We start from the raw sequence: 57,671 nt of genomic DNA, 5'->3' as shown, positions 1-57,671 counted from the left end.
AGCCACAGCCCGAGTCCGCCGAGTCCTTCGAGGCCTCGGAGCCAGCCGTCGAGCTCCCGTCCCGCGACCATCAGCGCGATACCGAACGCCAATACCGCAACACTCCAGCCGCTGACGACCTGTCGTACGCCAGCGAGGACGCTCAACGCCAGCAGGCCGACAAACAGCAGCACCGGACCGGCGATGAAGAAGATCAGCTCCACCCCGGGTACATCGAAGACGCGGGCGTAGTTCTCGCGCATCGCCGTCCGGTTTCCACTCTGGAGGCCCACACCGAGGTCGATCAGCATCTGGCCGATGAGCGCGACCGCTCCCACCAGCGCGGCACCGAGAGCCGCGCGGGCGACGACCTCGCGGGTCCCGAGCATTCGGTACAGCGCCACACTGGCGAAGGCGAATAGGACGAACGCGACGGTCCACAGCAGGTGTGCGAGTGTCCAGCCGAGCCCGGGCTGAGGCTGCCCCTCGACCCGCATGACCGCCCAGCCAGCCAACCAGACGCCGGGCGACGCGGCGAGCGCGATCGCATCGAGCCGTACGGACGACGCAGCTATCGCATTCATTTTCATGATCGCAAACTAGCGGCGACCCACACCATTTCGCTTCCGGGAAATCCCGGCGGGTTCCCCTAAGGGCCCGGTCGCGGTGTGCGCTATTCGTCGGTGCCGAAGGTCCCGCGACCTTTCACAGTGAACACGAGCCCTTGCTCGACAAGGAGACTGATCGCCTTCCGTACAGTCATGCGGGCCAAACCAAACTCGCCCATTAGCTGCGACTCGGAGGGGATCGGATGGCGCGGCAGCCAGTCACCACGCGATCCGTGCCGCGATGCTCTCCGCCAGCCGCCGGTACGGCGGTTCGGGCGCATTGTGACGGATCATGTCGTCCGGTCCAAGCGTCATGGCTGTCACCTAAGCGCACCCACCACCGACCTTAGTTCTCTACGACTATCTACAGGTATGGGTAAGGCCTAGTTGAGACGGCTGTAGTACTAGGTCTAGGCATGGTGGTGCGTGTCGAGTGGGGACTCCGCAAAGGCCGGGAAATTGTGGAGTGGATACCTGGCCATCAACCCAGCGGTGACCTATCACGCACTGAGCTTCTACCACGCACATCCGAAGCTAAGGGCCGAGCTCGCCACCGAGGCCGGCATCGACCGAATTTGCCGGCGAGAACTCGCCTGACCTCAATCCGACTGCGCAGGCCCGGCGACGTCCTCGACCGGAAGCGCTGACAGCGTTTCCAACGCACGAAGAAAGCCTCTCCGATCAGCCGGCGTCAGCATGGCGAGTATCCGATCCTCCTTTGCCTGGATCTCCTTCATCGCCGCCCTGCGAACCCGGCGTCCCTGGTCGGTGATCGACAACAACCGGACCCGACGGTCGTCCGGGTCCGGCGTACGCGAGATCAACCCGGCTTCCTGGAGTTCGTCGAGCGTAGCGATGATCCGCGTCTTGTCCGCCCCAATCGCCTCCGCAAGCGCTGTCTGCGTACGCACCGGGCCTTCATCCAGCGTACTGAGCACGGCGTATCCCCACATCGAGACTCCGTGCGCGGCAAGCACCGGTAGCTCGGCAGCGACGAGCGACCGCATCAGCGGACCCATCATCGCGGCGAGATCGCGGCGTCCAACCTCCCGATCCGTCACGCGCCGAAGATAACAGTGGCAGAGCGATAAGTAACTGCGTATGATCTGCATATGCCTACTAATTCGAAGAGCGTGCCACCGGGCACGGCAGACGCACCCACCGCCGCCGATCTCGTCGTACTCGACGCCAAAGCGGTCCAGGCCAGCATCGACCTGGTGGCGCAAGCAACCGCTGCGGATATGACCAAACCGACTCCGTGCATCGGCTGGACGTTGTACGGATTGTTGGCTCACATGGCCACCGAGCACTACGGCTTCGCCGCGGCATCACGAGGCGACGCGGACCCGGCAGCGTGGAAGCCGCGCTCGCTCGGTGACGATCCGGTCAGGGCATATCGGGCCTCCGCCGAACATCTGCTGGAAGCATTCGCCGCCGACGGCGTACCCGAGCGGAAGTTCCTGCTACCGGAGTTCAGCGCGGACCAGCCATTCCCCGCACGGCAGGCGATCAGCTTCCACCTGGTCGACTACGTGGTGCATTCCTGGGATGTCGCGAAGGCGCTGGGGACCACCGTGGAACTTGACGACGACGTCGTGGAAGCCGCCTTCGACATCGCCATGATCGTGCCCACCGGTGCCGCTCGGCTAGCGCCCGGCGCGGTGTTCGGGCCCGAGATGCCCTGAACCGGCGGCTCGCGCCTGGACCAGCTCGTCGCCTGGCTCGGGCGCTCACCGGAATGGCCGCAGTGAGTTCAGGTTCCCTGAGGGGCGGGTGCGGCGCCAGGCAAGGTGCCGCACCCGGATGTCACGTCTCCTTCAGCGCGCGCTCTCGGGCCGCGTCGGGACCTTCGTCAAGCAGGACCTGGAAGCCCGCCTCATCGAGGATGGGTACGCCGAGGTCGCGGGCCTTGTCGTACTTCGATCCGGGGTTGTCGCCGACGACGACGAAGCCGGTCTTCTTGGACACCGAACTTGACGCCTTGCCGCCCCGCGACTGGATGGCCTCGCTGGCCTCGTCACGCGAGAAGCTTTCGAGGCTGCCGGTCACCACCACGGTGACGCCTTCGAGCGGCCGCGGGCCTTCGTCATGAATCTCCTCGCGGAGCCGCACCCCGGCCGCGCGCCACTTCTCGACGATCTCGCGGTGCCAGTCGACGCCGAACCACTCGATCACTGACGCGGCGATGGTCGGGCCGACCCCGTCGACGGCGGCCAACTCCTCCTCGCTCGCGCTCGCGATCCGATCGAGGTCACCGAAGGTCCGGGCGAGCGCCTGCGCCGCCGTCGGCCCGACGTGCCGGATCGACAACCCGACGAGTATCCGCCACAGCGGCCGCGACTTCGCCGCGTCGAGGTTGTCGAGCAGCCGCTTGGCGTTGGCTGACAGGGCGCCGCTCTTGGTGGTGAAGAACGACGAGCCCTCCAGCTGAGCGACGGTCAGGCCGAAGAGATCGCCCTCGTCATGGATCAGCCTCTCGTCGAGGAGGGCGGTGCCGGCCTGGTAGCCGAGCACCTCGATGTCGAACGCACCACGGCCAGCCAGGTGGAACAAGCGTTCGCGCAACTGCGCCGGACACGAGCGGGTGTTGGGGCAGCGCAGGTCGACGTCGCTTTCCTTTTCAGGGCGCAGCTCGCTCCCGCACTCCGGGCACCTGCTCGGCATCACGAACTCGCGCTCGGTGCCGTCGCGAAGGTCGACCACTGGTCCGACGATCTCCGGAATCACGTCGCCCGCCTTGCGCAGCACGATCGTGTCGCCGATCAGGACGCCCTTGCGCTTGACCTCCTGCGCGTTGTGCAGCGTCGCGAACTCCACCGTCGACCCGGCGACCTTGGTGGGCTCCATGACGCCGTACGGCGTGACCCGGCCGGTGCGGCCGACGTTGACGCGGACGTCGAGGAGCTTGGTGTTGACCTCCTCCGGCGGGAACTTGAACGCGATCGCCCAGCGCGGCGCCCGCGAGGTCGAACCAAGCTGGCGCTGCAACGAGATCTGGTCGACCTTGATGACAACTCCGTCGATCTCGTGGTCGAGGTCGTGGCGGCGGTCGCCGAACTCGCGGGCGTAAGCGTCGACTTCTTCGAGGGTGCGGAGGACCCGGACGTGTTCGCTCACGGGGATGCCCCAGCTCGCGAGCGCGGCGTACGCGTCCGACAGGCGGGTGGGCTGCCAGCCCTGACTCCGCCCGATGCCGTGCGCCACGAACTGCAGCGGGCGGCGAGCCGTCATGCGGGGGTCCTTCTGGCGCAGGGAGCCGGCGGCGGAGTTACGCGGGTTGGCGAACGGCGCCTTGCCGGCCTCGACCAGCCCGGCATTGAGCTCCTCGAAGTCGCGGACCCGGAAGAAGACCTCGCCGCGGACCTCCAGCACCTCCGGGACCGCCGGAGCGTCCGGATCACCCGGGCCACCGCGCCGGCCGCCGGATCGCCCGGACTTGTGCGATCCGCCCAGCTTGTCTGGGATCGTCGCGATGGTACGGACGTTGAGGGTGACGTCCTCACCGGTGCGCCCGTCGCCTCGGGTGGCGGCCCGGACGAGTCGGCCCTCCTCATAGACGAGGTCGACCGCCAAGCCGTCGATCTTGAGCTCGCAGAGGTATTCGGCCTCCGTGCCCACCTCCCGCTCGACCCGAGCGGCCCAGGCCCGCAACTCCTCCAACGCGAAGGCGTTGTCGAGCGACATCATCCGCTCGAGGTGCTCCACGGGGGCGAACTCGGTCGACCAGCTGCCCGAGACCTTCTGGGTCGGCGAGTCGGGCGTACGTAGCTCAGGGTGCGCCTCCTCGAGGTCGCGAAGCTCCCGCATGAGTGCGTCGTACTCGGCGTCAGAGACGCTCGGGCGGTCGAGCACGTAGTAGCGGTAGTTGTGCTCCTCGATCTCCTGGGCCAGCATGGCGTGGCGTTCCAGGGGCTTCGTCGACGGGCTCGACCCCGAGGTGCTGGTATCCCTGCTCATGTAACCGAACGCTACCGCCGGCCGCCGACAACCTCACCGCCAACCAGGCCGATCCGTAGGCCCGGCCGATCCGCCGAAACCAGCCCCGATCAGAGATCAGCGGCCGTCGTTATCCACAGTCCGCGGCCCTGTGGATGAGTCCGCTGCCCCGGGCGGCGTTCGACGCCATCCTTGGACACCATCCGAACCAAGGAGGCATGAGCGCCCGTCAGCGACCGCCGACTCCGGTACGAATGACCCGACCGGCCGGCGCCCCGGTGGGCGCGCCCGACTCCCACCCGAACTCCCCGCCGATCAGGGTGTGCTGCACGCCCCGGGCCAGCTGCCAGGGTTCGTCGTACGTCGACAGGTCAGCCACCGTGTCCGGGTCGAACACCGCCAGGTCGGCAACCGTGCCTTGACGAATGACGCCGCGGTCGCTCCACCCGAGCCGCGCCGCCGGCAGCGACGTCATCTTCGCGACCGCGGTCGGCAGGTCGAGGACGCCAACATCACGTACGTAGTGGCCAAGCACACGGACGAAGGTCCCGAAGCTGCGCGGATGCGGCGTGCCGGCACCCGGGCAGCGCAGGATCCACCCGTCGCTCGCGACCGCGACGGTCGGGTCGGCCAGGACCGCGCGTACATCGTCTTCGGCCATCCCGTGGCTGATGATGGACGCGAGCCCGCCCTGGCGGCGCAGGATGTCGACGGTCACCTCCGACGGCGCGAGCCCGACCGCCTGGGCGATCGCCGCCACGTCCTCCCCCACGAACCCGTGGTAGGGCCCGGCCGGTGTCCCGGACAGCACGATCCGTTCGGGCAGGAAGGTCCGGCCCAGCCTGGCGTCGAGGTCGGCGACGATGCGGCCCCGGTCGCCGGCGTCCTCGAGCCGCCGGAGCAGCGCACCCACACCGCCGTCCATCGCCCAGTCGGGCAACCTGGACGTGAGAGTGGTGCTCGACGCGGTGTAGGGGTACTGGTCGGCATGCGCGTCCACCCCGGCGTCCCGTGCCTGTGCGATCGTGTCCATCGCCTGGCGTACGCGTCCCCAGTTCGGTGGCGCGACCGCCTTCAGGTGCGAGATCTGGACGCGTACGCCGGTCCGCCGGCCCACTTCCAGAGCTTCCTCGATCGCCTCGTCCAGCCGGGCGCCCTCGTCGCGGATGTGGGTGGAGTAGACCCGGCCAGCACCGGCGACGAGCGCGGCCAGGGCAGTGAGCTCCGCCGGCCGGGCGTACGACGCGGGCGCGTAGATCAGTCCGCTGGACAGGCCCGTCACGCCGTCGGCGAGCGCGCCCGCCACGAGGGCCCGCATCCGGTCGAGCTCCGCGGGGGTGGGTGCCCGGTCGTCGACTCCCATCGCCGCGATCCGCACCGCCCCATGGCCCACCTGCGGCGCGAGGTTGACCCCGAGCGGCAGCCGCTCGACCGCGGCGGCGTACTCCCCCGCCGTCGACCAGTCCCACGGCAGGTCCTCATCGAGGAAACCCGCGTGGGCCCGCAGCTCGGCCGCGTGCTCCGGCACGACCGGGAACGGCGAGAACCCGCAGTTGCCCGTCACCAAGGTCGTCACGCCCTGAGCCACCTGGGTCACGGCCTCGGGCGCGCCAAACACCGTGTAGTCCGCATGGGAGTGCAGGTCGATGAACCCCGGGCTGACGACGGCCCCGCTCACGTCGACGTACCTGCGCGCCGCCTGCCGCCCGAATCGCCCGAGGGCGGCGATCCGGCCACTGTCGATCGCGACATCGGCAACGACGCCGGGCGCGCCGGTGCCGTCGAGCACCGTCCCGCCGGCGAGAACCAACCCGTACATCGCGGTGACCTCCTGAGCCTGACGGATCGCCGAACCACGGTCGGACCTTCGATGGACCCCGCGGGAGCGTCAACTCATCCAGCGGAGCGTTGGAGCGCGCGCAGCGAGATCTCACGAACGAAGGCTTCGTCCACGCGATGGCCGTCCCCGACGGCCTGCCACGGAACGTCGACCAGACCGCGATCCGCGCTGATCGGTGGGATTACGACGTCACGGGAGTAGTACTTGTCAGACGCCGAGACGTCAGACGGCAGCGTGAAGCCAGGCAGGCTGGACAGCGCGACGTTGGCCGCTCGTCCCACGCCGAACTCATGCATGCCTCCGCACCAGACCGGAACGTCATGGGCGCGCGCAAGGTCGTGTGCCGCGACCGCCGCGGTGAGGCCACCCATCCGCGACACCTTGATGTTGAGGATCGCGATCGCCTCGAGCGCGAGCGCCGTCCGCAGGTCGTCGAGGTCGACGATCGACTCGTCGAGACAGATCGGGGTGGTGAGGGTACGCCGGAACCGGGCGTGGGCGAGGAGGTTCCGCGGCGCGAACGGCTGCTCGATCATCGACAGCCCCGCGTCGTCGAGCCCGCGCAGGGCGGCCAGGTGGTCGGGGTGCTCGGTGTACGCGCCGTTGGCGTCGACGTGCAGGTCGAGCTCAGGAAACCGCGCCCGGACCGCGCGGACTGGTTCGACGTCCCAACCGGGGGCGATCTTCAGCTTGACCCGCGGATAGCCGGCGTCCACCTGGCGGGCCACCTGGGCGACCAGGTCCGCCGGCGTCGCCTCGATGCCGAGACTCACGCCGGCGACAACCCGCTGGCGAGTGCCTCCGAGCGCCTCCGCCAACGAGATCCCCGACTCGATCGCCCACAGAGTCCAGCCGGCCATGTCGATTCCGGCCTTGGCGAACTCGTTGCCGCGTACCTTCGACCACAAGGCCGGCAGCTCCCGCGGATGCGACCACTCCGCTCCCAGAACGGCCGGCAGGAGGTACTCGCTCGCGACGTGCCAACAGCTGTCCACCGTCTCCCCGCAGTAGTAGGGATCCGACGGCGACGCGATCTCGCCCCAGCCGACCGCACCGCTGGCGCTGGTCAGGCGGACGAGGATGTGGTCGAGGTGGGCCTTGCGATGTGAGCTGGTCTCGAACTCGTGCACCAGCGGCAACCTCGCGTGGAACAACTCGGCGGCGACGATCCGCATGCGGGCCTCAGGCTCCTTCGTAGATCTCGAGCTCGCGCGTGACGGCCTCCCGGCGGGTCAGCCGCCGGCGCGCACCCTTGGCGCTCGCCGCGGTCAACGTGGCGAGGATGTGGGTGACCGCGGCGACTGCCGTGGGCGAGTCGACGTACGACGCACTCCTCGTGCCCACGACGATGGCGACATCGGCGAACTGGGCCAGCGAACTGCCCTCGTCGTCGGTGATCCCGACGACGGTGCCGCCAGCCGCCGCGAACTCCCGAGCGACCGCGATGGTGTGGCGGGTGTAGCGGCGCAGGGAGAACGCCACCAGCACGTCGTCAGTGCGGACGTCGCAGAGGATGTCGACCGGCCGGGCGGCGAGCCCGTCGATCAGCGTCACATTGGCCAGGCTGGCGGAAAGGTCGATGGCGAGCAGTGCGGCGTACGCCGCGGACTTGGCTCCCCCGATGACGAAGCGGCGCCGGGCGGCGACGATCGTGGCCGCGGCCCGCTCGAGGGTGCCGTCCTCGCGGATCCGCTGGGCGGTGTCGGCGAGGTTGGCCGTCTCGTGCTCGAGCAGCCGGTCGAGGAGGAGCGTGGAGGACGACCGGCGGCGCAGCCGAGCGCCGTACCGCTCGTCAGGACTGCTCGGCCCGCGTCCCTCGCCGGTCATAGTGCTGTCTCCTCTGCCGCCTCCGCGTTGTCGCGATCACCGTCGTCCCCACCGCTCCAGCGTTGGGTGGGCCTACCGACAGGGCTCCTCGATGAGGAAGATACGGAACGTATGAACGCGATTCTATTGAGCAGGACTGGCGGCCTCGGGTCAATGGGGTGAACGCTGGATAAGCCAGGAATGGTTGGCTTCGGCCACCTTCCTGATCGCCTGGGACCGTGGTGGGTTCGCGTGCGCTCGTCCTGATACGGAACATATCCTGGTTCGTTATGAACACGTCGCACGGTTTCGTCGACCGGGCTCGCGAGCTTGCGCCGATGATGCGGGAACGGCTCGCGTCGTACGTCCATCACGAGACACCCACTGGCGAAGCCGACGCCCTCAACCGCCTCGCCGACGTCCTGGGTGAGCGCTACACCGCGCTCGGCGCGGTCGCGACGAGGATCCCGGCCCCCGCCGGTGACCACCTGCTCGCCAGCTGGGGCGGCGCGGAGGGCGACCAGCCGTACGTGCTGGTGCTCGGCCACCACGACACCGTGTGGCCGATCGGTCAGCTCGGCGCGCGGATGCCGTACGCCGACGAGGGCGACCTGATCAAGGGGCCCGGCGTCTTCGACATGAAGGGCGGGTTGGTGGTCTTCGAGACGGCTCTGGAGATCCTGCGCGACTGCGACACCACACTCGGCCAGCAGGTCAGGATCCTGGTGACCGCCGATGAGGAGATCGGCAGCCCCACCGGGCGGGCTCTGGTCGAGCAGCAGGCCACGGGCGCCGTTGCCGCCCTGGGCCTCGAACCCCCGCACCCCGACGGTGGCCTGAAGACCGGCCGGCACGGGAGCACGCGGGTACGCCTCAGTGTCCGAGGTGTCGAGGCGCACGCCGCGCTGGACGCCGGTCGTGGCGTGTCGGCGATCGACGAACTCCTCGACCAACTCATACACCTTCGGGCGGTCGCCGCCGCGGAGGAGCAGGTGCTCTACAACGTCGGGACGATCCGCGGTGGCAGCCGCACCAACGTCACCGCGGGCGAGGCTGTCGCGGACCTCGGCTTCCGGTTCGGCAATGCCGCCGCCGAACGCCGGGTGCTGAAGCAACTGGCCGAGCTACGGCCGGCACGCCCGGGGGCCTCAGTCGTCGCGGAGATCCTCACGAACCGCCCAGCCTGGGGCGCGCCGTCCTCCAACGCGCTGCTGGAGGAGGCGGTCCGCGCGGGTGAGCGGGTCGGGCAGACGGTCACCGGCGCCCCCGCGCTCGGAGCCGCGGACACAAACTTCGCCGGGGCTGCCGGAGTGCCAGCTCTTGACGGGTTCGGCCCGCGTGGCCGGGGTGCCCACGCTCTTCACGAGGAGATCGTGGGTGAGTCCCTGGTCGAGCGCGCGGCACTCCTCGCCTCGCTACTCTCCGCTCCTCTCCCCGCGGGCTGGCGGGGTGGGGCCTGACCGCACCACGGGTCAGGGTGCCTTGCCTGGCTGCGCGCAATAGCCAGCCGGGATGCGGAGCCAGGACCTGCTGACCCGCCCTAGGTCGGACGCTCGGCAAGGTGGGCACCGGCCTTACGCGCCAGCGTCAACGCGGTGCGTGCCCAGGCCGGGTCGGCACCGGCGAGGCCACAGGACGGCGTGACGACGCAGCCCAAAGCCGCGCTGTCCTCGGAGAAGCCGAGCCGGCGCCAGAAGCTCAGCACCGTCCGGGCGATCTCGACGTCGTTGGGCCCGCGCGCAGTGTTGCGGGTCGCCGGCGCTTCCGGCCGCAGCGAGGGTACGGCGCCGACGAACAGCGCCACGCCATCTTCGACCGCCTCGGCGAGTGGTTCGAGATCAGCCTCAGTGACGGTCCTGAGATCGAACGACAGCCCCCGGCTCCCCGTGCGGGCCACCATCCCGAACGGCACGCCGGCCGCACAGCAGTGCACCACTGGTAGAGCGCCGTCCGCCGCGACCCGGCCGATCACGGTGCGCAGGAGTTCGACCGCCTCGGGTTCCTCGACGGTGCGGTAGCGGGAGAAGCCCGACGCGGTGGGAACCGCACCACGCAGAACGGAGGGGAGCGACGGCTCGTCGAGCTGGACGACCAGCGCGGCGCCCGGCACCCGGCGGCGTACCCCCTCGAGATGGGCGGCGAGCCCTTCGGCCAGCGACTGCGCCACGTCCCGTCGCGCGCCCGGATCGCCCAGCACCCGACCGCCACGCGGCCGCTCCACCGAGGCCGCCAGCGTCCACGGCCCGGTGACCTGCACCTTGAGCGGACCGGTATATCCCAGCGCGAGCTCCTCCAGCGCGTCGAGGTCTCGCGCGAGGATCGACCTGCTCCGCCGCTGGTCCAGGCCCTCGGCCGCGGTGAGCCTCCAGCCGGCCGGCTGGAGGTCGACCCCCAGCTCAACGAGCAGGCCGCAGGTACGACCGATCATGTCGGCGCCGGGCCCGCGCGACGGCAGCTCCGGCAGGTGTGGGAGATCCGGGAGCTCACCCAGGACGATCCGGGTCGCCTCGATCGGGTCGTCGTACGGCAGTGAGCCGATTCCGGTCGCCGTTCCGGCAGTCCACGGCAGCCCCTGATCGTTCGGCACGGGGCAAGACTACGGGCCCGGCCGGCGAACTCGTCGACGCCTCGGTGGGCGAGGAGGCAAGTGAGGGCTCAGGCGGTGGCCGCTGCCAGCGTGCCGGCGATGGTCGCCGAGCCGATCACCCGGGTGCCGTCGTACAACACGACCGCCTGACCTGGGGCCACGCCAACGGCGGGCTCGGCCAGCTCGACCCGGAGAGTGTCGCCGTCGAGCCAGGCCCGTGCGGCCAGGGTCTCGCCGTGCGCCCGGATCTGGGCCCGGCACTCCTGCGTGCCGTCGAGAGGCTCCCCACACCAGCGCGGCTTGGCCCCCTCGATCACGGAGACGGCGAGGTGCTCGCGCGGGCCAACCGTGATGGTCCGGCTCACCGGTTCGATCGACAGGACGTAGCGTGGCTTGCCGTCGGCGGCGGGACGCCCGATCCGCAGGCCACGGCGCTGGCCGACAGTGAAGGCGTACGACGCGTCGTGCTGCCCGAGCACGGTGCCGTCCTCGTCGACGACGTTGCCCGGCTGGTCGCCCAGCTCACGCGCCAGGAACCCGGCCGTGTCACCGTCGGCGACGAAGCAGATGTCGTGGCTGTCCGGCTTGTCGGCAACCGCGAGCCCGCGCTCGGCCGCCTCGGCCCGGACCTCCGTCTTGCGGGATCCCCCCAGCGGGAACATCGCGTGCGCGAGCTGCTGGGCGGTCAGCACGCCGAGGACGTAGGACTGGTCCTTCTCGGCGTCGACCGAACGATGCAGCTCCCGACCGTGCGGGCCGTCGACCAGGCGCGCGTAGTGGCCGGTGCACACGGCGTCGAAGCCCAGCGCGAGCGCCCGGTCGAGCACGGCGGCGAACTTGATCTTCTCGTTGCACCGCAGGCACGGGTTGGGCGTGCGGCCGGAGGAGTACTCCTGAACGAAGTCTTCGACCACGTCCGCGTGGAAGCGTTCGGCCAGATCCCATACGTAGAAGGGGATTCCGAGTACGTCGGCGGCCCGCCGGGCATCGCGGGCGTCCTCCTGCGTACAGCACCCACGGGCTCCGGAGCGGTAGGACAGCGGATTGCGGGAGAGCGCGAGATGGACGCCGGTGACGTCGTGGCCGGCGGCGACGGCGCGGGCGGCCGCGACCGCCGAGTCGACGCCTCCCGACATGGCTGCGAGCACCCGCATCAGAACGTTCCTCCACTCACGTTGACCAGGCCCGCGGCGCGGGCACGCTCGACGACCGGACCGATCGCCGCACCGAGCGCGTCGACCTCGGCACGGGTCGACGTGTGCCCCAGGCTGAACCGAAGCGATCCACGGGCGCGTTCTTCGTCACGGCCCATGGCGATGAGGACGTGGCTCGGCTCGGCGACTCCGGCCGAGCACGCCGAACCCGTCGAGCACTCGATGCCGCGAGCGTCCAACAGCAACAGCAGGGAGTCGCCCTCGCAGCCGGGGAACGAGAAGTGCGCGTTGCCCGGCAACCGGTGCTCCACGGACGGGTCGGGGTCGCCGTTGAGCTCGGCCTCTGGAACCGCGGCCCGCACCTGCCGGATCAGCTCGTCCCGGAGCCCGGCCAGCGTGGCGGCTCGGGCCGGCTGCTCCGCGGTCGCGATCTCCAGGGCGGCCGCGAAGCCGGCGATCGCCGGAACGTCGAGCGTCCCAGAGCGCACGTCGCGCTCCTGTCCACCACCGTGGAGCACTGGGACGAGGTTGGTTTCCCGGCGTACGACGAGCGCGCCGACGCCGATCGGGCCGCCCACCTTGTGACCGGTCACCGTCATCGCGTCCACCCCGCTCGCGGCGAAGTCGACGGGCAGCTGACCCACGGCCTGTACGGCGTCGGTGTGGGTGGGAATGCCGTGCTGCCGCGCGATCGCGGCCACTTCACGGACCGGTTGGACGGTGCCGACCTCGTTGTTGACCCACATGAGCGTCACGAGCGCCACCGACTCGGGGTCGCGCTCGACGCTCGAACGTACGGCGTCGACGTCGACCCGGCCGAGTTTGTCGACCGGCAGCCACTCGACGTCCGCTCCGGCGACCGATCCGAGCCAGGCCACGGCGTCGAGGACGGCATGGTGCTCGACCGCGCTCGCGAGCACCCGGCGGCGACGGGGGTCGGCGGCGCGGCGCGACCAGTACAGCCCCTTGACCGCGAGGTTGTCAGCCTCGGTGCCGCCGCCAGTGAAGATGACCTCCGACGGGCGCGCGCCCAGGGCCTTCGCGATCGTCTCCCGCGCCTCCTCGACAACCCGCCGGGCGGCCCGGCCGGAGGTATGCAGGGACGACGCGTTGCCCAGCCGGGTGAGCTGAGCCGTCATCGCCGCGACGGCCTCGGGAAGCATCGGCGTCGTCGCGGCGTGATCGAGGTAGACGTGGGGAGATCGGGTGGTCATCGCCTCTCCAGAGTAATGACCGCTGCCGACACCCCACCGCCCGCCACGGCCGTACGCGGGTGTGGGCGATGCCGAGGAGGTACGACGTGTACCCCGCGCAGGTCGGTGCGCGCCGATGGCGCTCGATGTCGTGGACGTGCACCCGGTGCGGCTCGCGTTCGACCACGATCGTCTCGTACGCCGCCTTTGCGAAGAACGTCAGGTCGGCGGCCGTTTCGGCCTTCACCGCCGCTGCGGCCAGCGCCCGGGCGTACCCGTCGAGGGAGTGCGCGTCCTGGCCGCACCGGCGGCACCGGGGGCACCGGCCGCACTGGCATCGGTCATCGCGGTCCCCACCAGGCGTGGGAGTGGTGGACCGGTCCGCAACCCGTACCGACCGAGAGCCGGTCGGCGGCCGCGAGCGCCTCGGTGACGTACGCCTTCGCGTCACCGACCGCGCTGATCCAGTCGGGGCGCCGGGGGCGCAGCGCCGCGATCGCGGACGACAGGGTGCAGCCCGTGCCGTGGGAGTGCTTGGTGTCGACCCGCGGCGCCCGGAACCACGTGGTGACCTCCCGGTCGACGTAAACATCGGCGGACTCGCCGGCGCTGGTTCGATGCCCGCCCTTGACCAGGACCCGCCGCGCTCCCAGGCGGCACAGATCCACGGCGGCCCGCATGCCCGCCGCCGAGGCGTGGGTGGCCGTACCCAGGTTGACCAGGACGCCCCCGGCCGCTCGGGCCAGCACCTCAGCGTCCTCGACCGCATCAGCCATCGCCGGCGACGCCCCGGCGGCCAGGAGCGCGTTGGCAGTGAATCCCGCGACGACAACGTTGGTCAGGCAGTGAACGAGAGGTGCGCCAGCACGCAACCCCTCGAGTGCCCCGGCCACCTCATCGGTGGTCACCGGGGCTCGAGTGCGACCCTTTCGCCATCACTTTGTGGGCGTATGCTCCTGACACTTTGGTCCGCAGAGAGAGGGTCCTCGCCGCATGAAGATCGCAGTCGTCGGTACTGGATACGTCGGACTCTCGATATCCGTGCTCCTCGCCCAGCACAACGAGGTCGTGGGTCTCGATATCGACCCCAGCCGAGTGGCGGCGCTGAACGATCGGCAAAGTCCGATCAGGGACCCCGAGATCATCGAGTACCTGACGACCAAGGAACTCAACCTTCGATTCACCCTCGACAGGCAGGACGCCTACGCCGGCGCCGACTTCATCGTGATCGCGACGCCGACGGACTACGACCCAGACACGAACTACTTCAACACCACGACGGTCGAGAGCGTCATCGACGACATCATGCGCATCGAGCCCGACGCCGTGACAGTCATCAAGTCAACGGTCCCAGTAGGCTTCACCGAGCGACTTCGCGTCACCAAGGACGCCCAGAACGTCATCTTCTCCCCGGAGTTCCTCCGTGAGGGCAAGGCGTTGTACGACAACCTCCACCCCTCCCGGATCATCGTCGGTGAGGTCAGCGACCGCGCGCGGACGTTCGCCGAGTTGCTCCGCGATGCCGCCATCGACGAGGACCCCGCCGTCCTGCTTACCGGCAGCACGGAAGCAGAGGCGATCAAGCTCTTCGCCAACACCTACCTCGCCATGCGGGTCGCCTACTTCAACGAACTCGACTCCTTCGCCGCGACGCACGGCCTCAATCCTCGGGAGATCATCGACGGTATCGGCCTCGACCAGCGCATCGGCGACTACCACAACAACCCGTCTTTCGGCTATGGCGGATACTGCCTGCCCAAGGACACCAAGCAACTTCTGGCCAACTACGCGGACGTGCCACAGAACCTGATCCAGGCCATCGTCGACTCCAATGCGACCCGCATGGACTTCATTGCCGACGACATCCTCAGCCGCCAACCGACCCGCGTGGGTGTCTACCGCCTCATCATGAAGGCCGGCTCGGACAACTTCCGTGCCAGCAGCATCCAGGGCGTCATCGAGCGGCTCCGCGACAAGGGCGTCGATGTCCTCATCTACGAGCCAGCACTCGATGCCGACAGCTTCCACAACACGCCGGTGACCGAGGACTTCGCGCACTTCACCGAGACCACCGACCTGATCATCGCCAACCGTCTTACCGACGAGGTCCAACCCCTGCGGCACAAGGTCTACACCCGCGACCTCTTCGGAACGAACTAGCGCGTGTTCCGTAGATCTTCGTTGAGGTCTTGGTCTGACTGACCGTCGTGGATGAGGATCGGCCTACCCGGCGGGTGCCCTGCCGTGCCCCGAGCGGCGCGAGGACTTGGTGGAGGTGTCTCAGCTTCGTCACCTCTGCCAGGTCATGGCAGCCGCGGTGGCCGATCTCGCATCGAGGACGATCTTCGAGCCTGGGTTCGTGAGACAACTTGGCCGCCGCAGGAGCGCGGGCCTAGAGCAGTGGAGCTTTTCCGGTGCTCCGGATGCGGAAATGCTCCATTGCCTTGCCCGATTGGCCACCTAGCGCCGAGATCTCTTCCTCATCCTGGCCCGCACATCCGCGAAATTGATCAACGGTCCCGGCTTCGGGCGTTCACCGCTGCGGGTGTCCGGTTCCGCCGCCGTTGATCAACTTCGCTCGACCGGATCCAAAAGAACCGTGCCCAAGGCGATGGGTTCTGAATAAGCCTCAGCACCACAGACAAGACACGGTCTAGCCCTTACGGCGGGTGATCTCCTCCGTCGCCTGCGGGAGCACCTTGTGGAGGTCGCCGACGACTCCGAAGTCGGCCATCTCGAAGATCGGAGCCTCCGGGTCCTTGTTGACGACGACGATCGTCCGGGAGGTCTGCATGCCGGCACGGTGCTGGATCGCGCCGGAGATGCCGGCCGCGACGTACAACTGCGGCGAGACGGTCTTGCCGGTCTGCCCGACCTGATAGGCGTGGGGGTACCACCCGGAGTCGACCGCCGCCCGCGACGCACCGACCGCGCCGCCGAGCGCGTCAGCGAGCCCTTCGACAACGGTGAAGTTCTCCGCCGAGCCGACACCACGACCACCCGACACGACGACCGCGGCCTCGGTGAGGTCGGGCCGCCCGGTCTGGGTACGCGGCGCACGCTCGACCACCCGGGCACCCTTCGCCGCCTCAGAGATCGTGACGCCGACCTTCTCCTCGACCGGCTGTGCCGCCGCGGGCTCGGGAGTCGCGGCGTTCGGCTTCACAGTGATGATGGGGGTCCCGTGGGTGACCTTCGCCTGGACTGAGTAGTTGCCGGCGAACACGGACTGCGTCGCGACCGGGGCACCATCGTCGCCCGCCACCACGTCGACCGCGTCCGTCACCAGGCCGGAGCCGAGCTTGATCGCGAGCCGCCCGGCGATCTCCTTGCCGTCGGAGTTCGAGGTCAGCAGGATCGCGGCCGGTTGGGCCCGTTCGGCGAGTTGGGCGAGTGCGTCCGCCTGCGGTGCCACGAGGTACTCCGTCAGCTCGGGCTGCTCGAGCAGGTAGACCTTCTGCGCGCCGTACGCCGCGAGGGTGTCCTTGGCGCGTTCGTACCCGGTCCCGACAAAGACCGCCGCCGGCTCCCCAAGACGCCGGGCGATGGTCAGGAGCTCCATGGCGGTCTTGCGTACCACCCCGTCGGCGTGGTCGACGAGGACGAGAATCTCACCCATCTGCGCAGCCTTCTCTCACACGAACTTCTGCTCGGCCAGGAACGCGACGAGCTGCCGCCCGCCGTCTCCGTCGTCGGTGACGACGGTGCCCTTCTGGCGCGGCGGCCGCTGGGCGTACGACTCGACTGTGGACCACGCCACGGCCAGGCCAACCTCGCTGGCGGCCACGCCGAGGTCGGCGAGGCTCCAGGTCTCCACGGGCTTCTTCTTCGCCGCCATGATTCCCTTGAACGACGGGTAGCGGGGCTCGTTGGCCTGGTCGGTGACGGACACGACGGCGGGCAGGGTGGCCTCGACCGTCTCAGTCGCGGCCTCGCCATCCCGGCGGATCGTCAGCGTCCCGCGGTCATCGGAGAGCTCGAGCGACCCTGCGAAAGTCACCTGCGGCCGACCGAGGCGTTCGGCCAGCATCGCGGGAACGACGGACATCCCGCCGTCCGTGGACGCCATGCCGCACAGAACCAGATCGACCGGGCTGGTCTCGTCGAGCTTCGTCAGCGCCTTCGCGAGCACCAGCGAGGTCGCCGGCGCGTCGGAGCCGTGGATCGCGTCGTCGGTGACGTGGACGCCCTTGTCGACACCCATCTGCAGGGCCTTCTTGATGGCGTCCGAGGCGCCAGCGGGTCCGACCGTGAGGGCCGTGACCTCGGCGTCGCCGGACTCCGCGAGCTGTAGCGCCGCCTCGATGGCGTGCTCGTCGAGTTCGGAGAGGACGCCGGGCACGTTGACGCGGTCGACAGTCCTGTCGGCCGGGTCGAAGGTCCGGTCGGCGGTGGCGTCCGGAACGTACTTCACACACACGACGATGTTCATGCTCGCGTCGGGCTCCTCACTCGCTCCTCGCACCGAGCTGGCTTGCGCGGCAGGTCGTCCACCGCTCGGGAGCGGTCACGGCTGCCTGGGACGCTTCACAGCCTGCCAGGCCGCCGGTGACCCTGTCCGCGGGGATGGCGATCCTGTCCGCGCGACGTTACCCGCGAGTAGCTTTTACCGCAACCATCGGCTGCCGCGGCCGAAAGAAGCGGACCTTAGAGGTCGCGCGGATGGGATGTCGCGGGCTGCGCGGCCCTGTCCGCGCGACCTCTACAGAACCGCGGCGAGCGACTCCGCCGTCTTGGCTACGACGTCACGGACCGGTAGGGCCCGAAGCTCCGCGTTGAACGGCTCGACCTTGACTGGTCCGGTGTACCCGATCTCGCGCAACGCGCCGACGAAGCCCGCGAGGTCGATGACCCCGGTCGCCCCGGGCAGCGTGCGGGAGAGGTCCTGTTGCTCGTCGCGTTCCAGCCCGGCCGGCGCGTCGTTGACGTCGACCGCCACGATCTGCTCGGCGGCCAGGCCGCGCAGGTCGTCAGCGGTCTCCGCCGAGGTGTACCAGTGGAAGGTGTCGAGGATGACGCCCACGTTCGGGCTCCCGACCGCGGCGAGCAGTTCCTTCACCTCGGCGAGCGTATGGACGAACGGATGCCGCTCGGTGGACCAGAACGTCTTCGGACCGACGTACTCCAGGCCGAACCGCACCCCCGCATCCGCGAGGATCTCGTCGACCAGCGCGATCCGCTCCACGTGCCGGGTGAAGTTACGGCGGTACGTCAGGTGGTCGCTCATCGGCCGGATCCAGGTGCCCGCCCGGTCGACGGACCACCTGCGCAGCGTCGCGGCGTACGCGGGAAGCTCCGCCAGCTGGGTGGCGAACGTCGCGGCGTCGGCGTTGAGGTCGACCGGGATGCCGGTGTTACCCCACCGGATGTCGCGGTCGGCCAGGCGGGCACGAAGCTGGCCTGCCTGCTCCTCTGTCAGCGTGCCGAGGTAGCGCAGATCCGGCTCGACCGCTCCGAACCCGAACTCGCCGGCCAGCTCCACCGCCGCCTCGAAGCCGGGGTTGATGCCCAGTGCACCGGGACTGAGGTTGGTGAAGAACGTGTCTGTCGCGGCGGACCCGCCGGTGGTGGAACCAGTGCCGGACACTGGCGTACCCCTCTCCTTCTCCAAACGTGCGCGCGGCGGCCGCGTGACCGCCGCGCCTCGTACAGGGCCTCAGTCTGGTACAGGAATGCCCGGCAACACCCCCGTCGCCCTCCCATCGGGTCCGATACCGGACCCGTCTGGGGCGGTCAGCTGCCGACGAGCACCTTGACCGCCGCGGTCGCGGCCTTCGAGGCGGTGTCGCACAGCTCGTCCTGCGACGCCTTGGCACCCGTCGAACTCGCGGTGTACTGCAGGAAGAGCATCTGACCCTTCGCCACGTCGACGCTGGCGAAGCAGGCGGTGTTGAGGTGCGGCAGGCGGATCGTCGCGGCCGCGAACCCCGCGGCCTTGAACTTCCGCACGTCCCCGTCCACGCCCGGCATGAACGCCTCGAAGCCCTCGTCGGTGACGGCGGTGACGCTGAGGTACCGCTCGCTCGACTTCCCCTTCAGCGAGCAGTCCCTGGCGTTCTCGAACAACGTGGACGCGTCGTCGCTGGGCTTGCCGGCGTCGACGTCGAAGTCCGCGACCGACATCTTGCCCAGCAGCTGGCAGCCCGCGGTCTTCGTGAGGCTGATCTTCTGGGGCTTCTTCTCCTCCGGCCAGGGCGTGGCGGCGGGCTTGCGGGGTGCGCGGTCCGCGGCCTGGTCAGTGTCGGCCTTGCCGGCGGCCTTGCCGGCGTCCTGTACGGGCTCGCGCGCGGGCGCGGTGAGGGTCGCGCCCGCCTGCGCGGTGGGCGCGGGCGCCGCGGAGGTCTTCGTGGGTGTCGGCGCGGCGGCCTCGGGATCCGAACTGGAGCAGGCCGAAAGCGCTACGACGGGTACGGCGAGGGCGGCCACGCAGGCCACGAGTTTCATCCGGTTGGTCCGCATAGCGGAGAAACGTAACGTACTCACTCGACGCCTCTGCGTGCTCCCTCCCCCACGTGAGGAAGCCAGACACCGGGTCTCCCAGGGGCTCCGCCGCCTGCCTAAATGATCACGTATACGTGGTCATTGCCGGCTTCCACGTATACGTGATCATTTGGGGCCCTGGCTCAGTGGCCGCCGTATCCCTCGCGGCAGAGCCGGCCGGGCCACCACATCCACCGGCCCGCCACGAACGCGAGCGCCGCGACGAGAAGCGGCCGGACGACGAACGTGTCGAGGAGAACGCCGAACGCCACGATGAACGCCAGCTGTGCCAGGAACACCGTCGGCACGACCGCGAGCGCGGCGAAGCTGCCCGCGAGCACAACGCCGGCCGCGGCGATCACACCGCCGGTCATCCGGAGCCCCTCCAGCATCGCCGCCCGGGCTCCGAGCGCCGGCACCTCGGCCCGCACCCGCGCCATCAGGAGGACGGCGTACCCGCTGTTCAGGCCGACAAGGAGGACGAACCCCACCAGCGGGACCACCGGGTCGGCGCCCGGAAACCGCAGGACGTCCCGGAACACCAGCGCGGCCACGCCGATCGTCGCACCGCCGGACAGGACGGCGGCGAAGACCAGCACCAGCGGCGCGACCAGGGCCCTGAGGGTGAGGGCGAGTACGCCGAGCAGGACGACCAGCACGAGCGGGACCGTCCGCACAAAACCTCCGGGCGGCAGGGCGCGACTCGCCCGGAACGCCGGCACGAACCCGACGAGGACGATGAGGACCGCGAAGGTGAGCACCCAGACCGCCTTGGTACGCCGGACGATCAGTGCGGCCAGGACCGCCCACACCCGCCCACCCGCCCCCGGCGGCTCACCATCGACCGCGAGGCGCCGCGGCCAGTACGCCAGGCGACCGAGCAGCGCCAGCGCCCCCGGCAGGAAGGTCAGCGCGACCAGCAGGGCCGCCGCGATCCCGAGCGCGGCGACCAGAGCGAGGCCGACGACGACGCCCGACGCCCTGGTGGTCGGCATCCCGCTCGTCACCAGGCACAGAGCTGCGAGGATGACCGTGAGTCCGGATGCCAGGAGTGGCCGGGCGCTGCGCCGCACGGCTGCCCTGACCGCCTCCACAGGACGCTCGCGATGCCGCAGCTCCTCCCCGCACCGCCCCGCCACCAGCAGCGAGTAGCCCGCACCGGCGCCGACCACAAGACTGACGAGGACCGCCTCACTCTGACCGTCCAGCCTGATCACTCCAGCTCTGTCGAGCCCGAAGCTGGTCGTTGCGGCCACGGCCACCCCGAGGCCGGCGCTCACCAGCACGACGACGGGGAGCAGCGCGCTGCGGGTGACGAACGCCAGGATCCCGAAGGCGATCGCCGAGGCCAGCGGAAGCAGCAGCTCCGGTCCGGCGAACGCCTGGGCCAGCTCGAGCGGGATCTGGCCCCCACGGGCTTCGCCCGCCAGGCCCACCCCCACCGCCAGGCGAACCACCGGCGCCATCGTTCCCATGCGGTGATGGTCCCCACGGGTGCCGGTGGATACCCTGACGGTCGCGTGATCGCCCCAGACACCCTCCGCCTCAAGGAGGCCCGCTCGTGCCGGACGGCAGCGTAGGTGCGAGCCAGGCTCTCCCCCTGACGGGCGAGCGCACCATGCCCGGGATCTGGCACGAGAACTACTGGTTCCGCCGGCACGAGATCGTCTACCAATGGGTGGCGCGTACCCTCGCCGACAACGGTGCTGGTTCCGGCCCTCAACGTCGTGGGGGCCCACCCCCACCGCGTCTCGGACCCACCCGCAGCCTCTTCGACGCCGGCTGCGGCGAAGGCTACGGCGCCGAGCTCCTCCGGCGTTCCACCGGAGCCGCGGTCGTCGCCCTCGACTACGACCAGCTGGCCGCCACGCACGTCCGCCGGTCGTACCCCCACGTTCCGGTGGTGCGGGGCAATCTCGTGCGGCTGCCGTTCGCCGACCGGGTGTTCGACGGAGCGGTCAGCCTCCAGACGGTGGAACACCTCTGGGACCAGGAGGCGTTCGTCGCCGAATGCGCGCGGGTCACCCGACCAGGAGGCGGAGTCGTGCTCTCCACGCCCAACCGACTCACCTTTCCCCCCGGCAACATCTGCCACGCCCGCGAGCTCACCGGCGCTGAGCTCCGAGCGCTCCTCACCACGCCGGCCCTCGACCTCACCCTGCTCACGGGGCTGCACCACGGCGAACGCATCGTCGAGTGGGAACGCCGGTACGGAAATCTTGTCAACGCGCAGTTGGCAGCGCCGCCGAGCGCGTGGCCGGCACACCTCGCGGAGTTCGTCTCTTCCCTCAGCGCGGACGACTTCGTGCTGGACTCGACCGACCTCGACTCCGCGCTGGACCTGCTGGCGGTCGCCCGGGTGACGGGCTGAGGCGCCCGGGTGACGGGCTGAGGCGCCCGGTGGACGGTCTTTAGGCGATCGGGCGGTCAGGGGCGAATGAGCCGCTCCAGGATCCGTCCGACCACGAGGTAGACAGCGGCCGCGATCCCCCAGTTGACGAGGGTCTGCTTCACCACGCTGTCGAAGGTGAAGATGTCGGCGAACGGCCCGTCGAACCGCCCGGCGAGGGTGAGTACGCCGGAGACGAGTGCGTTGCCCTCGTTGGCGCCGAGCGCGGTGAGCAGTGCGCCCAGCGCGAGCACCAGCGCCGCCAGCACCGCGACTGTGAACACGGCGGTGGCGAGCAGGTCACGAAGCCGTGCGATCAGGTGGCCGAACGACGCCCGCCCGGCCGCCTGCCCGCTCCGATCCCGCCGGCGTTGGCGGCCCTGGTCCGGCTCGGCTGCCATGGGTGCGTCCTCGGTCACGGCGTCCGATCTGGCCTCATCTGTCACGGTCGCTCCCCTCCACGACAGATGAGAGGTTAAGGCCAGCCAACACCCGGTGTCACACCCACGGCCCGGCCGGACAGGGCCGCGTGACCAGTCCCCCGAAGCTCGACCACCTGGCCACCCGGCCGGCCCCGACCTGCGCTAGCTCACACCTGCTCGCCGACGGCGGCCGCCTCGTCCGGGATCACGCAAGGGTTGGGTTCGCGTCCGGCGTACATCACCACGACGGACACCAGGCACAGGCCAGCCGCGACCACGAACGGCATCCGCGGCGACCCAGCCCACTCGGCCAGGTGCCCCACGAGGATCGCGGCCGCGGCTCCGCCCGACCAGCGCAGGAAGTTGTAGCCGGCGCTGGCGACCGGTCGCGGCGCGTTGGAGACCGACATCGCCATCCCGGTGAGGAACGTGTTGAGGCAGCCGGAGGCGATTCCTGACGCCACGACGGCGACCGCGATCAACGGTCGCGATCCCCAGACGAACGCCAGCAGCAGGACGGCGTACAACGCCAGCGCGAGCACTGTCGCGTTCCGTTCACCGACCCACCGTGCGAACCGTGGTCCGACGACCACGCCGCAGATCGCGACCATGAGGCCCCAGCCGAAGAAGATCCCGCCCACGGCGAACGGGCCGTACCCGAGGACGAACGGCGTCCAGGCGAGGACCGTGAAGAACGCGTACGTGTAGAGCATCGCCGCCAGCGCGACGATCAGCAGCCGCCGGTCACGGAGGGCTCTGAACGGCGCCGCGATCGACGTGCGGGTGGCACTGGGTTGGTCGCGCACGAGCATCGTCGCGGTGAGAACGAGCGCGACCAGCATCAGCAGCGAGGTCCCGAGGAACGGCCCACGCCAGGAGATGCTGCCGAGGGCGGCACCGACCAGGGGGCCAGCAGAGATGCCGAGGCCGAGCGCCGCTTCGTACAACAGGATCGCGGCCATCTGCCCACCTGAGGCGGCGGCGACAATCGTCGCCAGCGCGGTCGCGATGAAGAGCGCGTTGCCGAGTCCCCAGAATGCCCGCAGCGCCACGAGTTGGCCGATGGAGCCGGCGAGCGCACAGGTGCCTGCGAACACCACGATCAGAGCGAGACCGGCGAGCATCGTGCGTTTGCCGCCGTACCTCGAGGCGAACACACCCGTGACCAGCATCGCGAGCACCTGAACGACGAGGTACGACGCGAAGAGCAGGGTCACCTCGGACGGCGTGGCGTTCAGACCCTCGGCGATCGACAGCAGGATCGGGTCGACCAGGCCGATACCCATGAACGCGATGACCGCGGCGAACGCGACCACCCAGACCGACCGCGGCTGTCCCTTGACGGCATCCAGCAGTTTCACCTGATGTGACACGAGTGGTGAGGCCCCTTCCTCATCGCAGAGGTAATCGCTCGCAGTCTAACTTAGCATTGCTAACTAATCTCCCGGATTCGCGCCTCTGGCATCCCGCCAGTCCCGCCAGCGACTCCGGGGGCGGGCTGGGCGGTAGCGACTGGGCGGCAGGACTGGGCGGCAGGACTGGGCGGTAGCGGCCGGGCGGTAGCGGCCGGGCGGTAGCGGCCGGCATTCTGAAGGCGCTCGAACCCGCTCAAGATCATTTCGGGGAAGCGGCCCACGATTCGCGCGGAACATCGGCCGCTTCCCCGAAATGACCTTGAGCCAACAACAAGCCGTCCGACCCACGAGGCAACCGACATCCCACCGTGAGGCTAATTCAAAACTCGCGGCCTCTCGTTGGTCCGCAATAACGGGCACTCCTATTGCGCCTTGAGTAGGCGACACCTTCGATCCGAAACCGGCCATCTACTCAAGGCTCGGCGGAGGCCACCTCGAGCCGTCCACATTTCGGATGGCTTACCGGACACCTCGCAACCTGTTCATGATCAACTTGCGGAAATCGCCCACGATTCGCGCGGAGCGTGGGCGATTTCCGCAAGTTGATCATGGGCGGTCCCGAAGATGCTCGCTATGCGAGATCGACCACCGACGTCACCCTAAAATGTGCGGAGGAGTCTCCGTCAAGAAGCCGACACACCTTCGTCACGTCGGCTCCCGCCGCACTCTGACCCACCAATCTGCCGGCGCCACGGGGTTTGAACCGGCGCCACGTCGTCACCGAGCAAGCTGAATTCTGAATGCTTCGCCGGGAGATACCGTGTGAGGTGGCGGCCGTCTCGAATGGCGTACACCCGGTTGTATCGGATAGTGAGAAGCCACGCTTTTGTCTCACATTGCGTACACCCTTTGGCGGACCTCACGCGACAATTCCCCACCTCACTAGGCGAATTTGCCTTGCCTGGTGAGAACTTGCCCTGCCTCGCACTGCAGTAGGTGTACACAATGTGAGACACCGCCCGCACCATCTCACATCGCGGGCAGACCTGAATGTGTCGCGGCGCGAAACCTTGAGCAGGTGCCCAGTTCCCGCGCAAAAGTGGGCGTCTACTCAAGGTTCGGCGAGCACGGGTGCCGTGCCTGGGCCGCCACATCCTCGCCAGATTCCACGTCGACCTCGGCTCAGCCAGCTACCTGGCGCGACGGGGGTTTTGAATAAGCCTCAAGGCGAACCTGTCAGAGGTTTCTCGGTCTCTTAGCCGAGAAACCTCTGACAGGTCGGGGAATCAGAGCTCCCGCCAGAAACCTCTGACAGGTCGGCGACTGGAGCTCCGGCTCAGGGGTTCAGGCCTTTACGCTTCAGCCAGTTGACCGGGTTGATCGCGTCAGACAGGCCACCCCCGTTGGGGTGGACCTCCAGGTGCAGGTGCGGGCCCGTGACGTTGCCGGTGGCCCCGACGTAGCCGATCACGGTCCCGGCCTTCACCTTCCCGGAGGTACGCGCGTACCGGGACATGTGGGCGTACCACGTGACCGTGCCGTCGGAGTGCCGGACCTCGAGGTGGTTGCCGTACGCACCCGCCCAGCCGGCCGCGATGATCCGGCCGTTACCGACCGCGCGGATGGGCGTACCCGACGGCGCGGCGAAGTCGAGACCGTGATGGAACGACGACCACCGGCGGCCGCTCTGCCCGAACCGCCCGGTCAGGTGGTACGACGCCAGCGGCAGCACCCAGTTCCGGGACTTCCGGTCAGCCTGGGCCGGCTTCCGCCCGGCCCCGGTCGCCTTCCGCTCGGCCCGGGTCGCCTTCCGCTCGGCCCGGGTCGCCTTCCGCTCGGACGCCCGACGGCGGGCGGCGTCCTGCTGCGGGGCGATCCGCTTGCCTGCCGCGTCCGCGGCCACCTGCCCGGAGCCGGACTGGTCGGACGCCGACGCTCCGCCCGAGGCCGGTCCACCTGAGCCAGGTCCACCTGTGTCAGGTCCACCTGTGTCAGCCCGCGCATCCTCAGCCGCGAGTTGCTTCGACGCCGCGGTGGAGACGGAGTTCTCAGACGGCGTGCCGGCGGTGACGGCGAGCGCCGTTCCGGCTCCTGCGGCGCCGAGCAGGACCACCGCCCCGGCCAGGGCAAGGACTGGGATATCGCGCCACCGAACAGCCCACAGGGCACGGAAACGTCGTACGAAGGGTTCCACGACTCGCAACCTCAAAGCTCGACGGCGCGCTCGGGCCGTGTGGGCGCGAGCACGCCGTGCCCGAAAAGACGGGCGGAGGGGTTACCCGTGGCTGCGGTCTTCGGCCGCGCCCCCGGTAAGCCGGGGAACCCTGTTTACGGACATTGTCGGACCGGTGAAAGTTGCGGGCAGAATTCGGCATTCGGAGCCGATGGCCCGACCTCAGAGCCGGTCGAGCGACAGTACTAACAGAGGATCTCGGCCCCTTTCCACCGCGCCGGTCAGGCAAATCTACGATTCTGTGTCGTAGTCCGGTGAAGGCCGAGATCCTCTGTCAGGGCGGGAATGGATGGATTCGCGTGCGCCGCTCTCCTACGATGATCCATAGTCGTACCAGACACCGTGTGCCCAGCATCACAATTCCGCCCGAGCCACAGACCGGCAGATAATTCCCGAAGCCGGCCAGTCGGTTCTTCCGGATTCGCCGTGAGAATCGCCGTGAACGGGTCGGCTGGATCCGCACGGTCCTTTTGTCAGGGATCCAGGCCCTTGTCCTGGAGCCAGTCCATCGGGTCGATCGCGTCGGAGAGTCCGCCGCCGTCGGGGCGTACCTCCAGATGGACGTGCGGACCGGTGACGTTTCCGGTTGCTCCGACATAACCGATGATCGTGCCGGCACGGACCTTTCCGGAGGTACGTTCGAAGCTGGCCATGTGCCCGTACAACGTCACCGTGCCGTCGGAATGCTTGACCTTGATCCGCTTGCCGTACGCACCACTCCAGCCAGCCGCGATGATCCGGCCCTTGTGGACCGCACGGATGGGCGTGCCATAGGGCGCCGCGAAGTCGAGTCCGTGGTGGTACGACTTCCAGTTGTCGCCGCTGTCTTTGAACCGGCCGGTGAGGTGATACGACCAGGAACGCACCGGAAGGACCCAGTCGGGATCCGTTCTGTCATGCCGTGCGACCTGCTCGGCGGCCCGCTTACGTGCCGCGTCCTGCTCGTCCCAGCTGGTCGTCGAGGCATCAGTCGAGGCATCAGTCGAGGCCTGGTCCGATTGCTCCGGTTCACTACCGGTCGCCTCTCCCGCGGCTTCCTCGGTCGACGTCGGCGCGGCTTCTTCGGTCGACGTCGGTGCGGCTCCGTCAGTGGACTCTGTGGCACTCTCGACCGGGCTCGCCTCCTGGCCGGCGCCGTTGTCAGACTTCACCTCTGCCCGGACACCGGCAGATCCTTCCCCGGTGGACTTTGGTGCGGCACTTTCGACTGGCCCCTGCCGTCCGGCGGGCACAACCGCCGACAGGGACGCTGAGCCTAGGTGGCGTGGCGTGCTGCCAGCGAGCCCGACGACGGTGGCGGCCCCGGCGACGGCGACGGTACAGCTGAGTGCGAGTCGTACGACCCGCCCTCGAATTCGACGTCGCCGGCGAATACGCTGCGGGTGCGATTTCATCATTCCTACCTCACGCGGTTGGACGGCGGATCGCCACGTCTGACCCCATCCACACCGACTGCGCGGGACCGCACCCCGCGTGCCGATGATGGGCAATTCAGGGCGGTCACATCATCGAAATCCCCACCGCGGAGCCCAAAAAAACCAAATTCCAGCTTTCGTTTAAGGTGATACCAAACCATTCCGACCGAAGTTAATCTCAGAAAAGGCGTACAACAGAAATCCGCTTTTCACAGCCACGCGGGGGCCGTATTTCGGAGCGCGAGATTTCGCCGCTACGTTGACCATAGAAATCCACGTGCGGGTGAATCACCGCCGCCCGGAATGCTGGGGAGCATGGGATGCCTCGTTTCGGGGAACTCGAAGAACAGATCATGCTCCGCCTGTGGGCGGCCGACCATCCGCTGCGGGTTCGGGAGGTTCGCGAGGCGCTGCGCCCCGACCGCGAACTCGCCCACACCACAGTCATGACGGTCCTGGACAAGCTGTACCGCAAGGGCATGCTCCGACGGGAGGCCGCGGGCCGCGCGTACAAGTACGAACCCGTCATGTCACGGGAGTCCTACACCGCGACCCTCATGCACGAGGGCTGGTCGATGGCGGAGAATCCGGCGGCCGCGCTGGTCTACTTCATCGAGGCCATGACGCCCGACCAGCGGGACGCCCTCCGCGACGCCATCCGCGTCGTACTCCCCTCGCCGCGCCCCGCGACCCGTGAGGAGGAGGCGAGTACGCCGGACGAGCGGAGATGAGGCTCAGAGCGTTCCGGTCGCGTCGGGGGTGGCGGCGGTGGTCCCGCCCGAGCGGACTTCCGCCGCGGCTTCCGACGCCCCGCGCGCCAGCCCTTCCAGGTAGGCACGCCGGCCCGCGCCGGCCTCATAGAGGGCCCGGCGATCCTTCACAACGCGGGCGGGTACGCCGGCCGCGATCGTCAGGTCCGGCACCTCGCCCCGGACCACGGCGTGGGCCGCGACGACGACGCCGGTCCCGACCGAGGCGCCGCGCAACACCGTGACCTTGGTGCCGAGCCAGCAGTCGGGCCCGATGCGTACCGGAGACTTCACCAGTCCCTGGTCCTTGATGGGGACCGCGAGCTCACTCGTCACGTGGTCGAAGTCGCAGACGTAGCACCAGTCGGCGATCAGGCTGGCCGCCCCGATCTCGACGTCCAGGTAGCAGTTGACGGTGACGTCCCGCCCGAAGACGCATTTGTCCCCCACCCGGAGGGTGCCCTCGTGGGCGTGCAACCTGGTGCCGTCACCGAGGTGCACCCAGCGTCCGAGGACGAGCCGGCCGTAGCCCCGTCGTACCCGCAGATCAACCCGGCGTCCGAGGAAGACGAACCCCTCGGTGATGACGTCGGGGCGGCGGATCCGCAGGAGCAGGAAACGCCAGTAGCGGACCAGGTAGTAGGGCGTCCAGGCACGGTGCCGGATCACCCAGCGAAGGCTTGCGAAGGTGAGGAAGCGGGCCTGGCGAGGAGCCCCGACTCGATGACGCACGGCGTACGACACTAGACGACGCGTCGACCCGGCGTGACCTGGCCGGGCTCGCAGGGCTTGCGGAAACATGGTGAAGGCCCGCGGGAAATCCCGCGGGCCCTCAACGCTTTGCGGTTCCTGGCCTCACACCGCGCGGACGTTCTCCGCCTGCGGACCCTTCGGGCCCTGCACGACGTCGAACTCGACCCGCTGGTCCTCCTCCAGGCTGCGGTAGCCGTCGGCGACGATCGCGGAGTAGTGGACGAAGACGTCCTGACCGCCGTCGACGGAAATGAAGCCGAAGCCCTTGTCAGCGTTGAACCACTTGACGGTTCCTTGCGCCATGTTTCTTGTTTCCCCTCGCGGAGACGTTATGGTGCAGTGCCCGAACCTCACGAGCACCGAGTCGCCACGGGGCATGCCCGCGTGTCGAATCCCGCGGGCTGAGAGTTCACGCGCAGGACCAATCACACTTCGACGGCCTGCTAACGCGCACTCTGACGCGCGTCTTGTCGAAACGACGAACGACCGCCGAGGACGGTACCACGCCCGATCACCCTGTGACCATGGTCCCTGTACGCCGGATACCCGAAGGATGTCCGCTCACGGACGTATGCCGGTTACCGACACGTTGTAGTAGAGCTCGGCGGGCACCAGCGGCTTCAGCATCCGGTCGAGTGCCGACAGCCGGAGCCAGCCTTTGTACGCGAAGGTGGCCCAGCCCCAGCCCAGCCGGTCGGGGTTGACCGCGTGCTCCAGCGTGCGGACCGGCCAGCCGAACCACGCGGCGGTGAGCTCCTCGGTCACGGTCCTGACCTGCTCCGCTCCGGCCCGCCGGGCCGTGCGCGCCAGGGTGTCGGGGTCGAAGGTGTGCAGGTCGACCACTGCCTCCAGCGCCGCCGCCCGCGAGGACTCGTCCAGCTCCTTCTGCGGCCGGGCCCAGCGGTCACGGACCACCGGCACTTGGGTCGCGCGGGTCGCGAGCCACCAGGTCGCCCGCGACAGCCGCCGCGCGACCAGGTCGCCGTACCGCGTAGGCTCCCCGCAGATCACGAACCGGCCACCGGGCTTGAGCACCCGCAGCATCTCCCGGAACGCCTGCTCCACATCCGGGATGTGGTGGATGACCGCGTGCCCGATCACCAGGTCGAAGGTCTCGTCGGGGTACGGCAGGTGCTCCGCGTCGGCCACCCGGCCCTCGACCTCGTAGCCGAGCCGGCGGGCGTTCTCCTTCGTCGCCTCGACCATCCCGGGCGACAGGTCGGTCACCTGGGCCTCGTCGAGGATCCCGGCCTGCTTGAGGTTGAGGGTGAAGAAACCCGTGCCGCACCCCACCTCCAGCGAGCGGGCATACGGCCAGCCCCACCCGCCGGCGACCGCGACGAACCGGTCCCGCGCGTAGGCGATGCAGCGGTCGTCGAAGGAGATGGACCACTTGTCGTCGTACGTCTGGGCTTCCCAGTCGTGGTAGAGGACGTTCGCGAGCCTCGGGTCCTCCCAGGCGGCCTCGACCTCCTCCGCGCTCGCGGTGGGGTTCGGTACCGGGGCGGGGGTAGCGCCGATGGACGGCTCGCTGTCGTTTCGCGGCATCAGGTTCCTTCGAAGAGCTCTCGTCGTCGCCAGGGGATTCGGGTGGCCGGCGGCCGGCGTTCAGCGTCCCTTGAACTCCGGTCTCGCCTTCTGTACGAACGCCGCCATCCCGATGGTTCGGTCCTCGGTCGCGAACAGCCCCGCGAAGCTCTGGCGTTCGATCTCCAGGCCCGTACCCAGATCGACGTCCAGGCCACGGTCTACCGCGGCCTTGGCGGCCCGCAGCGCCACCGCGGGACCACCCACGAAGTGCGCCGCCCACGCGCGGGCGGCGTCGTAGACCTCCGTGCCCGGCCCGTCCGGGTCGACCACCACCACCTCGTCGACCAGTCCGATGGCGAGCGCCTCCGCGGCGTCCACCATACGGCCGGTGAAGATGAGGTCCTTCGCCTTGGCCGGACCGACCAGGCGGGGCAGTCGCTGGGTCCCACCGGCGCCGGGGATGACACCGAGCTTGATCTCGGGCTGGCCGAGCCGGGCGGTCGCAGCCGCCACCCGGCGGTCGGCGGTGAGGGCGAGTTCGCAGCCGCCGCCGAGGGCGTACCCGGTGATCGCGGCGACGACCGGCTTGGGGATCCGGGCGACCGCGTCGAACGCGGCAGTGAGGCCGCGGGAGCGGACCTCCATGTCGGCGTACGACATGTCGGCCATCTCCTTGATGTCGGCGCCCGCCGCGAACACCTTCTCCCCGCCGTACAACACGACCGCGGCGATGTCGGCCCGTCCGGCGGCCTCGCCGGACGCGGCCCGGATCTCCTCCTGCATCGAGCTGTCGAGCGCGTTCATCGGCGGCCGGTCCAACCGGATGGTGCCGATGCCGTCCTCGACCTCGAGTCGCACCCAGGTGCCCACGGGGTATCCCTCCCTTGACTGGTGACCGAGCCGGTTGACCTGACCGATAGCGGCACCGCGAGCTTAGGCGGTGCGTGACGACGCACCTGGTACGGCGCGCGCCAGACCGCGTGCCGACCAGCACGGGCGCCTGCCTTATCACGCCACGCAGCGTGCCCGACCGGCGCCGCAGCGCTGATCCAACAGGCTTCACAGGTGGGCCCCGATCCTGCCAGGATCCGACACGGGCGCGATGACGCGCCGAGGAGGGAGTACGGCGATGCCTGACGTCCGAGCGGTGGTGTCCCGAGCCAAGGACACACCCGTGAGCCTGGAAACCATCCACGTGCCAGACCCCGGACCCGGCGAGGCGCTCGTCAAGGTCCAGGCCTGCGGGGTCTGCCACACCGACCTGCACTACAAGCAGGGCGGTATCGGCGACGACTACCCCTACCTGCTGGGGCACGAGGCGGCCGGTGTCGTCGAGGCGATCGGTGCCGGCGTCACCGAGGTCGAGCCGGGCGACTTCGTGATCCTCAACTGGCGCGCGGTGTGCGGGCAGTGCCGGGCCTGCCGGCGCGGGCGGCCGTGGTACTGCTTCGCGACCCACAACGCAACGCAGAAGATGACGCTCGCCGACGGTACGCCGCTCTCCCCCGCCCTCGGCATCGGCGCCTTCGCCGAGAAGACCCTGGTCGCGGCCGGACAGTGCACGAAGGTCGACGCCGGCACTCCGGCGACAGTGGCCGGGCTCCTCGGGTGTGGCGTGATGGCCGGGCTCGGCGCGGCGCTCAACACCGGGTCCGTCCAGCGCGGGGATTCGGTCGCGGTCTTCGGCTGTGGCGGCGTCGGTGACGCGGCCATCGCCGGCGCCAGCCTCGGTGGTGCGACCACCGTGATCGCCGTCGATGTCGACGACCGCAAGCTCGAGTGGGCCCGGCAGTTCGGGGCCACCCACACCATCAACTCCCGCCAGGAGGATCCAGTCGACCGCATCCGCGAGCTCACCGGCGGCGACGGCGTCGACGTCGCCATCGAGGCGATCGGCCTGCCCCAGACGTACAAGCAGGCGTTCTACGCGCGCGACCTCGCGGGCACCGTCGTGCTCGTCGGGGTGCCCACGCCGGAGATGACCCTCGAGCTACCGTTCATCGACCTGTTCAGCCGGGGCGGCGCCCTCAAGTCGTCGTGGTACGGCGACTGCCTGCCCTCCCGCGACTTCCCGGTGCTCATCGACCTCTACCGCCAGGGACGCCTCCCGCTCCAGGCGTTCGTCAGCGAGGAGATCGGCATCGACGGCGTAGAGGCGGCGTTCGAGAAGATGCATGCTGGTGAGGTCCTGCGTTCAGTGGTGGTGATGGCATGAGTCCTCGGATCGAACGCGTCGTCACGTCGGGGACCTTCAGTCTCGACGGCGGCACCTGGGAGGTCGACAACAACGTCTGGCTGGTCGGCGACGACCATGAGGTGGTCGTGATCGACGCCGCGCACGATGCCGGGCCTATCCTCGCCGCGATCGGCGACCGGGAGGTCCAGGCGATCGTGTGTACGCACGGACACAACGACCACATCAGCGCTGCCGTCGACCTGCGGGACGCGACGAAGGCGCCGGTCTGGCTCCACGGTGGCGACCGGATGCTGTGGGACGCGGTCTATCCCGAGACCGAACCCGACTCCACGCTCACCGACGGGCAGACCTTCCCGGTCGCCGGCATCGAGCTGCAGGCGCTGCACACGCCCGGACACTCACCCGGCGGTGTGTGCCTGCACGCCGCCGCTCTGGGTGCGATCTTCACCGGCGACACGCTCTTCGCCGGTGGTCCGGGCGCGACCGGCCGCTCGTACTCCAGCTTCGACACGATCATCGCGTCGATCCGCGACCGGCTCTTCACCCTGCCGCTGGAAACCGTGGTCTACACCGGACACGGCGACACCACGACGATTGGTTCGGAGATGCCGCACCTGCAGGAGTGGGTCGCCCGCGGCTTCTAGGTGGGGCGTGGGGCCGCCGGGTCGCTAGGTCGCTAGAACAGCGGGGCGCCGTTGACCGGGAGCAGCACGGCGTAGAGCGAGGTGGTGGCGGCGATGAAGAGGCGGTTGCGCTTGGGACCACCGAACACCACGTTGGCCACGGTCTCGGGGACGAGGACCTTGCCGAGGAGCGTGCCGTCAGGGTCGTAGCAGTGCACGCCGTCGCCGGCGCTGGTCCAGATCCGGCCGGCGGTGTCGAGCCGGAAGCCGTCGAACAACCCCGCCGTACAGGTGGCGAAGACGTCACCGCCCGCGAGCGTGCCGTCGTCGGTGACGTCGAAGACCCGGAGGTGGCGAGGGCCGTCCGCGACGTGCGTGGCTCCTGTGTCGGCGATGTAGAGGCGGCGTTCGTCGACCGAGAACGCCAGGCCGTTGGGGCGGACGAAATCGTCCGCGACCACCCGGATCTCACCCGTTCCCGGATCCACGCGGTAGACCAGGCAGGAACCGATCTCACTCTCGGCCTGGTGACCCTCGTAGTCGCTGTCGATGCCGTAACTCGGATCGGTGAACCAGATCGAGCCGTCCGACTTCACCACCACGTCGTTGGGGCTGTTGAGACGCTTGCCCTGGTAGTTGTCGGCGATCACGGTGATCGAGCCGTCGTGTTCGGTACGCGTGACGCGGCGGTTGCCGTGCTCGCAACTGACAAGGCGGCCTTGACGGTCGAGCGTGTGCCCGTTGGTGTAGCCGGCTGGCTGCCGGAAGACGCCCACGGCACCGGTCGTCTCGTCCCAGCGCAGCATCCGGTCGTTCGGGATGTCGCTCCACGCGACGAACCGGCCGGCCGGCACATAGACCGGTCCCTCGGCCCACCGGCACCCTTCGTACAACTTCTCCAGTCGGGCGCTCGTCTTGACGCACGGGGTGAAACGCGCGTCGAGTACCTCGAAGGTGGCGGCGTCACCGGACATCCCAAACCTCCCGCACGGCTCGTGGTGGCAGCCGCGACGTGGCTACCGGTCTGGACGGTAGTGGTCGTGGTACGCCGGAGGCGACCGATGCCCGCACCCGTGCCGACCTTGGCCGCGAAGCTGTTCACGTCACGGCGAGCCCTCGAAGTCGGCCGGCGGGTGCGGCCCGGCGTACGGCGCTACCGGAAGGTCCTGTCCGGCCAGGAACGCTCGGACGATCGCGAGGAACCTCGCCGGCTGCTCCTGGTAGCCGTTGTGGCCCGTCCGGGGAAGGTAGACCAGCCGGGAGTCGGGCAGCGTCAGATAGGCGCGAGCCGACGACCAGGACAGGTAGTCGCAGGACCCCTTGATGACCAGGCCCGGCGTGGCGAGCCCGGCCAGTTGCTTCGTCAGGTCCGGCGGCGGCGTCGTTCTCGGCGACTGCGGCACCTGGATGGCGTAGTAGCCCAGCCCGTGCAGGGCGGGCGCTGGCGGGTGCCCCTCGCAGTGCACGCCCGAGCGGGAGAGGTTGTAGGTCAGGTCGAACCGCGGATCCAGCTCCGCGTCGCCGGCGAAGGCGTACGCCGCGCGCGGACTGACCTGGGTGAGGGCGTACGCCAGGAGCAGGCGCGGCCGGGCGACCGCCGCGTACAGCCGGCGCTTCTCCTCCGGTGTGAGCCGGCTGGTCATGGACTCGTCGCTGCGGTCCGCCGGATCAAGCGCGCCCGGCGAGGAGAAGACCGCCTTGGCCACGCGTTCGGGATGGGCCACCAGGTAACCCGCCGCGACCGTCGCGCCGTAGGAGTGTCCGATCAGGATGACCCGCGGCGCGCCGATCCGCGTACGGATGACCTCCAGATCGGCGACGTCACGGCCCACGGAGTAGCCGGACGGGTCGGCCAGGCGCGAGGATCGCCCCGAGCCCACCTGGTCGTAGACGTAGACGTCGTAACCGTCGGCGGCCAGCCGGCCGAAGATCTCGGTGTCGCCGGCCAGGTCGGGTACCCCGGGCCCGCCGTGCAGGAAGATCACCGGCGTGTCCCGACGGGTGCCGCGCGCCTCGCGGTGGGTGTAGGCGAGCCGGTCGCCGTTCGGCAGTTGCCAGTACCCCACGCCGGCCACCGTGGCCGGCGGGATCCGCGGATCCGTGACCGGCACGACGACCGAGGCCGCGAAGAGCGCCAGCCCGACGGCGAGCGCGCCGCCGCCCCAGGTCCAGAACCGCCTCCGGCGGGTCGGGTCCAGGCTCCGGGCCAGCAGCCACACCCCGCCGGCCGCCACGGCGACCAGCACGAGCAGGCCACCCGACAGGAACAGCCAGGGCCGCGCTGACACGCCGGCGAGGGCTAGGGTCACCCCGCCGCCCGCCGCCACGCAGACCAGGAAGAGCACGACCAGTGCGATGGACATCCAGACCGCCCGCCACGCCGACCCGCCTCGCCGTACCACCGCCGTACCTCCTGCCGCGTGTATCCCGATCGGCGGGAAGGATTGCAGTTCAAGTGGACTTGATGTCAAGCGTCACCGCCGGGTGGCGGCAGTGCGTCTTCGCGAGGAACGGCGGGGCCGGGTTGGCGGCACCTATACTTTCGGTGCGCCGTGACCTGGTTCGCCGGGCACGGACGGGTCGCGAGAGCGGCCAAAACACCACAACCCATCATCCGAAAGCCGTCTGGTATCTCCCATGCGGGAACTAGAACGGAACCGAGACGCCCCGGCATCCACCGAGGCGTCGTCCGAGCTTGGCCGGCTCGCCGTGATCGGCAACGGTCGCGTCGGCGGTTCTCTCGCCCATGCCGCCCGCGCCGCCGGGCTCGAGGTCCGCGTCGGCGGTCGAGGCCAGGTCCTCGAAGCCGTGCGAGGCTCCGACATCGTGCTGATCTGTGTCCCTGACCGGGCCATCGCCGACGTCAGCCGCGAGATCGCCCAGGCCATCGACGTCACCACCTACGTCGGTCACGTCAGCGGTGCGTCCGGCCTCGACGTCCTGCGTCCCGCCATGGAGCGCGGCGCGCCGACGTTCTCGCTCCATCCGCTCCAGACCATCCCCGAACCCACCACCACCCTCCTCGGCGTACCCGCGGCGGTGGCCGGCTCCACGCCGGCGGCGACCCGCATCGCCACCACGCTGGCGGAGCGACTCGGCCTGCGACCGTTCGAGGTGCCCGACGACCAGCGGGCCGCCTACCACGCGGCTGCCGTACTCGCCTCCAACTTCCTGATCGCCCTGGAGGAGACCGCCGCTGACCTGCTCACCCGGGCAGGCGTCGAGGATGCCCGCGCGGTCCTCACCCCGCTGGTCCTGCGTACCGCCGCCAACTGGTCCGACACCGGACGCGCGGCATTGACCGGCCCGATCGCGCGGGGCGACGAGACCACGGTCGCCCGCCATCGGGCGGCGCTGCGGGCGATGGCGCCGGAGTTCGAGCCGCTGTACGACGCGCTCGCCGAACGCACCCGGGCGCTCGCCACGCTCAACCGCTCTCAACCCCACGTCGAAGGAGGAACGCAGGTGAGTACGCCACGAATCGTCCGTACCCGTGAAGAGCTGCGCGCCGCGCTCGCCCCGGCCCGCGGGGAGGGCCGGACCATCGGGCTGGTGCCGACGATGGGCTTCCTACACGAAGGCCACCTCTCCCTCATTCAGGCGGCCCGGGAGCGCTGCGACGTCGTGGTCATGAGCCTGTTCGTCAACCCGACGCAGTTCGGGCCGCGGGAGGATCTCGCCGCGTATCCGCGCGACGAGGCCAGCGACGTGACGCTGGCGGGCGAGGCCGGCGCCGATCTGGTGTACGCCCCGGACACCGGCCACGTGTACCCACCCGACTTCGCGACCGTGGTGGAGGTCGGCGGCGGGCTCACCGACGTCCTGTGCGGCGATCCCGCACGTCGCGGGTCCGCGCACTTCCGCGGCGTCACGACGGTCGTGGCGAAGCTTCTCAACGCGGTCGGGCCGGATGTCGCGTTCTTCGGGCAGAAGGATGCCCAGCAGGCGATCATCGTCCGCCGGATGGCGCGCGACCTGGAGTTCCCGGTCGAGATCGTGGTGCTGCCGACCGTACGCGAGCCCGACGGTCTGGCGATGAGTTCCCGGAACGTCTATCTCCAGCCGGACGAACGCGTGCGGGCCCGTGGGCTGAACCGCGCGTTGGCGGCTGTGTCGGACGCGGCTCGGTCCGGCGAAACCTCGACCGCCCGCGCACTCGCACTTGGGGAGAAGGTCCTCGCGGACGCGGGGATCGTGCCGGAGTACCTCGAGGCTCGCGATGCCGAGACCCTCGCCGAGGTCGAGCGGTTCGATGACCGTCGTGTACTCGTTGCCGTCGCCGCCCGCATCGGGTCGGCACGGTTGATCGACAACGTCCTCATCGACCTCTCCCACGGTGAGGATCCGGCGTAGCCAGGTGCGCGGAGGCGCCGTCGCTGCGGCGGCGCGGTTAGGAGGAAAGACCGATGAGTACGCGACCGCCACAGAACACACCTGCGATCCTCGAGCGGGGTGCGCCGGGTGGGCAGGGTCCGGCGGGTGGGCAGGGTCCGGCGGGTGGGCAGGGTCCGGCGGGTGGGCAGGGTCCGGCGCGGGAGCGGCGGGCCGTGACGATTCCGCGCCTGGCTGAGATGAAGGCGGCCGGCGAGCCCATCGCGATGGTGACCGCCTACGACTATCCGTCCGCCCAGGTGGTGGAGGAGGCCGGCGCCGACATCGTGCTGGTGGGCGATTCAGCCGCGATGACTGTGCTCGGTTACACCTCCACGATCCCGGTGGGGATGACCGAGATGCTCGTCCTCGCCGCGGCCGTGCGCCGTGGTCTCCGTACGGCGTTGCTGGTCGGCGACCTGCCGTTTGGGTCGTACGAGAGTTCGGACGAACGCGCCGTGGAGAACGCCCAACGTTTTCTCAAGGAAGCCGGCTGCGACGCGGTCAAACTGGAACGCGGCGGCACGTCTGTCGACCGGGCCCGCGCCATTGTCCGTGCGGGTATTCCCGTGATGGGACACGTGGGCCTCACGCCGCAGTCCGCGACGAGTCTCGGGGGGTACAAAGCGCAGGGACGTACCGCTGGCGGTGCGGCACAGATCGCCGCGGATGCCCTTGCGCTACAGGAGGCGGGCTGTTTCGCGATCGTTTTCGAGGCGATTCCCGCGGCGGTGACCGAGGCGCTGATGCCGTTCATGGACGTACCAATATTCGGAATCGGCGCCGGGCCGGCAACCGATGGTCAGGTGCTGGTGTTCCACGATCTGCTCGGAATCTTCGGTGGGCACACCGCGAAGTTCGTCAAACGCTATGCGGACGTACGCGGAGACATGATCCGTGGCGTGTCTGACTACGTTACTGAAGTGCGAGGTCGGCAGTTCCCGGGCGCTGAGCACGGGTATGGGATCGCCCAGGAGGAGCTCGCGGAGTTCCGTCGTTTCCTCGACCGCAAGGCTGCCTTGCCTACGACGAGAGCGTCACGATTGAACGTACGCCACGGACGGCGCCCATAGGCTGCGTTCTCTGAGGTAGAGAACGTGCCTGCAAGGAGAGGCTGAGACCCGGTTGGGCGTTGACACGCAAGAACTCCCTTGTAAATAAGGGTTCTTGCCGTCCTCGTCGGTTGCGACGACGATCTTGACGGGGTAAGATCGAACGTATGAGCGACGGCGATGGTGTGCGGATCTCACCGCTCCCGCCCGGGTTTGCTGACATGCTTCCCGGTCCGGAGTTGGCGGCGGCATTCGCTGCTGTTGACCAGTCGGCGTGTAACGGTTACGAGTTGGGCGAGCTGGTTCGTGCCGCTCGGAAGCTCGCTCGCTGGACTGAGTACCTGAGTCTTGGTGCTGTGAATGCGTTGGCGCACTGTCCGCCGTGTTTCAAAGACGATGAGGCGGAACGCTCGTCCCAGCCCGAACCACGCGCGGCTGAACTGTTGTCGCCGATGTTGGGGTGGACCAACTACCGTGCCGATCAGTTCATGCTCATCGCTTTGGCGCTTACCGACCTGCCGAATACCCGGCAGGCGTTGGAACGCGGCGAGTTGGAGTTCGCTGAGGTGCGGACGATCGTCGACCGGCTCACCCTCCTACCCCCGGGTGACCGCGCTTTGGTGGATGCGGCGATCTTCCCCGAGGTGTTGAAACTGCGGGGCGGGCTGCTACGGCTCTATGTCGAAGCCGAAATCATCAAGATCAACCCCGAAGCAGCCAAAGAACGCCACAAGAAGGCCCGCGAAGACCGCGGTGTTGCTGTCTACCCCGACGTGGACAACGTCTCCACCGTGCGCCTGCACGGCATCCCTCATGACCGGGCAGCGCAAGCCTGGGCGCTTCTGGATGCGATCGCCCGCACCATGAAATCTGGCGGAGACGAACGCACCCTGCCACAACTACGCGCCGACATCGCCGTCTCCATCCTCTCCGGCGAAGCCGACGTCATCATCTGCAACGGCGAGGAAGAAGCCCGCGAAGGCACCGGCAGTCGTGAACAGACCAGCGCCGATGCTGAGAGTGCAGGCGAGGACTGCGACTGTGACTGCGAGAACGGTGCCGGGGAGAACAGCGACGACGCCGGCCCTCGTCAAGAATCCTTTGACGACCTCCTCGAGGAGCAGAACAACGCCGACAGCCCCGCTCAAGGCGAAGCTGAGGGTGCGCGCGAGGACTCTGCCTCCGAGTCGGATGGGTGCCGGCACACTGGGTGCGACCACGACCACCACCTTGCGGGNTGCCCGTGTGAGGACTGCAAACCCGCCACCTACACCCATCCGCTGGACCGGCCCGCACGTCAGGCCCGCAATAACGGAGCAACTGGTGAGGGCGACGCGGCCATGGGAGGCGGCGAACCCGGACGCGGTCCGGGTGGCGACGCTGACCGGGAACCAATCCCAGAGCAGGAGATCCCGGCCGCGTTCCGGTCCTGGAAAGCAGCGATCAAGGCGAAACTCCAACTGAACGTGCCGATCACGACCCTGTTCGAGCTGGCGGAACGGCCAGCCGAGCTGGGCGGGTTCGGACCCGTGCTCACCGAAGTAGCGCGACGGCTGATCGCGAACCACCTCGACAACCCCGACGCGATGTTCACCATCGGCATCACCCACCCGGTCACCGGACAGCTGCTGAGCCTGCACCCAATGGCGCAACGATTCCTCCGCGGACTCCCGGCAGAGTTTGTGCAGTCGTTGAACCAGCGCTGCACCTGGATGCTCTGCAGGCGCCCAGCCATCAGCTGCGACCTCGACCACACCAAACCCTACTCCGAGGGCGGCGAAACCTCCGTAGCGAACATGGCACCACTATGCCGCCGACATCACCGGGTGAAGACCGAGGGCGACTGGAAGGTCGAGCAAACCAGCCCAGGCCACCTCACCTACACCGACCCGCACGGCAGGCAGTACGAAGTGACGCCGCCACGCCTCACCGATCCCGTAGAACCAGACGATCCCGATCCCCCACCGTTCTAACCAACGCACGGGGAAGCGGGACAAGCAAACAACCCGGCAGGCTCGAAAACCCTTACAGAGAAGGGGTATCGAGCCTGCCGATTTCTGTCATCCGAGTTACGCGCCTCGAAGGGGAATCGCGCGAGCGAGGGCGGCCCGTGACGCGAACGCACCCGCGGATCTAGCCAGACTGCGAGGCTGACTCCTGGATGGGAATCTTGCGGGGTTCGTGACGCATCTCCCTCACGGGGCGGGGCGCCATGGTCATCCGGGGTTGCCAGGTCATCCGGGCGCGAGGCTCGGGTAGTCGTTGATCTCGATGTCGACCTCGGGCGGCTCGTGCAGGCTCTGGGGTACCGCACATTCCGCCATCGCCACCCGGAGCTCCGGCGCGTGCCTCGCGGGCAGCTCCCGTGGCACGGTCACCCGGAGATGGATGGATTCCACCCGCCCACCCCGATCGGTCCCGGTCATCCGGAACGACGCATGCACCTTCAGCTCATCCTGGTCAATCCCGCGCTGCCGGAGAAACTCCCCCGCACCAAGCGCGACCGAGGAGGCAACCGACGCGACGAACAGCTCGACCGGTGTCGGCGCGGTGTCCGTACCCCCGGACCCAAGTGGTTGGTCGACACTCAGCCCGTGCCCCCGCACCGTGATGGCGTACGCCGCCCCGGCGAGAGGTCGCACCTCGACGCCTGGCTGATGACCGCCGATCACTCCTGAACCGCCCGTACGACGGCCACCGAGCAGTACGCGTGATGGAGCAGGCTCTGGCTCACCGAGCCGAGCGCCATTCCGCGCAGCCCACCACGGCCTCGGGAGCCGACGACCAGCAGTTCGGCACCGCGGGAGAGTTCGGTGAGCAGGACGGCCGCCCGCCCCTCCAGGACGTTCGTCGTCACCGCGACGTCGGGGTATTTGTCGCGGAAGCCGGCGATGCTCTCCGACATCCACATCAGATGCTCGTTGCGCCTGGCGGCGAAGAGTTCCGCGTCCCACTGGGCGGCGTCCGGATGGTCGACCTGCCAACAGTGCACCGCGACCAGGGGCAGCTCCCGATTGCTGGCCTCCTCGAACGCGAACGCCACCGCCCGGCTCGAAAGCTCCGAACCGTCGACGCCCACGAGCACGCGCGGCCCGAGCGGCGAGTGCTCCCTCGATGGGCGCGCCACGAGCACCGGGCACCGCGCCTCGACGGCCACGGCCGAGCTCACCGAACCGAGGACCACCGACGCGATGGCCGACCGCGCACGCGACCCGACCACGATGAGCTCCGCTCCGGTGGCCTGGTCGAGAATCCCCGGGGCCGGACGTTCGTTGACCACGATCCCCGAGACGGAGCCCTCCCCCACCTGCTCGCGGGCAACGTCCAACGCGGCCTCGAGGATCCCGCTCTCCTCGGGGAGCCGCTCCCCGCCCAGGATCAGCGATTCGGCGTACACCAGACGCAGCGGGCGGGCACGAAACCTCGCCTCCCCGATCGCCACCTCCAGAGCGAACCTGCTCTCCGCGGTCGCGTTGACTCCCACCACGATGGGCCTGCCAGCCGGATCAGTCATCTGGGCCCTCCCGAAGCGACAGCCACCACAGCCTGGGCATCGCCGTATGACCGTCCATCGCCCGCCCCCGATCCGCCCCGTGTTCGCGCGGCGACTCAGCGACAGGTTCCTCCAGTGCGCGGTCCCGTCGTAGGGACCACGGTCCCGCGGCGCCAGACGCGTTCGGCCCCCATCAGAGCGGGTCGGAAGTCCACCACCCGCGGCGGTCGGACAAACCGCGAGCCCACCCACCAGGCTTCAGCCGGCTGTCTGTCGCCGAGCAGGCCGCCGCCGGCCCGGCGTACGGCTTGGATCATCAGGCATTAAGCCCCTGCCGGTCGGCGCACGGGTCGGGCGATAGTGGGCGTTGGGGCCGCGCGTACGGAGGTTGGTTCTTTCCTGGAAGCACCATGAGACCGACGATTTCACTCGGCCGCATCGCTGGGATCCGCATTGGCGTGCACTGGTCGGTGTTCGCGATGATGGTGCTCGTCACCGAGATCGTCGCGCTCTCGATTCTGCCGCCCGCAGCACCGCGGCTTCCCGTACTCGTCTACTGGCTGGCCGGCCTGGTGGCGGCGGTGACGTTCCTCGCCTCGCTGTTGGCGCACGAACTCGCACACGCCCTCGTCGCCCGCCACTACGGCATGCCGGCCGACCGGATCACGCTGTGGCTGCTCGGCGGCCTTACGGAACTCGGGTCCAACCCGCCGACACCGCGCGCGGCGTTCCTGGTCGCTGGCGCCGGCCCCGCTACGAGCATCTTCCTTGGCGGCATCTTCGGTCTGCTCGCCGGAGCGTCGAGCCTGCTGCCACTTCCTCCGGTCGCGGTCGCGGCCCTCACCTGGCTCGCGCTCGTGAACGCCATCCTGGGGGTCTTCAACCTGCTCCCCGGCGCGCCGTTGGACGGCGGCCGGATCCTCCAGGCGGCCCTCTGGAAGCGGTCTGGTGACCGGTCGCAGGCCACCGTGTCGGCCGCGAAGGCCGGCCGGATCGTCGGCCTGGTCCTCATCTCACTCGGCATCCTCGAGGTCCTGACGACCAGGCTCTTGAGCGGAATCTGGCTTGCTCTGATCGGCTGGTTCCTCACCATGTCGGCCGCGACCGAGGAGACCTCCGCCTCGTTGCACGAACGGCTGCAAGGCGTCCGTATGCGCGACGTGATGTCGCCGACACCAGTGACCGCCCCGTCGTGGTGGACCGCCGACACGTTCGTGGACCGGATCGCCCAGCAGGATCGGCATCGGATCTTTCCGGTGGTCGACATGGAGGGCCGACCGGTGAGCGTCGTGAGCCTCGCCGACCTGACCCATCTGCGCCCCGACCTCCGCGCCACCACCAAGATCATCGACGCGGTCCGCCCCACCCGTAACCTGGCCATCGCGGCACCGGAAGACCTGCTCACGGAACTCCCCCCGACGGCGTGGCCGCGGGCAGACAAGAGCCTCCTCCTGGTGGTGCAGGCGCATCATCTGGTGGGCGTCGTCACGGCCCGGGACATCACCCGCGCCATGGAACTGGCGAGCCTCGACCATCCACCGCACGCCGCTGATCGTTCCGCGCCGACAAGTTCCTCCTGAGCTCCGGGTCCCTAGCTGCCGGGTCCTCAGCTGGAAAATCGTGGGTGTACGCCAGAACCGTAGTAGTGTCCGGGTCTGGACAATCTTCATTGTGCAATCCGCCCATCCGTCCATGCGCGCAACACCCAGATAAAATGCCCAGCACCGAAGAACCCACCAAAACTCCCATTCCGTCAACAGCTCCGCTCACCGCCCAGGAAAAACTTCGAACCCTGATGGACGCGGTGATGGAGGTGGGTGCTGACCTCAATATCGAGCAGGTCATCAAACGCATGGTGCGATCGGCCAGCCAACTGGCGTCCGCGCACGACGGTGTAATTTTCCTGGCGACCGAAGACCACCGCATCACGAATTTCGTTCGCTTTTCCAGACATATTCGTGAAGCTGGCGTCCACGCCTGGCAGGCCCCTGAAATGCTCCGGGACCTGACCCCATCCACCCAGCCGGTGAGTATTCACCCCGGCACGCATCCAGCCGCGAGGTTGTTCTCCGTGCGCGTCGGGTCCGTCCTGGAAGTGGAGATCCCGCTGCGCGACGATCCCCATGGCCGCCTCTACCTCGCCCGATCAGAGGGTGCGGCGGAATTCACCGGGAACGACGTGGAAACGGTCCGCGCGCTCGCGACGGCGGCGGGGGTCGCCATCGAGAATGCCCGGCTCTTCGCGAGGGAACGCCGGCGCCACCAGTGGCTCGAGGCCACGGCCGAGATGATCCGGCTCCTTCTCGGTGAAGTCGACTCCGACCATGCGCTGCACCTGATCACCCGACGCCTTCGCGAGGTGTCCGGCGCCGACTACAGCGGCATCGTCCTGCTCGACCAGGCGGATCCGAGCATGGCCGTCCTCAAGGCCAGCCAGGGATTTGGCCCGCACCAGGACGACACGCGCACGCCGACGCAGGGTCTGGCCGCCCAGGTGGTCACGACCGGTCGTGGGATCGTGAGCCGTGACCTGGCGCACGAGCCGGGATACAACCCGCCGGCGAGCTGGCGCAACGCGTTGTCCGAGTTGGGTCTGGGAATGCTGATGCCTCTCAACGTTCCCGAGGGGAGTCTCGGCGTGCTCTTCGCCGGCTGGCGGCGTGGCTCCCCCGACGAGCCCTTCGCCGCCGCCGAGGCTCCGCTGGTGGAGATGTTCGCCAGTCATGCGGCGCTCGCCCTGCAGCAGGTCCAGGCGCAGGAGGACCGGTCCCGCCTGCTCGTCCTCGAAGACCGCGACCGGATCGCGCGCGATCTTCACGACGTCGTGATCCATCGGTTGTTCACCATTGGAACCACCCTGCAGAGCGCGGTCGGTCTGAGCACCCGCCCTGAGGTGAGACGCCGGGTGAGCCAGGCCATCGAGGACCTCGACGCGACCAGCCGCGACGTACGCTCGGCGATCTTCGAACTCGGCGAACCACCGAACGAGCCCGCATCTATACGAGCCCAACTCCTCAAGGACGTCGACCTCGCCCGCGAAACCATCGGGTTCACCCCGAGGCTCGTCGTAGGCGGCGCCTTCGATCGGGGCCTGCCGTCACACATACGGGGCGAGTTGGGCAGGGCCGTTCGAGAGGCGCTCGCCCACGCGGCCAGTCACGCACCGCCGAGCCAGGTCGAGGTGGTCCTTCGCGTGAACGACGGGACGCTCGTCCTGCTGGTGACCGACGACGGTGCGGCCGCGGGGGATGACGCTATGGGCCGTGAAGGTACGGGCAATGAAGCCACCGTGGGTGAGGCTCAGGCCGGTGAGGCTCAGGCCGGTGAGGCTCAGGCCGGTGAGGCTCAGGCCGGTGAGGCTGAGGCCGGCGATGACGACGACCACCTCCGCGGCCTCGCCTATCTCCAGGCCCGCGCCAAGCACCTCGGAGGCTCCTGCACCACCCGCCCGTCGGAGACCGGTGGAATGATCCTGGAATGGCGCGTACCTCTCGTCCAGACCACCTGACCGGCGGTTGTACAAAGGACGTGCCGAGGTAAACAATAGGCATCGGTGTGCAACCTGATGGTCCTCCCGCTCGCGCAGGTCCGGCTTGACGGGTGAATGACGATGCGCCTGGTATCACCTGGATATTCGCCCACGAGGTTGCGCGGGTTCCTTACCGAACGGTCGTATCCGTGGCAGAAGACGCTGAACTCTCTCGCGCCCTAGGACGTATCGTCGAGTCCGCGGCACACCTGGCGCGGGCGCGTTATGGCATCTTGTTGCTGGTTAAGCCAGATCACCACATCACGGATTTCGTTTCGTTCGGGATACCTGACGAACAACGCCAACTCATTGGCCATCTACCCCGGTTCGAGGGGTTTTTGGACTTTCTCCTGCGAAGTCCTGGTCCCGTGCGCGTCACGAACGTCTCCGAACATCCGGCCTCGGCCGGCATTCCACCCCACCATCCGATCATCAACACTCTGTTGGGCGTCCGCGTCGACCTGCACGACACCACAATTGGCCTCCTCTATCTCGCGAACAAACAGGGCGCGCCGGAATTCACCGCACAGGACGAGGAAGCGGTCGCCAACCTGGCCATCGCGGCCGGGCTGGCCATCGAGAACGCCCGGCTCGCCGAGAGCGAACGCCGCCGCCAGCGCTGGCTCGAAGCCACGGCCGAAATGACTCACCTGCTCCTGGGCAAGGTCAACCGCGACGAGGCTCTTCGCGTCGTGACCCGCCGCGTGCTGGAGGTGTCAGGGGCCGACAGCAGCGGGATCTTCCTCGTCGACCCCGCCGACCCCGAAGGCATGGTCACCTTCGACGCCGTCGAGGGGTACGGCAGCGAGGAGCTGACCGGCGTCCATGTGCCGCGAGGCGGGTTCCTCACAGAGGTTCTCGACACAGGTCGTCCTGTCATCAGCCCCGACTTCACCCGCGACGAGCGCTTCGACCAGAGCTCAGAATGGGCGGAGCTGCTCTCGGTGCTGGGGCTTGGCATCTTCGTACCCCTCGTCGCCCAGGGCGAGATGCTGGGGGCGCTCGCCGTCAGCTGGCGCCGTGGTTCGCCCCACGAACGCACCGCCACGCAGGAAGCCGGCCTGGTGGAGGCGTTCGCCGGCCAGGCGGCGCTCGCCCTCCAGCAGGTCCAGGCCGACGAGGTCGACGAACGCCGGCGCCACTGGATCGAGGCCGCCGCGGAGATAACCCGCCTGCTGCTCGGCGAGGTCGACCGCAACCAGGCGATGCGCCTGGTGACCCGGCGAATGCTCGAGGTTTCCTGCGCCGACTACGGCGGGATCATCGTGCGTGACCTCGCGGATCCGGGCAGCCACGTCCTCGTCCATCTCGAAGGTCGCGACGAACGCTTCCCCTCCGACGTCCGCATTCCGCGCCAGGGTCTGGCAGCGCGGGTACTCGAGACGGGCCAGGCGTTCCAGAGCGACGACTTCGTCCACGAGGAGGGTTACCAGCCGATTCCGGCATGGGAGGACGCACTCGCCGCCACCGGCCTCGGCATGCTGACCCCCCTCACCGCGTCCGGCGAGGTGCTGGGTGTGCTCTTCACCGCCTGGAACCGCGAGTCACCGTGCGCGCGGGTCGCCCGGCGGGAGACCGAGCTTGTCCGTAGCTTCGCCGACCAGGCTGCGCTCGTCCTCCAGCAGATCCAGGCACAGGAAGATCGCGACCGCCGGCAGCGCTGGCTCGAGGCCACCACGGAGATGACCCGAGTCCTGCTCGGCGACGTCGACCGCGACGAGGCGTTGCGGGTGGTGACCCGGCGGCTGCGTGAGGTCTCCGGCGCCGACTACGGCGGAGTCATCATGATCGATCCAGCCGACCCCTACCGCTCGCTGTTCGTGATCATCGACGGGCTCGGGCTCGAGATCGCCCAGGGGACCCGGGTGTCTCAGAGAGGGCTGACCGCACGGGTCATCCGGTCAGCGCAGGCCTTCATCACCGATGACCTCGCGCACGAGCCGGACTACTCGCCGCATCCTGGGTTGGAGAAGGCACTCTCCGGCGTCGGCCTGTGCATGCTCACCCCGCTCGTCGCCTCCGGGGAGGTCCTCGGCGTACTCGTCGCCGGCTGGTTGAAGGGCTCGCCCCATGCGGGTGCGGCAAAGCGGGAGCACGCTCTGGTGCAGAGCTTCGCCGACCAGGCGGCCCTCATCCTCCAGCGCGTGGAGGCCCAGCGAGACCGTGGACGCCTCCTCGTTCTGGAGGACCGCGACCGGATCGCCGGCGCGCTGCACCACGTCATCATCCAGCGCCTCTTCGACATCGGCACCCGGCTCGAAACGGCCGCCGGCCTCGCCGACAATCCGCAGGTCCAGCAACGGGTGACCGAGGCGATCGGCGCCCTCGACGAGACAACCCAGCAGGTTCGTTCCACGATCTTCGAGCTCGCTCCAGACGACGTACGCACCATCGAGTCCCGGTTGCTCGACGAGATCGACTCCGCTCGGGCCCTCCTCGGGTTCACGCCGCGGCTCGTCGTACGCGGTCCGCTCGAGCGCAGCGTCCCACCGCGGATCCGCCGGGAGTTGGTGCCCGTGGTGCGGGAGGCCCTCGCCAACGCCGCGACCCATGCGTCCCCGCACACCGTGGAGGTCACCCTCCTCGCTTCCACGAGTCGACTCGTTCTCACCGTGAGCGATGACGGAACGGAGCCCGGCGACCTGCCGGCCGGTGACCAGATCGCCGACATGAAGGAGCGGGCCGAGCGGCTCGGTGGCAGGTGCGCGATCCGGCCCCGGGAGGCTGGCGGCACGGTTCTCGAGTGGCAGGTACCCGTAGGGTGAGGCACGTCGAGCCTGACGACCGCCGGGACGAGCGCGGACGGCGACGGCGGCCCGTTGCCGGGTCGGTCGCATGGGAACGCCTGTCACTACTGACGGATGCCGTGACCGCGCTGGGAGCCGACCTGGACCTCTCGCATGTCCTCGAGCGCGTCGTCCAGTCCGCCTGCACACTCGTCGACGCTCGGCAAGGTGCGCTGCTCCTGCTCTCCCCCGACCGTCGCAGAAGTTCGCCCGATCGCTGGGTGGCGGAGTTCGTGGCCTACGGGCGTACCGAGGCGGACCGCCGTGCGTTCGCGGACCAGGCGCGGTTCGCGCCCCTCATCAGCCTGTTTCTCACGAATCCCGCGCCGCTCCGGATCGGCGATGCGGGCGTTCATCCGGTGACCCGAGGCCTTGTCAGGAACTCCGGAACGACGACCAGTGTGCTCGCCGTTCCGATCCTGTACCGCGACGAGTTGGTCGGGCAGCTGTGCCTCGCCAAGGACGGCGATGCGGCGTTCAGCGAGGACGACGAGCAGAGCGTCACCTCGCTGGCCGCGGCCGGTGCCATCGCCATCCAGAACGCTCGACTCCTCGCCCAGGAACGCCGCCGGCAGCAGTGGCTCGAGGCGGCGACCGGCGTGACCAGGTCCCTGCTCGGCGAGCTGGACCTGGACCGGGCACTGCGGGTGGTCACCCGCCAGCTGCGCGAGGTCTCGGGGGCCGACTACGCCACGATCACGTTGATCGACCGCGCCGCTCCTGCGGGAGGCACCGTCCTGACCACCGTCGACGGCCTTGGCCTGGAACACCTCTCCGGCAGCCGGGTACCGCTTCAAGGACTGGTCGCCACGATCGCGCGGACCGGCAAGAGCGTGGTCAGCGACGACCTGACGCGGCTGGAGGGGTACGGCCCGCCGCCAGAATGGCGGGAGACCCTTGCCGGTGTCGGGCTCGGAATGCTCATGCCACTGGCCGCACACGGTGAGGTCTTCGGGATTCTCTTCGCCGCGTGGCTCCGCGGCTCTCCGCACGAGCGGACCGCGGTCCACGAAGCCGACCTCGTCGAGACCTTCGCGGGACAGGCGGCGCTCGCCCTCAAACGCGGCCAGGCCCGACAGGACCGTGACCGCCTGCTGATCCTGGAGGACCGCGACCGGATCGCGCGCAACCTGCACGACGTGGTGATCCAACGCCTCTTCGGCATCGGCCTGTGCCTCCAGAGCACGGTCGGGTTGGGGAACCGACCGGAGGTGCAAAGGCGCGTCACCACCGCGATCGACGAGCTGTCGGAGACCACCCGGCAGGTCCACTCCGCGATCGACGACCTGCACAGTGGCACCGCCGGGTGTACGCCATTCGAGACAGCTGCCGTACTTCAGTAAAACCGTGGAAACCCGAGGTGTTATAGCACCCCGGAATCTCCACGATCACGGATGACAAGCCGCTAGCGTTTGCCAGCGGACACCGGCAGGGCCGCGACCAGGCCGTCGGCGAGGACTTGTGCGGTCGCGGCGGCGTCGAAGGTCTCGCCGGTGAGCGGGCCGAAATTGGCTTCGTGGATGAGGAGTCCGGCGAAGGCCCGCGCGACGGCTTCCCGGCGTTCGTCCGCGATCTCGGCACTGCCGGGCGTCGCCGCGAGTGCGGCGTCGACGGCCTCGCGGACGTGGCGGGTGGCCTCGCGATAGAGCCCGCCGACGAATCCTCGGACCTCGGGATGGGTCTCGGCCTCGCGGAAGATGAGGCGACGCATGCGGAGCGACACGTGGTTGCCGGCTCGGAACCGCTCGGCCAGCCGGATGAGCGTTCCGGCCACATCGTCGGCAACGACGTCGAGCTCGGCGTTCCGGAACATCTCCGCGTCGGTGCGTTCGGCGACCAGAGCGGTCAGAAGGTCGGTTTTGGTGGGGAAATAGTGGAAGACGAGCCCTTTCGGAACTCCGGCCAGCTTGGCGATGCGCGAGGTAGAGGTGGCGTCGAAACCATGCTCGGCGATGAGTTCCTCGGCGGCGTCGAGGATGCGCTTCCTGGACTCACCAGGGTCTCGGGAGCGCGCGGCTCGGCGGCCGCGGGCCGTCCGCCCCGCGCCGGAGTGCCGGCTGGACGGTGCGGACGGCTCGGAACGAATCCTCACGGATGAAAGGATCTCACGTGACGGTGGCCTTGCGATGCGAGTGGACGTAGTGCTGGACCGTCCAGAGGCCCGTCACGGCGGCGACCACACCGACGATCCATGAGGTCCACGCCGCACCGGCGTGGCTGGCGAATCCCATCACCCATGGCGAGACGAACGCGAGTACGCCGAGGATGGCGTGGATCCATTCGCTGGCGATCGCTCCAGGCCTCGCCAGGGACCATAGACCAGTGGCGGCCAGCAGCGCGCCGAGGACGATCATCGTCCAGGTCACGCGGGCCATACCGGTACCGAACCACAGCGGCGTCAGGAGCAGGACGACACCCGCGACCACAGCAACCCAGTCCTGCCATCGGACCCACTTCTTGGTGTCCATGAATGACCTCCCTGCGAACCGTGCCCGGAATGTGAGCACACCTCATCATCACCTTGATTGACCGGCCGGTCAATAGTGACCGCGGGCGCGAGTTGGGTGGGTTGGGGCCGGCACGAAAGGATGGCCCCGTGACGACGAAGGATGGTCCCGAGACGACGCCGCCCGCCGACTGGTGGCCTGACGGCTGCCCGCCGCGGGGAGCGACGTACGACGGGACGGGCGTGACCTTCGCCCTGTGGGCTCCGATGGCCGAGCGGGTGGAGCTGTGCTTGTTCGACGAGGAGGTCGAACGGCGCATCCCGCTCCCCGAGCAGCAGTTCGGCACCTGGCACGGCCGGGTGCCCGGCCTACACCCCGGGCAGCGGTACGGCTACCGCGTGCACGGCCCCTGGGACCCCCAGACCGGCCACCGGTTCAACTCCGCGAAGCTGCTCGCCGACCCCTACGCCCGGGCGATCACCGGTGACGTGTCCGACCACAGCGCCATCTTCGGTCACTCCAGCGCGAGCGACGACGACACGATCCGCGACGATCAGGATTCCGCGCCGTACACTCCCCGGTCGGTCGTCGTCGACGGCGCGTTCGACTGGGGGGACGACCGGCGTCCGCGCGTCCCGTGGAGCGACACGGTCATCTACGAACTCCACGCCCGCGGCTTCACGATGCGCCACCCGAAGGTGCCGCCGCACCTTCGTGGCACGTACGCCGGGCTCGCCCACCCCGCCGCGTTGGAGTACCTGGTCGACCTCGGGGTGACGACCGTCGAACTCCTCCCCGTCCATCACTTCATCAGCGAGCCCATGCTGCGAGGCCGCGGGCTGGTCAACTACTGGGGTTACAACACGCTGGGTTTCTTCGCGCCCCACGCGGGTTATTCGTCCGCCGGAACGGCCGGCGAACAGGTCGCGGAGTTCAAGCAGCTGGTGAAGGCGATGCACGAGGCCGGCCTCGAGGTCGTGCTCGATGTCGTCTACAACCACACGTGCGAGCAGAACGAACGCGGACCGACGCTGTCGTTCCGGGGCATCCACAACGTCGCCTACTACCGCCTCGACGGCAGCGGCCGGCACTACCGGGACCTGAGCGGCACGGGCAACACCCTCAACCTCCGCCATCCCGACGTCGTACGCCTGGTGCTCGACTCCCTTCGCTACTGGGTCGAGGAGATGCACGTCGACGGTTTCCGGTTCGACCTGGCGCCCGTGCTCGCCCGCGGCGACGGAGACGTCGACATGGCCGGCCCCTTCCTCGCCGCGGTCGGGCAGGACCCCGTGCTGTCGCGGACCAAGCTCATCGCCGAGCCATGGGACCTCGGATCCGGTGGTTACCAGGTCGGGGGGTTCCCGGCGCCGTGGTCGGAGTGGAACGACCGGTTCCGGGACGCGGTCAGGGAGTTCTGGGCGGGTTCACCTGACGGAGTACGCGACCTCGCCTCCCGGCTCTCTGGTTCGAGCGACCTCTACCGCCGGAGCGGGCGCCGGCCGTTCGCCTCGATCAACTACGTGACCTCCCACGACGGCTTCACCGCTCGTGACCTCGTGACGTACGACACCAAACACAACGAGGCGAACGGCGAGAACAACCAGGACGGCCAGAACGACAACCGCTCCTGGAACTCCGGTGTCGAAGGCGAAACCGACGATCCGGCCATCGTCGACCTACGCCTGCGGCAGATGCGCAACCTCCTCAGCACACTGCTGCTGTCCACGGGTGTGCCGATGCTGCTCGCTGGCGACGAACGCGGCCGGACCCAACGCGGCAACAACAACGCCTACTGCCAGGACAACGAGATCTCGTGGGTCGACTGGTCGGAGGACGAGCCGTGGACGGGGGTTCGTGAGGTCGTCAAGACACTCTTGCGGATCCGCCGGGACCACCCGGTGCTCCGTCGTACACAGTTCTTCTCGGGGCGGCTCGACCCGGCAGGTAAGCGTCGCGACGTCGGGTGGTTCGCCCCGTGGGGTGAGGAGATGGATGACACGGCGTGGCACGACTCATCGCTGCGTACGCTCGGCATGTTCCTTGCCGGCGACCACACCGGGCGGCGCGCGCCCTCCGGCGAGTCCGTGCGGGATGACTCCTTCCTGCTGTGGTTGAACGCCAGCGCCGAGCCTGTCAACGTCACCTTGCCGGGGTCACCCTGGGCAGCGGGCTACTCCGTCGTCCTTGACACCAGCGGGTCCCTCACGCCCGGCAATCATGGTGCGGGTGAGCGGCTCGAGCTGCCGGACCACTGCGCCGTGCTCCTGCGCGCCGAGGAGGAGGACGGGTCCAGGTAAGAGGTCGCGCACCCAGGGGTGCGACCTCTGGGTCAGCCGGCCGGGACCGTCACCTCGACCCGCGCGCCCGCACCGAACACCTCACCGGCCAGCGCCGCGGACCCGAGACCGTCAAGGACGAGTTGGCGGGCCCGTAGCTCCCCGCCCAGGACCTCCAGCGTCACCGACGTACCTTCGGCCGAGGGCTGCTGGGCGAGTGTCCCCCAGGCGTACCCGTTGGACCAGAACCACCGGACCGGCGCCGCCGACGACGCGAACCTCAGCGTGCCGTGCACCCCGTCGTACACGAAGCCGGTCAGCGCGGGCACGCCGCCCCAACTCGCCATCGCGCGGACGTAGTGGTGCCCGCACTCCCCTTCGTTGAAGGGATTACGCCGGCGACCGTCATACCGCGCGCGGACGCCCTCGTACACGCTGACACCCTCGTCGTACAGGCCCTCGTAGAACATCCCGACCGCCGCGGTGTACTCCAGCCCGGTCCAGACCTCCGCGTAGTAAGGGAACGGCCGCTCCGGACGGTTGCCCCGAGGGTAGGACGCCACCAGCAGGCCTGACTCGTCACCGAGCACGTAACTGCGCATCGGGTTGAAGTGACCGGCCGCGGACAGCGCTGGTTCCGGCCCCCAACTGCGTTGATCCCCACCCCCATTGCCGAGGCGGTTGAACCTCAGGATGCTCCGCAAGGTCGTCTTGACGTGCTCTGCGTCCAGCAGGTAACCGAGCCCGGCGAGGTGAGCGAGTTCCTGCCCGACCAACTGGTCGGCGAGACAGCCGTCACCGATCTGCAACTCTGGGTTGACAAGATCGCGAGCGCCGATGCCCGGCAGCCGCAGCCCCGGCGCGATGGCCTCCTCCGATCCGGGCGGCCGGACCTCGTGCCGGTAGTAGTCGCCGTTGAACAGATGCTCGTCGATCCACGCGCTGCCCCGCCGGAAGAGATCCCCGCAGGTCTTGGCGAACTCGTCCTCCCCGAGGTACGCCGCCATCTCCTCACAGGCTCGCAGCGCCGCGAGGTACCACGCGCCGATCTCCGGGTTGGGCCCGAAGTACTCGACGTCCATGGTGTTGTGCTGGGACCCTTCCATGACGCCGTCGCGGTCCGCGTCCCACCCACCCGGGATCCAGGCGAACTCGCAGGCCCGCCGGGCCTTCGGCCACAGCGCCCGCAGCAGCTCGTCGTCACCGGAGTGCCGCCACTCGCGGTAGAGCCTGACCAGGCATCCCATCTGGCCGTCCGCGGCCGCGACGCCATCCGCACGTGCCCGGTCGAGGGGCTGCTGGACGCGGAAGCTCATGTGCCCGTCGTCACCGGTGGCGTACCGGAACTCCGTCTCCCGCATCGATCGGGCCAGCGTGCCGAAGAGGTACGGCGTGACCTGCTCGTAGTTCCAGACGTGCGTGCAGTTGCCGTGACACGAACCGCTGCGGTCGTTGCATCCTTCCCAGCCCCAGAACCTGCCGTCCGGCGTACGAAAACACGTCTGGGACCGCAGGGTGCTGACGTTGAAGAGTGCGGCTTCCTTGACGGCGTCGGGCAGATCGCTGCCGACGAAGGCATTCACGAACGCGACCGTCTGTCGCTCGAGGTCCGCGAGGTCCCGAGCGGTGTCAAGGACAACCTGCCAGGCGTCGGGATACGTCGTGGCGTAGTAGTTGCCGATCGTGTGCTCGCGGTTCCAGCTCAGGCGGTTGGGGAAATGCCAGCCGAGCAGGAACGTGAAGGCGTGCGCCTCACCGGGGGCGAGCCGGCGGGTGGCGGCGACGGACGCCATCGGCGCCGCGGCACTCCCCTCCCGCTCGTCCACCCGGCCGTCGACCACGAAGTCGTCCCAGAAGTCCAGCAACTGCCCGCCCCAGCTGTGCTCCGCCCACGACGTGCGCCGGGTCACCTCGGGCTCCCCCACCACCGCGAGCGCCAGCGAACCCCACTGCTCGGCGTCACCCGCCACGCCGTCGGAGTGGAGGAATACCCCAGCGCACGGGCCAGCGTCGCGCACCGTGTTGCGGTTGCCGGCCGGCTTGCCTTCCGAGCCGTCGGTGCCGACGAAGTTCTGCACGTTCCCCACGACCGACACCTCGTGCGCCTGATCGCTGGTGTTGGTCACGACGTACCTCAGCACCGCGACCGGGATCCCGCTCGCGTCAACGTCGGCTGGCACCAGCGGATTGAACGCCTGGAGCCGTACCTCCACCGGCACGTCGGGGTCATCAAGGACTACTTGCCCGAGCGGGTAGGCGGCCAGGAACGTCGACCGGCGGAACCGCGGCAGGCCGTGATTGGGTACGGCCGAGCCGTGCGCCCCCTCGTACAGGACCGGATCGATTGGCCCTTCGAGCGCTCGCGCGACCACGCCCGAGCCGGCGTCGCCACTGCCCACTTCCTGGCCGCCATCCCCGATTGGGGCGGTCCGGATGGCGAAGAAGCTCGCGGCGGGCGCCCATCCCTTGGCAGGCCGGTTGACCACCTCCCAGTCCCGGAGATCTCCCCGCCCACCGAGGCTGACAGTCCCGGTGCCGATGCCGCCGAGCGGGAGGGCGACGCGCAGGGCGTGCGCGGTGTCGTACGTACGAAGCACTGGCCAGTCAGGGACATCGAGCGCCATGGTCACTCCCAGCGTGCGGCCGAAGTTCGGTCCTCAACGTGGCAGACGTTATAGTCCCAGGCCGATACGTGCGAGAACGTCGACCGCGCGTGGTCGACCACCATAGGCCGGCCTCGGGGCGGGCCGAGGCGAGAGAGTTGGCACGTCAGACCCCGCACTACCGAAAGGCGCTGCCATGCTGCGGTACCACCTGATCCACCCCGAGATCCTGGCCGCCCTGGCCTCTGCCGGCCACGGGTCCCGGGTGTTGATCGCCGACGGGCACTACCCGTTCATCACCGCCGCGGGCCCCAACGCCACCCACGTCTTCCTCAACCTCACCCCCGGCCGGCTCACCGTTACCGAGGTGCTGGAGGCCATCGTGGACGCCGCGCCGATCGAGGCCGCCTCGGTCATGCAGCCGCCGCCGGAGCTGCCGACACCGGAGATCTTCGCGGAGTTCGAGCGTCTGCTGCCGGCCGGGACACCGATCGAACGCCTTGACCGGTTCGGGTTCTACGACGCCGCCAAGACTGACGACGTGGCACTGGTCATCGCGACCGGCGAACAACGGACGTACGCCAACATCCTGATCACCCTCGGCGTCGCGGCCTGAGCGCCTGGTGCTAGGGCACCACGATCTCGCCGCGGGCGACCGGCACGACCTGGCCGGCCACTGTGGTGCGTTCAGCCTTCCCGCCCGAAGCCGTCACCGTACAGTCCAGGCGCGACGGGCGGCCCATCTCGGCTCCCTGTGCGATGGAGTACGCCGCCTCGCCGTCGTCGGGCAGCAGACCGGCGGCGACGAGCCAGACGCCGAGCGCGAGCGCGGCCGATCCGGTCGCCGGGTCCTCCATGATGCCGAGGCCGGGAGCGAACAACCGGCCATGTGCGTGGCGCCGCTCCGCGTCCCAGGAGAAGACGTACACCTTCGCCACGTCGTGCGTACGCGCGGCCGCCAGGTCGAGCCGCGCCGAGGCGACCGCGTCGTCTGACACCGCGAGGAACACGTGGTCGAGCCCCACGCCGGCAACCCGCGGCGGGGGGCCGAGGAGGTCCTCGCTCGTGAGGCCAGCGGTGGCGAGCAGCGGGCTCGGGTCGACCTCCGCGCCGAGGGAGGGTGAGCCGCCGGTGAGGGTCGCGCGGTCACCAGTAACCGTGATCGGCAAGAGCCCGCCCCCGCAGTCCTGGATCACCTCGCCGGCGGGAATGCGTCCGAGCCTGGCCAGCGTCACCGCCGTGCCGACGCTCGGGTGGCCGGCGAACGGCAGCTCCGCTCCCGGTGTGAAGATCCGGACCCGATAGTCGGCGCCGGATCCCGGTGGCAGGACGAACGTCGTCTCCGAGAGGTTGAACTCGCGGGCCATCGCCTGCATCTGCTCGGTCGAGAGGTCCTCGGCATCGAGCACGACGGCAAGCGGGTTGCCCGTGTAGGGGCGGTCGGCGAAGACGTCAACGATCTCGTAAGGGCAGGTTGCCGTCACAGATCAGGCCGACTTCTCGCGGCGCTCGCTGCTGCGCTGCTTGCGTCCGGTCTGCTCGCGGGGCACCAGGGTGGGGTTGACGTTGTCGAGGACGACTTCGCGGGTGACGATGACGCGGGCCACGTCGTCGCGGCTGGGCACCTCATACATCACGTTGAGCAGGACCTCTTCGATGATCGCCCTGGTCGCCCGGGCACCAGTCCCCCGCAACAACGCCTGCTCAGCGATCGCGGCAACCGCGTCATCGGTGAACTCCAGCTCCACCCCATCGATCTCGAACAACTTCTGATACTGCTTGATCAACGCGTTCCGCGGCTCGGTCAGGATCCGCATCAACGCCGACCGATCCAACGGCTGCACCGTCGCCGCCACCGGCAA

48 protein-coding genes and 1 pseudogene (1 of these 49 running past the window's edge) are annotated in these 57,671 nt (G+C 69.1%); 16 read left to right on the top strand and 33 right to left on the bottom strand.

The annotated features are described in order from the left end of the window. From B141_RS0108630 to B141_RS0108615, 3 genes are all read right to left on the bottom strand, one after another. Nucleotides 1–563 carry the 5' portion of a hypothetical protein gene (locus tag B141_RS0108630; protein WP_020574758.1) on the bottom strand. It extends 55 nt beyond the left edge of the window, so only the first 563 of its 618 coding nucleotides appear in the window; it begins with the start codon at nucleotides 561–563; its stop codon lies beyond the left edge, outside the window. An 89-nt stretch (nucleotides 564–652) separates the two neighbouring features. After that, nucleotides 653–766: a GntR family transcriptional regulator gene (locus B141_RS52720; protein ID WP_020574757.1), complete on the bottom strand. Its 114-nt coding sequence runs from the start codon at nucleotides 764–766 to the stop codon at nucleotides 653–655. Between the two features lie 420 nt (nucleotides 767–1,186). Then, nucleotides 1,187–1,648, bottom strand: a complete 462-nt coding sequence (locus B141_RS0108615) for a MarR family winged helix-turn-helix transcriptional regulator (protein WP_020574755.1) — start codon at nucleotides 1,646–1,648, stop codon at nucleotides 1,187–1,189. Nucleotides 1,649–1,699: 51 nt separating this feature from the next. On the opposite strand from B141_RS0108615, the gene B141_RS39620 reads away from it, so the two are divergent. Continuing rightward, the gene (locus B141_RS39620) at nucleotides 1,700–2,272 is read left to right on the top strand and encodes a TIGR03086 family metal-binding protein (protein WP_051114013.1); all 573 of its coding nucleotides are present in this window, start codon (nucleotides 1,700–1,702) and stop codon (nucleotides 2,270–2,272) included. Nucleotides 2,273–2,393: 121 nt separating this feature from the next. Here the strand turns inward: B141_RS39620 and ligA are convergent, their stop codons facing one another. From ligA to B141_RS0108590, 4 genes are all read right to left on the bottom strand, one after another. Next, on the bottom strand, nucleotides 2,394–4,481 hold the full coding sequence (gene ligA, locus B141_RS0108605) for an NAD-dependent DNA ligase LigA (RefSeq protein WP_020574753.1): 2,088 nt from the start codon (nucleotides 4,479–4,481) through the stop codon (nucleotides 2,394–2,396). Nucleotides 4,482–4,752: 271 nt separating this feature from the next. Further along, nucleotides 4,753–6,342: an N-acyl-D-amino-acid deacylase family protein gene (locus B141_RS0108600; RefSeq protein ID WP_020574752.1), complete on the bottom strand. Its 1,590-nt coding sequence runs from the start codon at nucleotides 6,340–6,342 to the stop codon at nucleotides 4,753–4,755. Nucleotides 6,343–6,416: 74 nt separating this feature from the next. Then, a complete protein-coding gene (menC, locus tag B141_RS0108595) occupies nucleotides 6,417–7,538 on the bottom strand; it encodes an o-succinylbenzoate synthase (RefSeq protein ID WP_020574751.1) in 1,122 nt (373 codons plus the stop codon). Nucleotides 7,539–7,545: 7 nt separating this feature from the next. Further along, the gene (locus B141_RS0108590; RefSeq protein WP_020574750.1) at nucleotides 7,546–8,190 is read right to left on the bottom strand and encodes a MurR/RpiR family transcriptional regulator; all 645 of its coding nucleotides are present in this window, start codon (nucleotides 8,188–8,190) and stop codon (nucleotides 7,546–7,548) included. A gap of 269 nt (nucleotides 8,191–8,459) precedes the next feature. On the opposite strand from B141_RS0108590, the gene B141_RS0108585 reads away from it, so the two are divergent. Beyond that, nucleotides 8,460–9,629 carry a M20/M25/M40 family metallo-hydrolase gene (locus tag B141_RS0108585; protein ID WP_020574749.1) on the top strand — a complete coding sequence of 390 codons (1,170 nt, stop codon included), beginning with the start codon at nucleotides 8,460–8,462 and terminating at the stop codon, nucleotides 9,627–9,629. Between the two features lie 80 nt (nucleotides 9,630–9,709). On the opposite strand, the gene B141_RS0108580 is transcribed toward B141_RS0108585, so the two are convergent. From B141_RS0108580 to B141_RS45405, 4 genes are all read right to left on the bottom strand, one after another. Further along, nucleotides 9,710–10,756, bottom strand: coding sequence for a methionine synthase (locus tag B141_RS0108580; RefSeq protein ID WP_020574748.1), 1,047 nt, complete (start codon nucleotides 10,754–10,756; stop codon nucleotides 9,710–9,712). Between the two features lie 68 nt (nucleotides 10,757–10,824). Continuing rightward, nucleotides 10,825–11,910, bottom strand: coding sequence for a tRNA 2-thiouridine(34) synthase MnmA (mnmA, locus tag B141_RS0108575; protein WP_020574747.1), 1,086 nt, complete (start codon nucleotides 11,908–11,910; stop codon nucleotides 10,825–10,827). After that, nucleotides 11,910–13,124: a cysteine desulfurase family protein gene (locus B141_RS0108570; protein ID WP_020574746.1), complete on the bottom strand. Its 1,215-nt coding sequence runs from the start codon at nucleotides 13,122–13,124 to the stop codon at nucleotides 11,910–11,912. The genes mnmA and B141_RS0108570 overlap by 1 nt, the downstream gene beginning before the upstream one ends. Nucleotides 13,125–13,444: 320 nt before the next feature. Next, nucleotides 13,445–14,011 carry a bifunctional hydroxymethylpyrimidine kinase/phosphomethylpyrimidine kinase gene (locus B141_RS45405; protein WP_020574745.1) on the bottom strand — a complete coding sequence of 189 codons (567 nt, stop codon included), beginning with the start codon at nucleotides 14,009–14,011 and terminating at the stop codon, nucleotides 13,445–13,447. An 85-nt stretch (nucleotides 14,012–14,096) separates the two neighbouring features. Here B141_RS45405 and B141_RS0108560 point away from each other — a divergent pair, with 85 nt between their 5' ends. After that, nucleotides 14,097–15,263, top strand: coding sequence for a nucleotide sugar dehydrogenase (locus tag B141_RS0108560; RefSeq protein ID WP_020574744.1), 1,167 nt, complete (start codon nucleotides 14,097–14,099; stop codon nucleotides 15,261–15,263). A 493-nt stretch (nucleotides 15,264–15,756) separates the two neighbouring features. On the opposite strand, the gene B141_RS0108550 is transcribed toward B141_RS0108560, so the two are convergent. From B141_RS0108550 to B141_RS39605, 5 genes are all read right to left on the bottom strand, one after another. Next, nucleotides 15,757–16,722, bottom strand: a complete 966-nt coding sequence (locus B141_RS0108550; protein ID WP_020574742.1) for an electron transfer flavoprotein subunit alpha/FixB family protein — start codon at nucleotides 16,720–16,722, stop codon at nucleotides 15,757–15,759. A gap of 15 nt (nucleotides 16,723–16,737) precedes the next feature. Further along, on the bottom strand, nucleotides 16,738–17,535 hold the full coding sequence (locus B141_RS0108545) for an electron transfer flavoprotein subunit beta/FixA family protein (protein ID WP_020574741.1): 798 nt from the start codon (nucleotides 17,533–17,535) through the stop codon (nucleotides 16,738–16,740). A 270-nt stretch (nucleotides 17,536–17,805) separates the two neighbouring features. After that, entirely contained in the window at nucleotides 17,806–18,690 is an 885-nt protein-coding gene (locus B141_RS0108540) for a sugar phosphate isomerase/epimerase family protein (protein WP_020574740.1), read from the bottom strand. Between the two features lie 146 nt (nucleotides 18,691–18,836). Then, entirely contained in the window at nucleotides 18,837–19,562 is a 726-nt protein-coding gene (locus B141_RS45400; protein ID WP_020574739.1) for a DUF3558 family protein, read from the bottom strand. Between the two features lie 164 nt (nucleotides 19,563–19,726). Further along, nucleotides 19,727–21,058 carry an MMPL family transporter gene (locus B141_RS39605; RefSeq protein WP_020574738.1) on the bottom strand — a complete coding sequence of 444 codons (1,332 nt, stop codon included), beginning with the start codon at nucleotides 21,056–21,058 and terminating at the stop codon, nucleotides 19,727–19,729. 86 nt (nucleotides 21,059–21,144) lie between these two features. Here B141_RS39605 and B141_RS0108525 point away from each other — a divergent pair, with 86 nt between their 5' ends. Continuing rightward, on the top strand, nucleotides 21,145–21,954 hold the full coding sequence (locus B141_RS0108525; RefSeq protein WP_020574737.1) for a class I SAM-dependent methyltransferase: 810 nt from the start codon (nucleotides 21,145–21,147) through the stop codon (nucleotides 21,952–21,954). A gap of 56 nt (nucleotides 21,955–22,010) precedes the next feature. Here the strand turns inward: B141_RS0108525 and B141_RS0108520 are convergent, their stop codons facing one another. The 4 genes from B141_RS0108520 to B141_RS39595 form a co-directional block, all read right to left on the bottom strand. Beyond that, a complete protein-coding gene (locus B141_RS0108520) occupies nucleotides 22,011–22,373 on the bottom strand; it encodes a hypothetical protein (RefSeq protein ID WP_020574736.1) in 363 nt (120 codons plus the stop codon). A 188-nt stretch (nucleotides 22,374–22,561) separates the two neighbouring features. Next, nucleotides 22,562–23,767: an MFS transporter gene (locus B141_RS0108515; RefSeq protein WP_040420741.1), complete on the bottom strand. Its 1,206-nt coding sequence runs from the start codon at nucleotides 23,765–23,767 to the stop codon at nucleotides 22,562–22,564. 1,318 nt (nucleotides 23,768–25,085) lie between these two features. Then, nucleotides 25,086–25,943, bottom strand: a complete 858-nt coding sequence (locus B141_RS39600; RefSeq protein WP_020574734.1) for a M23 family metallopeptidase — start codon at nucleotides 25,941–25,943, stop codon at nucleotides 25,086–25,088. Between the two features lie 512 nt (nucleotides 25,944–26,455). Next, nucleotides 26,456–27,133: a M23 family metallopeptidase gene (locus B141_RS39595; RefSeq protein ID WP_020574733.1), complete on the bottom strand. Its 678-nt coding sequence runs from the start codon at nucleotides 27,131–27,133 to the stop codon at nucleotides 26,456–26,458. Nucleotides 27,134–27,717: 584 nt separating this feature from the next. Between B141_RS39595 and B141_RS0108500 the strand changes: the two genes are divergently transcribed. Beyond that, the gene (locus B141_RS0108500; protein WP_020574732.1) at nucleotides 27,718–28,128 is read left to right on the top strand and encodes a BlaI/MecI/CopY family transcriptional regulator; all 411 of its coding nucleotides are present in this window, start codon (nucleotides 27,718–27,720) and stop codon (nucleotides 28,126–28,128) included. 3 nt (nucleotides 28,129–28,131) lie between these two features. On the opposite strand, the gene B141_RS39590 is transcribed toward B141_RS0108500, so the two are convergent. The 4 genes from B141_RS39590 to B141_RS0108480 all read right to left on the bottom strand — a co-directional run bounded on the left by B141_RS39590 (nucleotide 28,132) and on the right by B141_RS0108480 (nucleotide 31,299). Continuing rightward, nucleotides 28,132–28,878 carry an acyltransferase gene (locus tag B141_RS39590; protein WP_202805702.1) on the bottom strand — a complete coding sequence of 249 codons (747 nt, stop codon included), beginning with the start codon at nucleotides 28,876–28,878 and terminating at the stop codon, nucleotides 28,132–28,134. 123 nt (nucleotides 28,879–29,001) lie between these two features. Then, nucleotides 29,002–29,202: a cold-shock protein gene (locus B141_RS0108490; RefSeq protein ID WP_020574730.1), complete on the bottom strand. Its 201-nt coding sequence runs from the start codon at nucleotides 29,200–29,202 to the stop codon at nucleotides 29,002–29,004. Nucleotides 29,203–29,460: 258 nt separating this feature from the next. Continuing rightward, nucleotides 29,461–30,447 carry a class I SAM-dependent methyltransferase gene (locus B141_RS0108485; RefSeq protein WP_020574729.1) on the bottom strand — a complete coding sequence of 329 codons (987 nt, stop codon included), beginning with the start codon at nucleotides 30,445–30,447 and terminating at the stop codon, nucleotides 29,461–29,463. A 60-nt stretch (nucleotides 30,448–30,507) separates the two neighbouring features. Then, complete coding sequence (locus B141_RS0108480; RefSeq protein WP_020574728.1) at nucleotides 30,508–31,299, bottom strand: enoyl-CoA hydratase/isomerase family protein; 792 nt, start codon at nucleotides 31,297–31,299, stop codon at nucleotides 30,508–30,510. Between the two features lie 259 nt (nucleotides 31,300–31,558). Here B141_RS0108480 and B141_RS0108475 point away from each other — a divergent pair, with 259 nt between their 5' ends. Both B141_RS0108475 and B141_RS0108470 read left to right on the top strand, forming a co-directional pair. Continuing rightward, a complete protein-coding gene (locus B141_RS0108475) occupies nucleotides 31,559–32,644 on the top strand; it encodes an S-(hydroxymethyl)mycothiol dehydrogenase (protein WP_020574727.1) in 1,086 nt (361 codons plus the stop codon). Next, nucleotides 32,641–33,270 (top strand): MBL fold metallo-hydrolase, encoded by a 630-nt coding sequence (locus B141_RS0108470; RefSeq protein WP_020574726.1) that lies wholly within the window; start codon nucleotides 32,641–32,643, stop codon nucleotides 33,268–33,270. The genes B141_RS0108475 and B141_RS0108470 overlap by 4 nt, the downstream gene beginning before the upstream one ends. A gap of 32 nt (nucleotides 33,271–33,302) precedes the next feature. On the opposite strand, the gene B141_RS0108465 is transcribed toward B141_RS0108470, so the two are convergent. Next, nucleotides 33,303–34,223, bottom strand: a complete 921-nt coding sequence (locus B141_RS0108465) for an SMP-30/gluconolactonase/LRE family protein (RefSeq protein ID WP_020574725.1) — start codon at nucleotides 34,221–34,223, stop codon at nucleotides 33,303–33,305. A gap of 129 nt (nucleotides 34,224–34,352) precedes the next feature. Continuing rightward, nucleotides 34,353–35,612, bottom strand: a complete 1,260-nt coding sequence (locus tag B141_RS0108460) for an alpha/beta fold hydrolase (RefSeq protein ID WP_157180883.1) — start codon at nucleotides 35,610–35,612, stop codon at nucleotides 34,353–34,355. Between the two features lie 274 nt (nucleotides 35,613–35,886). On the opposite strand from B141_RS0108460, the gene panC reads away from it, so the two are divergent. The 3 genes from panC to B141_RS0108445 all read left to right on the top strand — a co-directional run bounded on the left by panC (nucleotide 35,887) and on the right by B141_RS0108445 (nucleotide 40,645). Beyond that, nucleotides 35,887–37,602 carry a pantoate--beta-alanine ligase gene (panC, locus tag B141_RS50570; protein WP_020574723.1) on the top strand — a complete coding sequence of 572 codons (1,716 nt, stop codon included), beginning with the start codon at nucleotides 35,887–35,889 and terminating at the stop codon, nucleotides 37,600–37,602. A 53-nt stretch (nucleotides 37,603–37,655) separates the two neighbouring features. Next, entirely contained in the window at nucleotides 37,656–38,693 is a 1,038-nt protein-coding gene (gene panB / locus B141_RS39585) for a 3-methyl-2-oxobutanoate hydroxymethyltransferase (RefSeq protein WP_020574722.1), read from the top strand. 146 nt (nucleotides 38,694–38,839) lie between these two features. Continuing rightward, nucleotides 38,840–40,645, top strand: a complete 1,806-nt coding sequence (locus tag B141_RS0108445) for an HNH endonuclease (protein ID WP_026257023.1) — start codon at nucleotides 38,840–38,842, stop codon at nucleotides 40,643–40,645. Between the two features lie 261 nt (nucleotides 40,646–40,906). Here the strand turns inward: B141_RS0108445 and B141_RS49055 are convergent, their stop codons facing one another. After that, nucleotides 40,907–41,314, bottom strand: a complete 408-nt coding sequence (locus B141_RS49055) for an OsmC family protein (protein WP_157180882.1) — start codon at nucleotides 41,312–41,314, stop codon at nucleotides 40,907–40,909. A 26-nt stretch (nucleotides 41,315–41,340) separates the two neighbouring features. Continuing rightward, complete coding sequence (locus B141_RS0108435) at nucleotides 41,341–42,186, bottom strand: universal stress protein (protein ID WP_020574720.1); 846 nt, start codon at nucleotides 42,184–42,186, stop codon at nucleotides 41,341–41,343. Between the two features lie 389 nt (nucleotides 42,187–42,575). On the opposite strand from B141_RS0108435, the gene B141_RS0108430 reads away from it, so the two are divergent. The 4 genes from B141_RS0108430 to B141_RS39575 all read left to right on the top strand — a co-directional run bounded on the left by B141_RS0108430 (nucleotide 42,576) and on the right by B141_RS39575 (nucleotide 49,823). Then, nucleotides 42,576–43,745 (top strand): site-2 protease family protein, encoded by a 1,170-nt coding sequence (locus B141_RS0108430; protein WP_020574719.1) that lies wholly within the window; start codon nucleotides 42,576–42,578, stop codon nucleotides 43,743–43,745. Nucleotides 43,746–43,879: 134 nt separating this feature from the next. Continuing rightward, entirely contained in the window at nucleotides 43,880–45,673 is a 1,794-nt protein-coding gene (locus B141_RS45395) for a sensor histidine kinase (RefSeq protein ID WP_084678176.1), read from the top strand. A gap of 170 nt (nucleotides 45,674–45,843) precedes the next feature. Then, a complete protein-coding gene (locus tag B141_RS0108420) occupies nucleotides 45,844–48,459 on the top strand; it encodes a sensor histidine kinase (protein WP_169512913.1) in 2,616 nt (871 codons plus the stop codon). Then, nucleotides 48,456–49,823 (top strand): GAF domain-containing protein, encoded by a 1,368-nt coding sequence (locus B141_RS39575; RefSeq protein ID WP_020574716.1) that lies wholly within the window; start codon nucleotides 48,456–48,458, stop codon nucleotides 49,821–49,823. Before B141_RS0108420 ends, B141_RS39575 begins: the two co-directional genes overlap by 4 nt. A 62-nt stretch (nucleotides 49,824–49,885) precedes the next feature. Here the strand turns inward: B141_RS39575 and B141_RS45390 are convergent, their stop codons facing one another. Further along, entirely contained in the window at nucleotides 49,886–50,572 is a 687-nt protein-coding gene (locus B141_RS45390) for a TetR/AcrR family transcriptional regulator (RefSeq protein ID WP_020574715.1), read from the bottom strand. Nucleotides 50,573–50,585: 13 nt separating this feature from the next. Beyond that, nucleotides 50,586–50,948 (bottom strand): SPW repeat protein, encoded by a 363-nt coding sequence (locus tag B141_RS39565; protein ID WP_020574714.1) that lies wholly within the window; start codon nucleotides 50,946–50,948, stop codon nucleotides 50,586–50,588. Between the two features lie 128 nt (nucleotides 50,949–51,076). On the opposite strand from B141_RS39565, the gene glgX reads away from it, so the two are divergent. Continuing rightward, nucleotides 51,077–53,227 (top strand): glycogen debranching protein GlgX, encoded by a 2,151-nt coding sequence (glgX, locus tag B141_RS0108400; protein WP_020574713.1) that lies wholly within the window; start codon nucleotides 51,077–51,079, stop codon nucleotides 53,225–53,227. A 32-nt stretch (nucleotides 53,228–53,259) separates the two neighbouring features. On the opposite strand, the gene B141_RS0108395 is transcribed toward glgX, so the two are convergent. Next, nucleotides 53,260–55,830 carry a GH116 family glycosyl-hydrolase gene (locus tag B141_RS0108395; protein ID WP_040420746.1) on the bottom strand — a complete coding sequence of 857 codons (2,571 nt, stop codon included), beginning with the start codon at nucleotides 55,828–55,830 and terminating at the stop codon, nucleotides 53,260–53,262. A 175-nt stretch (nucleotides 55,831–56,005) separates the two neighbouring features. Here B141_RS0108395 and B141_RS0108390 point away from each other — a divergent pair, with 175 nt between their 5' ends. Continuing rightward, complete coding sequence (locus tag B141_RS0108390; protein WP_020574711.1) at nucleotides 56,006–56,425, top strand: RbsD/FucU family protein; 420 nt, start codon at nucleotides 56,006–56,008, stop codon at nucleotides 56,423–56,425. A 10-nt stretch (nucleotides 56,426–56,435) separates the two neighbouring features. Here B141_RS0108390 and B141_RS0108385 read toward each other — a convergent pair whose 3' ends face one another. Together B141_RS0108385 and B141_RS39560 are read right to left on the bottom strand one after the other, a co-directional pair. Then, nucleotides 56,436–57,293 carry a PhzF family phenazine biosynthesis protein gene (locus tag B141_RS0108385; protein ID WP_020574710.1) on the bottom strand — a complete coding sequence of 286 codons (858 nt, stop codon included), beginning with the start codon at nucleotides 57,291–57,293 and terminating at the stop codon, nucleotides 56,436–56,438. Nucleotides 57,294–57,296: 3 nt separating this feature from the next. Beyond that, a pseudogene (locus B141_RS39560) lies at nucleotides 57,297–57,671 on the bottom strand (ATP-dependent Clp protease ATP-binding subunit ClpX); the annotation flags it as partial.

The organism is Actinopolymorpha alba DSM 45243, assembly GCF_000373925.1.
GTDB classification, from domain to species: Bacteria; Actinomycetota; Actinomycetes; order Propionibacteriales; family Actinopolymorphaceae; genus Actinopolymorpha; species Actinopolymorpha alba.
This window is presented reverse-complemented; position numbering and strand designations above follow the sequence as displayed.

What these genes read in the sequence shown, in the direction of transcription:
- B141_RS52720 (WP_020574757.1), bottom strand. Translation starts at nt 766, where the DNA reads ATGGGCGAGTTTGGTTTGGCCCGCATGACTGTACGGAAGGCGATCAGT.
- B141_RS39620 (WP_051114013.1), top strand. Translation starts at nt 1,700, where the DNA reads ATGCCTACTAATTCGAAGAGCGTGCCACCGGGCACGGCAGACGCACCC.
- ligA (WP_020574753.1), bottom strand. Translation starts at nt 4,481, where the DNA reads ATGCTGGCCCAGGAGATCGAGGAGCACAACTACCGCTACTACGTGCTC.
- B141_RS0108600 (WP_020574752.1), bottom strand. Translation starts at nt 6,342, where the DNA reads ATGTACGGGTTGGTTCTCGCCGGCGGGACGGTGCTCGACGGCACCGGC.
- menC (WP_020574751.1), bottom strand. Translation starts at nt 7,538, where the DNA reads ATGCGGATCGTCGCCGCCGAGTTGTTCCACGCGAGGTTGCCGCTGGTG.
- B141_RS0108590 (WP_020574750.1), bottom strand. Translation starts at nt 8,190, where the DNA reads ATGACCGGCGAGGGACGCGGGCCGAGCAGTCCTGACGAGCGGTACGGC.
- B141_RS0108585 (WP_020574749.1), top strand. Translation starts at nt 8,460, where the DNA reads ATGAACACGTCGCACGGTTTCGTCGACCGGGCTCGCGAGCTTGCGCCG.
- mnmA (WP_020574747.1), bottom strand. Translation starts at nt 11,910, where the DNA reads ATGCGGGTGCTCGCAGCCATGTCGGGAGGCGTCGACTCGGCGGTCGCG.
- B141_RS0108570 (WP_020574746.1), bottom strand. Translation starts at nt 13,124, where the DNA reads ATGACCACCCGATCTCCCCACGTCTACCTCGATCACGCCGCGACGACG.
- B141_RS0108560 (WP_020574744.1), top strand. Translation starts at nt 14,097, where the DNA reads ATGAAGATCGCAGTCGTCGGTACTGGATACGTCGGACTCTCGATATCC.
- B141_RS0108550 (WP_020574742.1), bottom strand. Translation starts at nt 16,722, where the DNA reads ATGGGTGAGATTCTCGTCCTCGTCGACCACGCCGACGGGGTGGTACGC.
- B141_RS0108545 (WP_020574741.1), bottom strand. Translation starts at nt 17,535, where the DNA reads ATGAACATCGTCGTGTGTGTGAAGTACGTTCCGGACGCCACCGCCGAC.
- B141_RS45400 (WP_020574739.1), bottom strand. Translation starts at nt 19,562, where the DNA reads ATGCGGACCAACCGGATGAAACTCGTGGCCTGCGTGGCCGCCCTCGCC.
- B141_RS39605 (WP_020574738.1), bottom strand. Translation starts at nt 21,058, where the DNA reads ATGGGAACGATGGCGCCGGTGGTTCGCCTGGCGGTGGGGGTGGGCCTG.
- B141_RS0108520 (WP_020574736.1), bottom strand. Translation starts at nt 22,373, where the DNA reads ATGGCAGCCGAGCCGGACCAGGGCCGCCAACGCCGGCGGGATCGGAGC.
- B141_RS0108500 (WP_020574732.1), top strand. Translation starts at nt 27,718, where the DNA reads ATGCCTCGTTTCGGGGAACTCGAAGAACAGATCATGCTCCGCCTGTGG.
- B141_RS0108490 (WP_020574730.1), bottom strand. Translation starts at nt 29,202, where the DNA reads ATGGCGCAAGGAACCGTCAAGTGGTTCAACGCTGACAAGGGCTTCGGC.
- B141_RS0108485 (WP_020574729.1), bottom strand. Translation starts at nt 30,447, where the DNA reads ATGCCGCGAAACGACAGCGAGCCGTCCATCGGCGCTACCCCCGCCCCG.
- B141_RS0108475 (WP_020574727.1), top strand. Translation starts at nt 31,559, where the DNA reads ATGCCTGACGTCCGAGCGGTGGTGTCCCGAGCCAAGGACACACCCGTG.
- B141_RS0108470 (WP_020574726.1), top strand. Translation starts at nt 32,641, where the DNA reads ATGAGTCCTCGGATCGAACGCGTCGTCACGTCGGGGACCTTCAGTCTC.
- B141_RS0108465 (WP_020574725.1), bottom strand. Translation starts at nt 34,223, where the DNA reads ATGTCCGGTGACGCCGCCACCTTCGAGGTACTCGACGCGCGTTTCACC.
- B141_RS0108460 (WP_157180883.1), bottom strand. Translation starts at nt 35,612, where the DNA reads ATGTCCATCGCACTGGTCGTGCTCTTCCTGGTCTGCGTGGCGGCGGGC.
- panC (WP_020574723.1), top strand. Translation starts at nt 35,887, where the DNA reads ATGCGGGAACTAGAACGGAACCGAGACGCCCCGGCATCCACCGAGGCG.
- panB (WP_020574722.1), top strand. Translation starts at nt 37,656, where the DNA reads ATGAGTACGCGACCGCCACAGAACACACCTGCGATCCTCGAGCGGGGT.
- B141_RS0108435 (WP_020574720.1), bottom strand. Translation starts at nt 42,186, where the DNA reads ATGACTGATCCGGCTGGCAGGCCCATCGTGGTGGGAGTCAACGCGACC.
- B141_RS0108430 (WP_020574719.1), top strand. Translation starts at nt 42,576, where the DNA reads ATGAGACCGACGATTTCACTCGGCCGCATCGCTGGGATCCGCATTGGC.
- B141_RS45395 (WP_084678176.1), top strand. Translation starts at nt 43,880, where the DNA reads ATGCCCAGCACCGAAGAACCCACCAAAACTCCCATTCCGTCAACAGCT.
- B141_RS39565 (WP_020574714.1), bottom strand. Translation starts at nt 50,948, where the DNA reads ATGGACACCAAGAAGTGGGTCCGATGGCAGGACTGGGTTGCTGTGGTC.
- B141_RS0108395 (WP_040420746.1), bottom strand. Translation starts at nt 55,830, where the DNA reads ATGGCGCTCGATGTCCCTGACTGGCCAGTGCTTCGTACGTACGACACC.
- B141_RS0108390 (WP_020574711.1), top strand. Translation starts at nt 56,006, where the DNA reads ATGCTGCGGTACCACCTGATCCACCCCGAGATCCTGGCCGCCCTGGCC.